The sequence below is a fragment of the Micromonospora sp. URMC 107 genome, from assembly GCF_051386315.1.
GTDB lineage: Bacteria > Actinomycetota > Actinomycetes > Mycobacteriales > Micromonosporaceae > Micromonospora.
On record NZ_JBPQTK010000033.1, the window covers coordinates 1 to 53,043 of the forward strand.

Below are 53,043 nucleotides of genomic sequence, written 5' to 3' on the forward strand. Positions count from 1 at the left end.
GGGGGGGACCGGCACCAAGCGCCTGGGCCTCAACGGTGACTGAGGGCGCTGAGGGCGGGGCGCCGTCCCTTCAAGGGCGGACTTCCGCCTCGGGCGCGCGCCCCGGCACTGATGGGACCTTCAGATGACGGGCGGGTTGAGCAGCTCGCTCCTCGACTCGGGTCGAGCCGCCCCGCCGCCGGCCGCCGGGAGCGGACGGGTTTCACGTGAAACGGTGAGGGCGGCTCAAGCACCGTCCCGCCCGCGTCCCACGTTTCACGTGAAACGCCGGCCGTCGTTCCCGCTCCCGTACACGCGAGTCGACGTGCGGCCGGTGGCTCGACCGCAGCGCGTGGAACGGCCGCGTGACCGGGAGGGTCACGCGGCCGTTGGTGCTGCGTTCGCTGCGGCGCTGAACCGATCGTGGAGCGAAGCCCTGGCGAAGTCAGGCCTCCGGCTCCTCCTCCTGGCCGACGCCGATGATGCCGACGATCCGCTCCAGGTCGTCCACCGTCGCGAACTCGATGGTGATCTTGCCCTTGCTCCGGCCGATGTCCACCTTCACGCGGGTGTCGAACCGGTCGGAGAGCCGGTCGGCCAGATCGGTGAGGGCGGGGGCGTGGGGCTTTGGGCGACGCTTGGCCGCTTCCTTCTTGCTCGTACCGTCGCTCAGGGCCAGCGCTACGATCTCCTCGGTCGCGCGGACCGAGAGGCCCTCGGCGACGATCCGGAGCGCGAGCTGCTCCTGCGCCTCGGCTTCGTCGAGGCTCAGCAGCGCCCGGGCGTGCCCGGCGGAAAGGACGCCGGCCGCGACCCGCTTCTGCACCGGGGCGGGCAGGTTGAGCAGCCGGATGGTGTTCGAGATCTGCGGCCGGCTCCGCCCGATGCGCCGGGCGAGTTCCTCGTGGGTGGCGCCGAACTCGTCGAGCAGTTGCTGGTACGCGGCGGCCTCCTCCAGCGGGTTCAGGTTCGCCCGGTGGATGTTCTCCAGCAACGCGTCGCGGAGCATGGCGTCGTCGCGGGTGTCCCGGACGATCGCCGGGATGCTCTCCCGCCCGACAGCCTGCGCGGCCCGCCAGCGCCGCTCGCCCATGACCAGCTCGTACTTTTCCTCGTCGAGCTGCCGTACGACGATCGGCTGGAGGAAGCCGACCTCCTGGATCGAGGTCTTCAGCTCCTCCAGGGCGTCCTCGTCGAAGACCTGGCGGGGCTGCTTCGGGTTCGGCACGATCGCGTCGACCGGGATCTCGGCGAACCGGGCACCCGGCACCGGGCTGAGTTCGGGCTGCGGCTCGGGCTGCGCCGTCACGGGCGGGCTCGCCGCGGCGGGCACCGCCTCCGCCGCGAACGCACCGGCGGCGACACCGGCCGACGGCTCGGCCGTCACCGCCGGCTCGACGGCCTCGCTCGGCTCGATCACGGCGGTCGGCGCCGGTCCGGTCGGGATGAGCGCCCCCAGGCCCCGTCCCAGACCGCCCCGAGGACGGTTCTTCATGCCACGCCTCCCAGCGACTGTTCCGCACTACGCATTCCGGCCCACCGGCTCCTTGATGCCACGCTCGGCGATCTCCTGGGCGGCTTCGAAGTAGCTCGTCGCCCCCCGCGATCCCGGATCGTAGGTCATCACCGACTGGCCGTAGCTGGGTGCCTCCGAGACGCGGACGTTGCGGGGGATGACCGCCTGGAGCACCTTGTCGCCGAAGTGGTTCCGCACGTCCTGTTCCACGGCGTCGGCCAGCCGGGTACGCCGGTCGTACATGGTGAGCAGGATGGTGGAGACGTCGAGCTTGGGGTTGAGGTGCTGGCGAACCAGGTTGATGTTGTTGATCAGCTGGTTCAGCCCCTCCAGCGCGTAGTACTCGCACTGGATCGGAATGAGCACCTCCTGCGCGGCCACAAGCGCGTTGACCGTGAGCAGGCCGAGCGAGGGCGGGCAGTCGATGAAGACGTAGTCGAAGTGACCGGGGTAGGCGGCGATGGCCCGGGCCAGCCGGGACTCGCGGGCGACCACCGACACCAGCTCGATCTCCGCGCCGGCGAGGTCGATCGTCGCCGGTACGCACCAGAGGTTGGGGATGCCCTCTACGCCCTGGGCTACCTCCTCGAGCGGCACGCTGTTGATGAGGCAGTCGTAGACGTCCGGCACCCCGGTATGGTGCGGGACGTTCAGCCCGGTGGAGGCGTTGCCCTGCGGGTCCAGGTCGACCACCAGCACCCGGTTGCCGTGCAGGGCGAGCGCCACCGCAAGGTTCACCGTGGTCGTGGTCTTCCCCACGCCGCCCTTCTGGTTCGCGACGCACATGACCCTGGTCCGTTCCGGACGAGGCATCGTCACCTCGCCACTCGGATTAAGGATCTGCACGGCGCGCATCGCCTCCATAGCCAACGGTGGGTCATCCTCTTCGCGCGTCGGGGTTTCACGTGAAACGTACGCGGCCTCGGCGGCAGTGGCTCCGGGGGAGCCGACCAGGGGCGCGGACGTGTCGGTGACGGGAACGGGTTCGGGGGTCGCGTCCGGCACGGAGTCCGGGGTGGGCTGCTGCGGCACGGCGGACTCGAACCGGGCCGAGGCCGAGGCGTTGCGCCGGATGGGAATCACCCGGCCGCCGGCCGAATTGCCGGCCCGCGGCACGTCGGGTGTGGCGCGGGTCGCCGGAGGCTCCGGCACGATCGGCTCGACACCGACCGGTCGGACGGCCGCGTCGCCGTCCGGCGGCCGGATCGAGTGGCCGCGGGACGGCCCGTCGGGCGACCAGCTCGGGTAGTCGGTTTCACGTGAAACGGGGCCGCCCGCTGACCCGGTCACGCGTGGATCGTCGTACCTTCCGTCGTCATGCACCTGTCATCCCTGCCCGCTTCGGATGGTCGGTCCGCACCCCGTCAACTGGCCGTACGCGATCGCGCCGCGGAGCATACGGCCCGGCGGGAGCGGCGGGACCGGTGAACGTCCGTCGCCGTCCGCTCCACACTATCGACGCGCAGCCAGCCTACGGCTCACGGGCGCAGCCGGTCCACGTCGGGTTCTCATCCTTCCGTCCACCCGTACCGGTTCAACGACGCAACCGCCGGACGGGAAGCCGGTACGCGGGCATCCGGCGCGGGTGTCCGGGAGGGAATCAACGCCGCCGCGACCGGCCGCCGCGCGACCTCTTCGCGGCCTTCGGCCGGGTCGGACCGACCACGCGTTCCCGCACGATCTCCACCACCGTCGTCGGCGGATCGATCACTCCCTCGCCGCAGCGGTGCAGCTCGGGCTCGCCGCCGCCGAGCCGGGCCACGGTCTGTGCGTGCTCGGCAACCTCGTCGGCGGCGGACGCGCCCTTGAGGGCGATCAGCCGACCACCGCGAACGACCAGCGGCAGGCACCACGTCGAGAGCCGGTCCAGCGGCGCGACGGCGCGGGCGGTGACCACGTCCCCGCTCAACGGGCCGATGCCCGTCGACCCCGTCGCCGCCTCGTCGGCCCGCCCCCGGAAGACCCGGACCATCTTCGCCAGCCCGAGGTGCTGCACCGCCTCGATGAGGAAGGAGGTGCGCCGGGAGAGCGGTTCGATCAGGGTCACCGTCAGGTCAGGTCGCGCGATGGCCAGCACCAGGCCGGGCAGCCCAGCCCCGGAACCGACGTCGAGCACCGTCGCGCCCTCCGGAATCCGCTCTGCCACCGCCGCGCAGTTGAGCAGGTGGCGATCCCAGATCCGGGGGGCCTCGCGCGGACCGATCAGGCCGCGGACCACGCCGTCGGTGGCGAGCAGTTCGGCGTACGCGGCGGCCAGGTCGATCCGGTCGCCGAAGAGGGTGCGCGCCGCACCGGCCAGCTCCGGCGGAAGCACGGCGTCGGTCGGGGACGGCGCGCGCTCCGAAGCCTCGGCCGGGGACGGCGTGCCCGGGGCGGCGTCGGTCGGGGACGGCGCGCCCTCCGAAGCCTCAGCCGGGGACGGCGCGCCCTCTGGAGCCACGGCCGAAGGAGTAGCGGCGTCGGGGGTCAGGGTCGGCTCGGGCCGGACAGGCGACGGCCCGGGCGGCGTGCCACCCGGGCCGTCCACGGCGCCGGCCGTGGTGTCGTCGTGGGTCACCCGGTCAGTCCGCCGGCCGGACGATGATGCGGCGGTTCGGCTCGACGCCCTCGGACTCGCTCTCCACGCCGCTCATGGCGTTGACCACGTCGTGTACGCACTTGCGCTCGAACGCGGACATCGGCTCCAGGCGCACGGGCTCGCCGTGCTCCTTGACCTTCTCGACGGCGTTCTTGGCGACGGCGGCGAGTTCCTTGCGACGGGTCGCCCGGTAGCCGCCGACGTCGAGCAGCAGTCGGCTCGGGGTGCCGGTCTGCCGGAAGACGGCCAGCCGGGCGAGCTCCTGGAGCGCCTCCAGCGTGGCGCCGCGCTGGCCGACCAGGTTCTGCAACCGGCCGCCGACCACCTCGACGACGGGACGGCCGCCGGAGACCAGCTCGTCGATGTCGCCGTCGTAGTCGAGGATGTCGAGCAGGCCCTCGACGTAGTCGGCCGCGATCTCGCTCTGCCGGAACAGCTCGCTCTCGCCGACGGCCTTCTTCTCCCGGGTGCCCGACTCCTCGTCGGTCTCCTCGGTCTCGCCGTTCACCGCGGTCGGCTCGGTCCCCTCCTCGTCCAGGGACTGGTCCGCGCGGGGGGTGCTGGTGTCGGTCACGGTCTCATCTCCGTACTCGCTCGGCCGGACCGTCGGGTCCGCTGGTTTCCCGGGGCCGGCGGGAGGTCGCCGGTGCCCACGGGCACGTCTGTCGTACGGGCAGTCTCGCCCGTGGGCCGCGCCGTGCGCGGCGGTTCCGCCCGGCGCCGGCCGTACGGCGGCTGCGCGGTGCGGAACGGGCCGCCGCCGGTCTCCCGACGGCGGCCCGATGTCCTCAGCCCTGCCGCTTGGCGGGGCCCTTCTTGGGGTTGACCGGCTTGGCGCCCGGCTTGGGACCGGCGACCTTCGGCGCGACCGGCTTGGCCGGGGCCGGGGGGGCCGACTTGCCGCGACCCAGCAGGCCGCCCGTCTTCGCCGGCTGCACGGGGTTGCGGGCCGAGGTGCCCGGCTTGCTGGTGGCGGTCTGCGGCGGTGGGAACTTCCGCAGCACCCACTGCTGCTGGCCGAGGGTGAAGAGGTTGTTCGTGACCCAGTAGATGATCACACCGATCGGGAAGATGGCGCCGGAGACGAGCAGCGACAGCGGGATGCCGTAGAGCATCAGCTTCTGGATCATCCGCTGCTGCGGGTCCTCGGCCCAGCCGGTCTTGAGGATCATCTGGCGGCTGGTGAGGTAGGTGGTGCCCATCATCACCAGGACCAGGATGCCGGCGATGACCTTCACGGTGGTGCCGTTGGCACCGAGCCGGGCCAGCTCATCGGCGGTGGAGCCGAACTTGCCGGCGATCGGGGCGGTGAAGAGCTTCGCGGCCGAGGCGCTCTCGAACTGGCCGAGCGTCCAGCCGTAGAGGGTCTTGCCCCCGTTGGCCGGGTCGAGGCGGCGGAGCACGTGGAAGAGGCCCAGGAAGACGGGGATCTGGAGGAACATCGGAAGGCAGCCCATGAGCGGGTTGGCCTTTTCCCTCCGGTAGAGCTCCATCATCTCCTTCTGGAGCGTCTCCCGGTCACCCTTGTGCTTCTCCTGCAGCGCCTTCACCTGCGGCTGGAGCGCCTGCATCGCGCGCTGCGACTTGATCTGCTTGACGAAGACCGGGAAGAGGATCACCCGGACGGTGACCACCAGGAAGACGATGGCGAGGATCCAGGCCCAGTTGGTGCCGATCACCGCCGCGTCCGGCACCCCGATGGCGTCCCAGGCCCCATGCCAGGCCAGCAGGATCCACGAAATCGCGTAGTAGATCCAGTCGAGACTCAATTCTCAGGCTCCAGTCACATCGGCACGGCGGCGGCCGCCCGGCTCCGGCACCGGGTCGTGTCCACCTGGGTGGAAGGGGTGGCAGCGCAACAACCGCCGGGCCGTCAGGCCAGCTCCCCGGATCGCGCCGTGCACCGCCACCGCCTCCAGGGCGTAGGCACTGCACGACGGGTAGAACCGGCAGCGGGCCGGCAGAGCCGGACTTATCCACCGACGGTACGCGATGACCGGCCCGCTCAGCACCCGGGCACCGATCGTCGTCGGCCGGGGCTCGGTCGGTCCGCTGGTCACCGGGACCGCCGGCCGCGGGGCGCCTTCGCGGCGGCGATGGCCGCGTCCAGATCGGCGCCGAGTCGCGGGTACGACGCGTCGGCCGCGGCGGGCAGCGCGCGTACGACCAGGGTGCTTCCCGTGGGCAGACCGGCCAGCCGCTCGCGGACCAGGTGCCGCAGGCGACGCCGGACCCGGTTGCGGACCACGGCGTTCCCGACGGCCTTGGACACGACGAAGCCGGCGCGGGCTGGTGCGGAGGGTTGCTCCGTACCGCTGCTCCGCGCCGGCTCCGGCGAGGTTGCTGTCGCGGGATCGGGGGATGTCGGCAGGCTCAGATGGACGACGAGCGCGCCACGGCCGGCGCGTCGGCCACCCCGGACCGCTGCGGCGAAGTCAGTGCTGCGCCGCAGTCGCTGTGCGGCCGCCAGCACGACTGCCCACGTCCCCCGGACCTGACCCGGTCGGCCTCAGGCCGACAGGCGGGCGCGGCCCTTGGAGCGACGGGTCGAAAGGATGGCGCGGCCGGCACGGGTGCGCATGCGCAGCCGGAAGCCGTGGGTCTTCGCGCGCCGGCGGTTGTTCGGCTGGTAGGTGCGCTTGCTCACGTCAGGCTCTCCGTTTTCGTACGCCCCGGGCGAGGGGTCGCCGGGATCGTGTGGTGGTCCAGGCCACCTCGGCGGTGGCCCCCGATCGGTGCTGCCCGGCGGCGCGGAACCTCGGCGATGCGGGGAAGCAACCGCGGACAGCAAGCACCTATCACCCTAGCAGAGGGCGAGAGAGCAGCCGTTCCAGCCTACGCAGGGCGGCAACCACCGTCAAACACTCCCAGCAGGGCGGACACCGGGCCTCTCCGGCGACCGAAGCGGCGGTTTTCGCTGATGTCGACAAGGGCCGCCGCGCGTCGGCGGTTGATGGCGCGCCGACAACGCTGTTACCGTGCCCGATTGCGGTCAGCGTCGAAAGGTCCGGTCGTCGCCGGCGGGCAAGACCGGACAAGGCAGTGAATCGTTCGGCACGGTGAACCCGCTTCAGCGCCCGTTCAGGCAGGGGGCAGGTCCGACCCGCATCCGGCGGGCGGCCACAATCGGTGCGTACACAGGCTGTGGATAACTTGTGGACGAGGACCGGTCGGCCGTCCGGTGGGTGTCGTTTCCACCCGCGCGAACGCGGCGGGCCCGGGACGGCCGACCGGAGAAGACGGCGGCGTCGGCGGAGCAGAGGCGAGGGGGGTGGCACGACGGTGACCGGTACGACCGACCTTGCCGCGGTGTGGACAGCGACGACCGACGAGCTCGCCGACGAGATCATCTCCGCGCAGCAGCGCGCGTACCTGCGGCTGACCCGGCTGCGGGCCATCGTCGAGGACACCGCCCTGCTCTCCGTCCCGGACGCCTTCACCCGGGACGTGATCGAGTCCCGCCTGCGCCCGGCGATCACGGACGCGCTCACCCGCCGGCTGGGCCGCCCCATCCAGGTCGCGGTGACCGTGCGCGTGCCCGAGGACGGCTCCGGCCGCCCGGCGGGGACCGTCTACCGCAGCGTTCCCGAGCCCGGGCCCGCCGACCACGACGGCGGGCCGCTCGGCTACGACGCGGCCTACGACGGGATGGCCGGGCAGCGCGACGGCGGGGCCCTCGACGCCGGGCAGCCGCCGCTCATCCCCGAGCAGGCACACCCCCAGCGACGGCCCGACGCGGCGTCCCCGGCCCCGGGCGACGACGGCCACCACCGGCAGGGCGAGCGGGGCGGGCAGGAGGCCCTGTTCAGTACCGTCTTCGCCGAGCCGCCGCGCCCCGACCGGTCGACTCCGCTGCGGCACCCGGCCGAGCGCCGGGGCTACGACGAGCAGGCCGCCCGACTGGACCCGCCGACCGCCGACACCCGGGGGTACGAGCCGCGCTACCGCGAGGACGCCGCCTCCCCCCGCGACCAGCACGTGATCCGGGCCCTGCCCCGCGACACCGGCACCGACAACGGGCCCGGACGCGGTGGCACGGATCACCGGCCCGGTGGCCGGGACGACCGCCGCATGCCCGGCGCCGACAGCGGCGGCAACCGGCTCAACCCGAAGTACATGTTCGAGACGTTCGTCATCGGCTCGTCCAACCGCTTCGCCCACGCGGCGAGCGTCGCGGTCGCCGAGTCGCCGGCGAAGGCGTACAACCCGCTGTTCATCTACGGCAGCTCGGGGCTGGGCAAGACGCACCTCCTGCACGCCATCGGGCACTACGCCACGACGCTGGGCAACGCGCGCTCGGTCCGGTACGTCTCGACCGAGGAGTTCACCAACGACTTCATCAACTCGCTCCGGGACGACAAGACCAGTGCGTTCCAGCGGCGCTACCGCGACGTCGACATCCTGCTGATCGACGACATCCAGTTCCTGGAGAACCGCGAGCGCACGCAGGAGGAGTTCTTCCACACGTTCAACACCCTGCACAACGCCAACAAGCAGATCGTGATCACCTCCGACCGGTCGCCCAAGCAGCTCGCGACGCTGGAGGACCGGCTGCGTACCCGCTTCGAGTGGGGGCTGCTCGCCGACATCCAGCCGCCGGACCTGGAGACCCGGATCGCGATCCTGCAGAAGAAGGCGGCGCAGGAGCGCCTCTACGCCCCACCGGACGTGCTGGAGTTCATCGCCTCGCGGGTGTCGAACTCGATCCGGGAGCTGGAGGGCGCGCTGATCCGGGTGACGGCGTTCGCCAGCCTGACCCGATCCACGGTCGAGCTGTCGCTGGCGGAGGAGGTGCTGCGGGACTTCATCCCGGACGGCACCGGGCCGGAGATCACCGCCGACCAGATCATGGTCTCCACGGCCGACTACTTCGGGGTGAGCCTGGAGGACCTGCGCGGCCATTCCCGCTCCCGGGTGCTGGTGAACGCCCGCCAGGTGGCCATGTACCTGTGCCGGGAGCTGACCGACCTGTCGCTGCCCCGCATCGGGCAGGCCTTCGGTGGCCGGGACCACACCACGGTGATGCACGCCGACCGCAAGATCCGCCAGCAGATGGCCGAGCGCCGGTCGCTCTACAACCAGATCGCGGAGCTGACCAACCGGATCAAGCAGAACACCTGAGCGGTGACGCCCGCCCGCTCGGGGCGGAGAGGGGCAAGGAACGCGCCCGGTCGGACCACCCGGCCGGGCATTTTTCTTTCGCCACAGCCGGTCCGGCTTGACCCTCGACATGGTGGAGACCACAGGATCCGAGCCGTGTCCGTCCACCGCCCGGATCGTTGTCCACAGCTCGTTGTCCACCGGCTGTGGAAAACTACCGTCCGTCCACGTCCCGGTTACCCACAGGTTGTGGACAAACCCTGGGGACGAGCCTGTGGACGCCTGGGGACAACCCGCTGGTTGTCCACCGACGACGGTCGGCCTGTGGGGAACCTGTTGAAGGTTCTGGGGATGACGCCCTCCGCCCGGCTTCCGCCTGTCCACAGGACTGGGGAGAAAGTCGGTGGATTACCGGTGGATAACCGGTGGACAACGGTGGACAACCTGGGGGCGCCGGCCGCCTGTGGACCGGGACACGAGTTGTACCCCGGGTTCTCCACAGGTAAACCACCGGTGGATAACGTGTCTGAGCTGCGCAGACGCGGGTTCTCCACAGTTTGCACAGGTGCGATGAAGATGACGAGTTATCTCTTCTAAGACAACAAAAACCAATCATCACCGTTGGACTTCCTGTGGATCGGCCGGAACGCCGCCGTGGGCGGCTGGCCGGCACCGGGGAAGTCCACGGGGTCGGGCGCACAGCCGATGCCCACGCGCCCTAAGGTGCGATGGGTACCCGCACGGACAGGCGGGTCGGTAGGCAGCGGTCGGCATGAGAGAGTTGTCGCTGACGTCGACGCGGAGGCATTGATGAAGTTCCGAGTGGAGCGCGACGCGCTCGCCGAGGCCGTGGCCTGGACCGCGAAGAGCCTGCCCAACCGGCCGTCCGTACCGGTGCTCGCAGGCGTGATGCTGCGCGTCACCGACGGCAACCTGCAGGTCTCGGGCTTCGACTACGAGGTCTCCAGCCAGGTCACCGTCGAGGTGCAGGGAGACGCCGACGGCGCCGCCCTGGTCTCCGGCCGGCTGCTGGCCGAGATCACCAAGGCGCTGCCCGCCAAGCCGGTGGACATCGCCGCCGTCGGTGCCCACCTCGAACTGGTCTGCGGCAGCGCCCGGTTCACCCTGCCCACGATGCCGGTCGAGGACTACCCGGCCCTACCGGAGATGCCCGAGAGCACCGGCACCGTCGACGCGGCCGCCTTCGCCTCGGCGGTCGCCCAGGTCGCCGTCGCCGCGGGCCGCGACGAGACGCTGCCGATGATGACCGGCGTACGCCTCGAGCTCTCCGGCGGGACGCTGGCCATGCTCGCCACCGACCGCTACCGGCTGGCCCTGCGCGAGATGGAGTGGAACCCGGACGACCCCGAGGTGAGCATCAACGCCCTCGTGCCGGCCCGGACCCTGCACGACACCGCCAAGGCCCTCGGCCCGATCGGTGGCCAGGTCACCATGGCGCTCTCCCAGGGCGCGGCCGGCGAGGGGATGATCGGCTTCGCCGGTGGCACCCGGCGCACCACCAGCCGGCTGCTCGACGGGGCGAACTACCCGCCGGTGCGCTCGCTCTTCCCGGCCACCCACAACGCCGAGGCGCGGGTGCCCGTCAGCACCCTGATCGAGGTCGTCAAGCGGGTCGCCCTGGTTGCCGAGCGGACCACCCCGGTGCTGCTCAGCTTCAGCGCCGACGGCCTGGTCGTCGAGGCCGGCGGCACCGAGGAGGCGCGGGCCAGCGAGGCGATGGAGGCCACCTTCAGTGGTGACCCGCTGACCATCGGCTTCAACCCCCAGTACCTGATCGACGGCCTGACCAACCTGGGGGCCCAGTTCGCCGTGCTCTCGTTCGTCGACGCCTTCAAGCCCGCGGTGATTTCGCCCGCCGGTGAGGATGGCGAGGTCATCCCCGGGTACCGATACCTCATCATGCCGATCCGCGTCTCCCGCTGATCGCACCCCGAGAAGACCCCGACGCACGGAGGTAGGAACACATGCAGCTCGGCCTGGTAGGGCTCGGCCGGATGGGCGGCAACATGCGCGAGCGGTTGCGCGCCGCCGGGCACGAGGTGGTCGGCTTCGACCACAACGCGGAGCTGACCGATGTCGCGACCCTGGCGGAGCTGGCGGAGAAGCTGGAGTCGCCCCGCGCGATCTGGGTCATGGTCCCCGCCGGCGTCACCGACGCGACCATCGACGAGCTCGCCGACGTCCTCGGCGAGGGCGACATCATCATCGACGGTGGCAACTCCCGCTTCAGCGACGACGCGCCCCGCGCCGAGCGGCTGAACGAGCGCGGCATCGGCTACCTCGACGTCGGCGTCTCCGGCGGCGTCTGGGGCCGGCAGAACGGCTACGCGCTGATGGTCGGCGGCGCCCAGCAACACGTCGACCGGCTCATGCCGATCTTCGAGTCGCTGAAGCCGGAGGGCGAGTTCGGCTTCGTGCACGCCGGGCCGGTCGGCGCCGGGCACTACGCCAAGATGGTGCACAACGGCATCGAGTACGGCCTGATGCACGCCTACGCCGAGGGTTACGAGCTGCTGGCCAAGTCCGAGCTGGTCACCAACGTGCCGGGGGTGTTCAAGTCCTGGCGTGAGGGCACCGTGGTCCGCTCCTGGCTGCTCGACCTGCTGGACCGGGCCCTCGACGAGGACCCGGAGCTGGCCGAGCTGAGCGGCTACACGGAGGACACGGGCGAGGGCCGGTGGACGGTCGACGAGGCGGTCCGGCTGGCCGTGCCGCTGAACGTGATCACCGCCTCGCTCTTCGCCCGCTTCGCCTCCCGCCAGGACGACTCGCCGGCCATGAAGGCCGTCGCCGCGCTGCGTCAGCAGTTCGGCGGGCATGCCGTCCGCAAGCGCTGACGGGCATCCACAGCCTGTGTACGTCCGCCGGCTCGAACTGGTCGACTTCCGCTCGTACGAGCGGGTCGGCGTGGACCTGGAGCCGGGGGCGAACGTCCTGACCGGCGCCAACGGCGTCGGCAAGACGAACCTGGTCGAGGCGCTGGGCTACGTGGCGACCCTGGATTCGCACCGGGTCGCCACGGACGCCCCCCTCGTCCGGATGGGCGCCTCCTCGGCGGTGATCCGCTGTGCGGTCGCGCACGAGGGGCGCGAGCTGCTGGTGGAGCTGGAGATCGTGCCGGGCAAGGCCAACCGGGCTCGGCTGGGGCGCTCGCCGGCCCGCCGGGCGCGGGACGTGCTCGGCGCGCTCCGGCTCGTGCTGTTCGCCCCGGAGGACCTGGAACTCGTCCGGGGCGACCCGGCCGAGCGCCGCCGCTACCTCGACGACCTGCTGGTCAGCCGCCAGCCCCGGTACGCCGGGGTGCGGGCCGACTACGAGCGGGTGGTCAAGCAGCGCAACGCGTTGCTGCGCACCGCGTACCTGGCCCGCAAGACGGGCGGGTCGCGGGGCGGGGACCTGTCGACCCTGGCGGTCTGGGACACCCATCTGGCGCGGCACGGCGCCGAGCTGCTCGCCGGCCGGCTGGAGCTGGTCGCCGCGCTGGGCCCGCACGTGACGAAGGCGTACGACGCGGTGGCGGCGGGACGGGGGGCCGCCGGGATCGCGTACCGGCCGTCGGTGGAGCTGGCGGAGCCCACCACCGACCGGGAGGCGCTGACGGAGGCGCTGACCGCCGCGCTCGTCGAGTCCCGGGGCGCCGAGGTCGAGCGGGGCACCACCCTGGTCGGCCCGCACCGCGACGAGCTGGCGCTGACGCTGGGCCCGCTGCCCGCCAAGGGGTACGCCAGCCACGGCGAGTCCTGGTCGTACGCCCTGGCCCTGCGGCTGGCCGGCTACGACCTGCTCCGCTCCGACGGCATCGAGCCGGTGCTGGTGCTCGACGACGTCTTCGCCGAGCTGGACGCCGGGCGGCGGGAGCGGCTGGCGGAGCTGGTGGGCGGGGCGAGTCAGCTGCTGGTGACCTGTGCGGTCGACGAGGACGTGCCGGTGTCCCTGCGCGGCGCCCGGTACACCGTGGGCGAGGGGACGGTGCGACGTGTCGGATGAGCAGCTTCCGCCGGCCCGTCTCGGCCCGGGCCGTGGCGGCGGACCGACCGGCGGGGACACCGGCGACGCGGCGGGCGGCGGCGCGGCGGCCGGGGCGAGTGGCCCGGAACTGGCGCGGGCGGTGCTGGACGCGGCGAGGGCCCGCCGGGAGTCGGCGGCCCGCACGCGTCGGCGTGCCCCGGGAGGGGGCGGCGACGGCGAGGGCGGCCAGCGGCGTCTGCGTGGATACTCCGGCCCGGGGCCGGACCCCCGCGATCCGCAGCCGCTCGGCGCGGTGCTCAACCGGCTCGTCAAGGCGCGCGGTTGGCAGCAGCCGGCGGCCGAGGCGACGGTGTTCGGCGCCTGGGAGCGGGTGGTCGGCCCGGAGGTGGCCCAGCACAGCCGGCCGGTGAAGCTGGAGGACGGCGAGCTGACCGTGGAGGCCCGCTCGACCGCCTGGGCCACCCAGCTGCGGCTGCTGGCCGGCTCGCTGCTCAAGCAGATTGCCAGCGAGGTCGGCCACAACGTGGTGCGCAAGCTGCACATCCACGGCCCCGCGGCGCCGTCCTGGTCGAAGGGCCCGCGCCGGGTCCGTGGCCGCGGCCCCCGCGACACCTACGGCTGACGGTCAGCGACCCTCGCGGCGGGCCTCCCGCTCGGCGCGCTTGCGCTCCCGCTGCTCGCGGCTCCACTGCTTGCGTCGCTCCAGGTCCTGCTTCCACGCCTCGCGGGCGTGGCTCGAGCCGCCCTGCACCGCGCCCTGCACCTCCGGCGGACCCGCGAGGCGCCGGAACGCCCAGGCCATCAGGCGTCCGCCCTCGCCGGGGGCCTTCGGGGTGGGCTTCTCCTCGGTCATCGCCTGACCTCCGGTGCGCGGTGAATGATTGGCATACAAACCATTGGTACACCAACCATTGGTACGCTCGCAACGACGACGAGGAGGTGCGCCCGTGACCGACCAGCTCGACGGGGATCCCCTGGCGCTGGAACAGCAGGTGTGCTTCGCGCTCTCCGTCGCCGCGCGCGGCGTGGTCGCCGTCTACCGGCCACTGCTGGAGCCGATGGGGCTGACCCACCCGCAGTACCTGGTGATGCTCGCGCTCTGGCAGCACGCGCCGCTGTCCGTACGCGACCTCAGCCGCCTGCTCCAGCTCGATCCGGGCACCCTGTCGCCACTGCTCAAGCGGCTGGAGGCGACCGGCTACGTGCGGCGCGAGCGCGACCCCGCCGACGAGCGGAGCCTCGCGGTGACCCTGACCGCCGCCGGCGAGGCCCTGCGGGAGCGCGCCGAACAGATCCCGCCCGCGATCGTCGAACGGCTCGGCATGCCGGTCGAGGAGCTGCGCCACCTGCACGCCGTGCTGACCCGGGTCATCGGCGCCGCCAACCGCGCGGGCGGTTCCGCCGCGGCGGGTCAGGCGTCGGCGTAGACGGCGAAGCCGCGGTCCGCGCAGCGCCGGTAGAAGGCGGCCAGCACGGCCAGCTCGGCGCAGGTGAAGTTCCACTGCGGCGGCTCGCCGCTCTCGTCGCGCAGCGCGTCCAGGCGGCTGTCGAGCCAGCGCAGCTGCTGCTCGGCCAGCCGCCCGTCGGCGAGCAGCGAGCGCAGCACCTGGCTCACCGAGTCGAAGGTGACGGCCTCGCCGTGCGGGCGGTGGCCCGTGACGAACCGCTCGATGCCGCCGGCGATCCAGGCGCAGCCGTCGGGATCGATCACCGGATCCTCGTCCTCGGCCGCCGCGTCCGTGGCGTAGAGCACACCCTCCAGGCCGAGCAGCAGGTCCACCAGCTCGGTGTACGCGGTCGCCCGCACGGTGCCGGTCTTGGCGATCAGCTCGGCGAGCGCCGCGGTGGGCGCGGAGATGCGGGGCATGTCGACGATGTCGCCGAAGTCGACGAACTCGGCCGGCGCGACCGGGTCGTAGAAGCGGCCGGTCCGCGGCCAATGCACCGCGACGTTGTCCAGCCCCATCTGGCGTCACCTCTTCGAGAGCACGGGTAGTTCGTATCGGCTCGATCGTCCGGTTCCGGCCGGGAAAGATCAAGGCCGGGCCGACGGCGTGGCGGCGGTGGCGTTCCCACCCGTCCGACCGGCACCGATCGTCAGGCGGCGGCGCCCCCGATCGCCCCCTGGCGTGTAGGGGGAGTCGCGGGCGGCGCGGTTCGGCCGGCTACGTCGGTCTCAGCCGCCTCGCAGGGGGTGCCGAGTGGTGGTTCTGTCGCCCGCGCACAGTAAGATTGACCCCGAGACGAAGACCCGGTGCGGAGCGACGAGACACGGGCCCGGAGCGGGGCCCGCGATCATCGTCCACGTCGGGTCGAGCCGATCGCGATCCGCGGGCAACCGCGGCGACCGGCGCGTTCGACCCGTACCCCGGAATTGTCTCCGGTGCCGGTCTGCGCGTCGACGTCGCGTCCTGTCCGCCGAACCCGCGCCCGACGCGCCACCAGGCGCGCACGGCGCGAGAAAGTGGCCGAGGGTGGCAGCGCAGGACAAGCAGGAGTACGGCGCCGGGTCGATCACCGTTCTCGAGGGGCTGGAGGCGGTCCGGAAGCGCCCCGGTATGTACATCGGGTCGACCGGTGAGCGCGGTCTGCACCACCTGGTGTGGGAGGTCGTCGACAACGCGGTGGACGAGGCACTGGCCGGCCACTGCGACACCATCGACGTGGTGCTGCTCGCCGACGGCGGGGTCCGGGTCACCGACAACGGCCGGGGGTTCCCGGTCGACCTGCACCCGAAGCTGAAGAAGCCGGGTGTCGAGGTCGCGCTGACCGTGCTGCACGCGGGCGGCAAGTTCGACGGCAAGGCGTACGCCGTCTCCGGCGGTCTGCACGGCGTCGGCGTCTCCGTGGTGAACGCCCTCTCCACGAAGATGGCCGTGGAGATCCACAAGTCCGGCTTCGTCTGGCGGCAGCAGTACCACAACTCCAAGCCGACCCCGCTGGAGAAGGGCGAGTCGACCGACCGCACCGGCTCCGCGGTCGCCTTCTGGCCCGACGCCGACGTGTTCGAGACGGTCGACTTCGACTTCCAGACCATCTACCGGCGCCTCCAGGAGATGGCCTTCCTCAACCGGGGCCTCACCATCCACCTGCTCGACGAGCGGGTCCCGGAGGGCGAGGAGGGCAAGCCGCGCGAGGTCACCTTCTGCTACCAGGGCGGTATCGCCGACTTCGTCCGCCACCTCAACGCCTCGAAGAACCCGATCCACAAGACCGTGGTCGAGTTCGGCGCCGAGGAGGACGGCATGTCGGTCGAGATCGCCATGCAGTGGAACGAGTCGTACGGCGAGTCGGTCTACACCTTCGCCAACACGATCAACACCCACGAGGGCGGCACCCACGAGGAGGGCTTCCGGTCCGCGCTGACCAGCGTCGTCAACCGCTACGGCACCGACAAGAAGCTGCTCAAGGGCGACGAGAAGCTCTCCGGCGAGGACATCCGCGAGGGCCTGGCCGCCATCATCTCGGTCAAGCTGGCCAACCCGCAGTTCGAGGGCCAGACCAAGACCAAGCTGGGCAACACCCCGGTGAAGAGCTTCGTGCAGCGGGTCTGCAACGAGTGGCTGGTCGACTGGTTCGACCGCAACCCGGCCGAGGCGAAGATCATCATCCAGAAGGCGTCCCAGGCCGCCCGGGCCCGGATCGCCGCGCAGCAGGCGCGCAAGCTGGCCCGGCGCAAGTCCCTGCTGGAGTCCGGCTCGATGCCGGGCAAGCTGGCCGACTGCCAGTCCACCGACCCGCGCGAGTCCGAGGTCTTCATCGTCGAGGGCGACTCGGCCGGCGGCTCGGCCAAGCAGGGGCGCGACCCGCGTACCCAGGCGATCCTGCCGATCCGGGGCAAGATCCTCAACGTGGAGAAGGCCCGGATCGACCGGGTGCTCAAGAACAACGAGGTCCAGGCGCTGATCACCGCGTTGGGCACCGGCATCCACGACGACTTCGACATGGAGAAGCTGCGCTACCACAAGGTGGTGCTGATGGCCGACGCCGACGTCGACGGCCAGCACATCCAGACGCTGCTGCTCACGCTGCTGTTCCGCTTCATGCGTCCGCTGGTCGAGATGGGGCACGTCTACCTGGCCGCCCCGCCGCTCTACAAGATCAAGTGGAACAAGCGGGGCGACGACGCGCAGTACGCGTACTCGGACCGCGAGCGGGACGGCCTGATCGCGCTGCGCCAGCAGAAGAAGCCGAACGCGAAGCCGGACGACATCCAGCGCTTCAAGGGCCTCGGCGAGATGAACTACCCCGAACTGTGGGAGACCACGATGAACCCGGCGACGCGTACGCTGCGTCAGGTCACGCTCGACGACGCGGCCACCGCCGACGAGTTGTTCAGCGTGCTGATGGGTGAGGACGTCGAGGCGCGCCGCTCGTTCATCCAGCGCAACGCCAAGGACGTCCGTTTCCTGGACATCTGACGGATCTCGGCGGGCCGGCCGGTCATCCACCGGCCAGCCCGCCGATCCACAGAGTTATCCACAGCGCGGCCGGTATCCACAGCCGTTATCCACAGCACGAAAACGACTCTGAGTCTGATAAGGGTTAACAGTGACCGATATCCCCGAGTCCACACCGAACGAGCCCGAGGTTCCCGAGACCATCGCCGCCGTCGTCGCGCACGACCGCATCGAACCGGTCGGGCTCGAGGTGGAGATGCAGCGCTCCTACCTCGACTACGCGATGAGCGTCATCGTCGGGCGGGCGCTGCCGGACGTCCGGGACGGGCTCAAGCCGGTCCACCGCAAGATCCTCTACGCCATGTTCGACTCCGGTTACCGACCGGACCGGGGCTACGTGAAGTGCTCCCGCGTCGTCGGCGACGTGATGGGCCAGTTCCACCCGCACGGCGACTCGGCGATCTACGACGCGCTGGTCCGGATGGCGCAGCCCTGGTCGCTGCGCTACCCGCTGGTCGACGGCAACGGCAACTTCGGCTCGCCGGGCAACGACCCGGCCGCCGCCATGCGCTACACCGAGTGCAAGCTCGACCCGCTGGCGATGGAGATGCTGCGGGACATCGACGAGGACACCGTCGACCTCCAGGACAACTACGACGGCCGGGCCAAGGAGCCCACCATCCTGCCGTCGCGGATCCCGAACCTTCTCGTCAACGGCTCCGAGGGTATCGCGGTCGGCATGGCCACCAAGATTCCGCCGCACAACCTGCGCGAGATCGGCGCGGCCGTGCAGTGGTGCCTGGAGCACCCGGAGGAGGACGAGGCCACCACCCTCGACGCGCTGCTGGAGATCGTCAAGGGGCCCGACTTCCCCACCCACGGCCTGATCGTGGGCACGCAGGCGATCCAGGACGCGTACCGCACCGGGCGCGGGTCGATCCGGATGCGGGCCGTGGTGGAGGTCGAGGAGGACAAGCGGGGCCGCCCCTGCCTGGTCGTCAGCGAGCTGCCCTACCAGGTGAACCCGGACAACCTGGCCGAGCGGATCGCCGAGCTGATCAAGGAGGGCAAGCTCGCCGGCATCGCCGACATCCGCGACGAGTCCTCCGGGCGTACCGGCATGCGGATCGTGCTCGTGCTCAAGCGTGACGCGGTCGCCAAGGTGGTGCTGAACAACCTCTACAAGCACACCCAGCTCCAGGAGACCTTCGGCGCCAACATGCTGGCGCTGGTCGACGGGGTGCCGCGCACGCTCAACCTGGCCCAGTTCATCCGCTACTACGTCGAGCACCAGATCGACGTGATCCGCCGGCGGACGGCGTTCCGGCTGCGCAAGGCGGAGGAGCGGGCGCACATCCTGCGCGGTCTGTCCAAGGCGCTGGACGCCCTCGACGAGGTGATCGCCCTGATCCGGCGCTCGCCCACCGTCGAGGACGCCCGGCAGGGTCTGATCCGACTGCTGGAGATCGACGAGATCCAGGCGACCGCGATCCTCGACATGCAGCTGCGCCGGCTCGCCGCGCTGGAGCGGCAGCGGATCCTCGACGACCTGGCCAAGCTGGAGCTGGAGATCGCCGACCTCAAGGACATCCTCGCCAAGCCCGAGCGGCAGCGCAGGATCGTCTCGGAGGAGCTGGGCGAGATCGTCGCCAAGTGGGGCGACGAACGGCGCACCAAGATCGTGCCGTTCGAGGGCGAGGTCTCCATGGAGGACCTCATCGCCCGCGAGGACGTGGTCGTCACGATCACCCGCACGGGCTACGCGAAGCGGACCAAGGTGGACCTCTACCGGTCCCAGCGGCGCGGCGGCAAGGGCGTCAGCGGGGCGACGCTCCGGCAGGACGACATCGTCAGCCACTTCTTCGTATGCTCGACCCACGACTGGATGCTCTTCTTCACCAACAAGGGGCGCGTCTACCGGGCGAAGGCATACGAGCTTCCGGAGGCCAGTAGGGTGGCCAAGGGCCAGCACGTGGCCAACCTGCTCGCGTTCCAGCCCGACGAGCAGATCGCGCAGATCATCGAGATTCCGAACTACCAGGTGGCCCCCTACCTGGTACTTGCCACGAAGAACGGCCTGGTGAAGAAGACTCGGCTCGAGGAGTTCGACTCCCCCCGGTCCGGCGGCATCATCGCGATCAACCTGCGCGACGAGGACGAGCTGGTCGGGGCGGCGCTCGTCGCGCCGGAGGAGGATCTGCTGCTGGTCTCGAAGAACGCGCAGGCGATCCGGTTCAACGCCAGCGACGAGGCGCTGCGCCCGATGGGGCGGGCCACCTCGGGCGTGATCGGCATGCGCTTCAGCGAGGACGACGTCCTGCTGGCCATGGAGGTCGTCCGCGAAGGGCTGGACGTCCTGGTGGCCACGAACGGGGGATACGCGAAGCGCACCCCGATCGAGGAATACCCCGTGCAGGGCCGGGGAGGTAAGGGCGTGCTGACTGCGAAGATCACCGAGCGGCGCGGTGGTCTGGTCGGCGCGGTGGTGATCGACCCGGACGACGAGCTGTTCGCGATCACCAGCAACGGTGGTGTCATCCGGACTCCGGTGAAGCCTGTACGCCGCACGCGTGACCGGAACACAATGGGGGTCAAGCTGATGGACCTTCCGGATGGCGTGACTATCGTGGCGATTGCTCGCAATGCCGACGAGCCTGACGAACAGGACTAGTTGAATGACGGAGACACAGGCGAAGTCGGGGAACACGGGGACCTCGGCCACCCCGGTCGACGAGGAGGCCGCGAAGAGCGGCACACCAGCGACCGGCCGCGCGGCCGTGGGTCGGGCCACCGTCCCCGCCGACGCGCCTGCCCCGAAATTCACCCGGGCTCCCGGAATGACACCGCCTCCGGACAAGCCCTCCGAGGACGGGGACGCCGCGGACAGGACCGAGACGGTGGGGCTCGACAAGCCGGCCCCCGCCGCCAAACCGGCCGCCGCCGCACCGACGACCACGCAGCCGCTGAAGGTCGGTGCCGGGCAGTCGGCCGGCACCACCGGGACACAGCCGCGGGTCACGGGCGCCACCGGCACCCAGCCCCGCGTCACGGGCACCGCGAAGCCGCAGCCGGACGGCGCCCGGCCGACCGGAGCAGGCCGCCCGGCCAACGGGGGCGGCCTGCCGCCGGGGGTCAGCGGCGCCGCGGCCGTCGGGGCGGCACGCGTGGGTGACGCGGTACGCGCCGCGCGTACGTCGGTCAGTTCGGCCGCGTCGCGCGGACCGCGCCGGGCCCGGCTGAACCTCAAGCGGATCGACCCCTGGTCCGTCATGAAGTTCGCGTTCGCGGTCTCGGTGGTGCTCTTCATCGTCGTGGTGGTGGCCACCTCGGTGCTCTACCTGGCCCTCGACGCGATGGGCGTGTTCACCAGCGTCAACGACAGCCTGACCGACCTGGTCAGCGCGGGCGGCGGCCAGAGCACCAGCGGCTTCCAGATCACCGCCAAGGGCGTGATCCTCAGCTCGGCGCTGATCGGTCTGGTCAACGTCGTGCTGTTCACGGCCCTCGCCACGCTCGGGGCGTTCGTCTACAACGTCTGCGCGGACCTGGTCGGCGGCATCGAGCTGACCCTCGCCGAGCGCGACTGAACCACCTCGGAAGCCGGGGCACCGCCGAACGCGGGGCCCCGGCTTCCGTCCATCCCAGGGACGTCACGGGGCGTCTCGGCGGGCCGTACGGGCGGCGTAATCGGCTGGGTCGGACGCGGGGCCTCCGGTAGGTTCAGAGGCGACGGCAACGCCCGGACGTCGCGCCGGCCCCCGATTTGGGGCCGGACGGACGGATGGGTTAACCTTGCTCGTCGCCACGCGGGGCTATAGCTCAGTCGGTTAGAGCGCAGAGCTGATAACTCTGAGGTCGCTGGTTCGATTCCAGCTAGCCCCACCGCACATCGTCCGACGGCAGTCGAGCACGAGGGGTAGGCCCCATGTTCAAGAAGCTTCTGATCCTGGCCGGCGTCGTCGGTGTGGCAGCCGTGGTGGCCAGGAAGGTCAAGGCTTCCAACGACGAGCGCGCCCTCTGGCACGAGGCGACCACCGCGCCCGACCTGCGCTGATCCCGCTGGCACTGCCGGCACCGGCGGCATCGTCCGCCCCGGGGGCCCTAGCTCAACTGGCAGAGCACTGCCTTTGCAAGGCAGGGGTTAGGGGTTCGAGTCCCCTGGGCTCCACCAGCACTTTCCTCGGTTGATCTCGGTCCCGAACGCAGGACCACCGCCGCCGGCCCCTGGCCCGGCTACCGGGGCGTCAACACACAGAACTCGTTGCCGTCGGGGTCGGCCAGCACCACCCAGCTGACCTCGCCCTGGCCAATGTCGATCCGGGTCGCCCCGAGGGCCAGCAGACGCTCGACCTCCGCCTGCTGGTCACCGTCCACCGGTGGAGCGAGGTCGAAGTGCAGTCGTTGCTTGCCCGTCTTCGGCATCAGCGGTGGACCACCCCACGTGATCTTCGGACCGCCGTGCGGTGAACGGATCGCGGTTTCCTGGTCCTGGTCCCAGACCAGCGGCCATCCCAGCGCCTCGCTCCAGAAGTATCCGACCTCCTGCGAACCGTCGCAGGCCAGCGCGCCGACGAATCCGCAGTCGGCGAGGAATTTGTTGCCCGGCTCGATGACGCAGAACTCGTTGCCGTCGGGGTCGGCGAGCACCACGTGACCTTCCTCGGGGCGTTGCCCGACGTCGATGTGTTGGGCGCCAAGCTCCAGGGCCCTGGCCACCGTCTGCCGCTGGTCCTCCAGGGACGTGCTCGTCAGATCGAAGTGCATCCGGTTCTGGCCGGCCTTCCGGCTCCGGGTCGGAAGGAAGCGGAGCCGGAATCCGGTGTCGTCGCTGGGCAGGAGCGTGACACCGTCGTGTGGTTCGTCGGCCGGGTCCCAACCCAGGATCCCGGACCAGAACCGGGCGAGGCTCAACGGTTGGCTCGCATCGAAGCTGAGTGCGAACAGTTGGCAGGTCATCCCTCTGCTCATCTCCGATCCGACCGCTGTCGACACGGACGCCGTGCCAGCCGGTCGCCCGGGAGCCTACGGGTGAGCCGACGCCAACCGCAGCCAGGTTTTCCGGCCGGCAGCCGCACCGTCTGGCCGCGCACGCGGACGCCATCCGAGAAGCTGGCGTTCTGGCCGCCGCCCCGACCGTCACATGCCGGCAGCGTCAGCGGTCAGCGCAGGAACGTGAAGAGCGTTCCCGTGGCCTCCAGGGGTCGCGGCGTGCCCGCGAACCGGTGGATGCCGACGGAGAACCGCACGTCGTCCGGAGCGTGGAACGCCTCCTGCACGAAGCCGGCGTCGCGAAGCCACCTGCGTACGGCTGGCGTCAGGTCCGGTGTGCGCCGCGCCCGGGTCCAGATCACGGTGGCACCCGCTGCGCAGAACTGAGGAAGGGCGGCGACCGTCCGTTCCACGTCGGAGTCCGAGATGTTGCCGAAGACCCCGACCATGAGCACCAGGTCGGCCGGAACCGCCCCGGCATAGGAGGAGAGCCGGCCGGCGTCCGCCTGCCTGATCACGAGGTGGGAGAGCCCGGCCCGGTCGGCGGCGGCCCGTGCGGCCGCCACGTTGCCGGCGTCGTACTCGAGCAGGGTCGCGTGCAGCCGTCGGGCGTCAGGCCGCGCGGCCAGGACGCCGATGAGGTCGTGGCCCTGCCCCGCGCAGGCGCTGACCACCGTCAGCCGCTCGTCGGAGCGCTCGTCGAGCCACGAGGCGATGTGCCGCCGCACCAGCCGCAGTCGACGCGACAGCGGGGAGTTCGCGTCGGCGTAGGGCTCGTGCCACGCCTGCCAGTCGGTCCAAACGGTCACGGGCGGAAGTGCTCACGCAGCAGCGCGAGGAGCCCGTGGCCGTCCTCGATCCGCGCGTCCGGTTCGACTCCCGGGAGCGCCGCTTCCCGGTCGGTGCGGGGCGAGCGCATCAGGATCGCGGCGCCCGTGCCGGCGCGACGGGCGCAGACGATGTCGCGGTGCACGCTGTCGCCCACGAACCAGCAGTCGCCGGGCGGCACCCCGATGGCGCGGGCCGCCAGCCGCGCCAGTTCCGGGTTCGGCTTCCGGGGCCCGGCCTCGTCGCTGTAGAACTCGGCCCCGAAGAGCCCGGAGAGCCCAGCGGTGGCGAGGAAGTCCCGGTGGGCGGCGCCGCAGAGCGTGTTGCTGACGACCGCCATCGGCAGGCCGGCCTCGGCGGCGTGGCGCAGGGCCTCGGGGATGCCGGGCCGCACCGCCCACTCCTCCCGCCAGGTCCAGGCGTACGCCAGCGCGGTCGCCTCCCGCTCGACGGCGGCCCGGGCCTCGCGCGGCCAGGACCGGGTCACGAAGTCGGCCCACACCTGGCCGTGCGGCAGCTCGACGGGGTCGCCCGTCCTGCCCACGTCGTCGCGCCACAGGGCGTACGCCCGCGCGCCCTCACCCAGGTCACGGGCGATCCGCTCGTCCGGCACCGCGCCGTCGACGAGCTCGGCCAGCCGCCGCACCAGCCCCGGAGCGGCCGGCGGTGGGGGTGGCGCGTCGGCCAGGACGCCGCCGAAGTCCAGCAGGAGAGCCCGAGGGGTACGAAGCATGCCACCATCCTTGCGCACCGGGACGGGAGACGAGGGGGACCGCGGTCGGAGTGGACGTGACCGCAGGATCCCCCTCGCGCCGTGGTCGGGCTGCCCCGGACAGGTCGCGCTACGCCAGCGCGTCGACGGTCGAGCCCGCCGTTGTCCGGCTCCGCGTTACGCGGCGGCGCCGGGTGGGCAGCCCGAGCGTCGGGTTGGCGACGCCCCAGGCGGCACCCTTGCAGACCAGCTCCTTGTAGACGGCCGCGAGGCGTCCGGTCAGGGCCGCCCGCAGGGCGCGGTCGTCGGCGGTGACGTACTGGATCAGGCCTTCGCCACGGCCGAGCGAGATGCACTGGTTGAAGTAGCGGATCCGGCTGGTCGGCAGCTTTGCCCCGGCCAGGCGCGCCGCGATCGCGTCGGCGGCCTGCCAGGCGGTCGGAACTCCCGAGGCGCACGACATCCGCAGCGGCTTGTCCCCGGGGCCCATCACCATGGCGGCGTCGCCGACGGCGTACACGTCCGGGTGCGAAACCGACCGCATGGTCCCGTCGACCACGATCTGGCCGGAGTCGGTGACCTCCAGGGCGGTCGCCCTCGCGATCGGGTGGACCGCGAAGCCGGTGGTCCACACGGCCACCGCCGCCGGGATGGCCCTGCCGTCGGCGGTGGCGACGCGGTCGGCTTCGACGCCGGTGACGGTGGCGTGCTCGTACGCGGTGATCCCGAGCTTGTCGAAGACCTTCCGCAGGTGCGCGCGGCCCCTGGGGGAGAGCCAGTCGCCGAGACCGCCACGGGCGGCGAGGGCGACGTCGAGGTCGGGGCGGGCCTCGGCGATCTCCGTCACGGCCTCCAGGCCGGTGAGGCCGCCCCCGACGACGAGCACGGTCTGCCCGGCGTCGAGCCTGGCCAGGCGCTCGCGTAGCCGGAGTGCTCCGGGGCGGCTGGAGATCTCGTAGGCGTGCTCGGCCGCTCCCGGGACGCCCCGTGGGTTCCAGCCGCTCCCGAGGGCGTAGACGAGCGTGTCGTAGGCGAGCTCTCCGGCGCCGTTCGCGTCGGTGACGGCGACGGTCCTGCGGTCGACGTCGACGCCGGTGACCCTCGCCAGCCTCAGCTCGACCCCGGTGCCGGCGAACATCTCACGCAGTGGCCGGGACCTGAGCTCCTGACCGGCCGCCAGCTGGTGCATGCGGACGCGTTCGACGAAGTCGGCCCCTTCGTTGACGATGGTGACGGAGACGTCCCCACGGTGGAGCCGTCGGGCGATGCGGCCGGCGACGATGGCTCCGGTGTATCCGGCTCCGAGGACGATGATGCGGTGCGGCATGTCCATGCTCCTGTCTCGAGCGGGTTGCCACTTGAACCGGGTGGCCCGCCGTTTCCTGACAGGGGCGGCGCGTGAAGCACGTCACATGATGGTCAGAAGGCGTGGAACAGGGGCTCGCCGTGGTCGGTGGCACCCCATTGCACGGTTGCCCGTTCGAGCTTGTCCGGGTTGGCCTGGTTACGGAACGCGGCGATGCCCTCGGCGGTGACCTCCAGGCACATGACGCCGACGACCCGGCCGTCCACGACGGCCAGGACGGCGGGGCCGCCGTTGGCGGTCCAGGCGTAGACCTCGGGCGTGCCACCGACCAGGGCGCGCTTGGCCTTGCCGGGCCTGAACAGACCCCACAGGAACTTCGCGACCGCAACCGCGCCCTCGAACGCCTTGGCGCGGGCCGGGACCTTCCCGCCGCCGTCGCCGACCGCGAAGACGTCCTCGGTGAGCAGGCGCAGGAGCGGCTCCATCCGGCCGCCGGTGGCGGCCGTCAGGAACTCCGCCACGACCCGCCGGGCGGCGGCCTCGTCGATCTCGGCACGGGGCCTGCCGTCCGCGACGTGCTTCTTGGCGCGGTGGAAAATCTGCTGGCTGGCGGCCTCGGTGATGTCGAGGATCGCGGCGATCTCGCGGTGCGGGTAGTCGAAGGCCTCCCGCAGCACGTACACCGCCCGTTCGCCGGGGGAGAGCCGCTCCAGGAGGGTGAGGACCGCGTACGAGACCGATTCGCGCTGCTCGGCCGTCTCGGCGGGGCCGAGCATCGGGTCCCCGGCGAGCAGCGGCTCGGGAAGCCACTGGCCCGGGTAGGTCTCCCGCCGTGCCCGGGCGGAGGTGAGCTGGTTGAGGCACAGGTTGGTGAGGACCTTCGTCAGCCAGGCCTCGGGGACCTCGATGTGTTCGACGTCGGCGGCCTGCCAGCGCAGGAACGTCTCCTGGACGGCGTCCTCGGCTTCGGCGGCGGAGCCGAGGAGACGGTAGGCGATGGCTTCCAGGCGGGGCCTGGCGGCCTCGAACCGCTCGACGTCGTTCGCCGTCAAGGACATGACCCGATCCTAGGCCGCGCGGCACGGATCGGAACCGGACCACCGCAGCGCCGACGCCATCCCCGGCACGTTAGCGTCGGGTGCGTGACCACCGGATCCCCACGCGTGCTCCCGGCCGACAGCGGCATCGCCGAGGCCGCCTCCGTCCTGCGTACCGGCGGGTTGGTGGCCTTTCCCACCGAGACCGTCTACGGGCTCGGCGCGAACGCGCTGGACGCCCGGGCCGCCGCCCGGATCTTCGAGGCGAAGGCGCGGCCCAGCTTCGACCCGCTGATCACGCACCTCGCCGACGCGGCCGCACTGGAGAAGCTGGTCGGGGCGGTGCCGGCGGCGGTGGCGGCGCTGGCCGAACGCTTCTGGCCCGGGCCGCTCACGCTGATCGTGGACCGGCCGGCCGCGATCCCGCCGATCGTCACCTCCGGGTTGGCGACGATGGCGGTCCGCGTGCCCGACAACGCGTACGCGCGGGCGCTGATCGCCGAGGCCGGGGTGCCGGTGGCGGCGCCGAGCGCGAACCGGTTCGGCCAGCTCAGCCCGACGCGGGCCGAGCACGTGGTGCGGGGCCTGGGTGCCGCCGTGGACGTGGTGCTCGACGGCGGGCCGACGCGGTGCGGCATCGAGTCGACCATCGTGGACGCCCGGGGTGGGCGGCCGGTGGTGCTGCGCCTCGGCGCGCTGCCGGTCGAGGCGCTGGAGGAGGCCGCCGGCCCGGTGACCGTACGCCCGGGCAGCTCCGGGCAGCCGGTCGCGCCCGGCACGCTGGCGGCGCACTACGCCCCGCGTACGCCGCTGCGGCTGGCCTCGGGCGGCGAGCCGCCGGCGGCCGACGGGGTCCGGCGCGGCTTCCTGGCCTTCCGGGACCGGCCGGCGGGCGACTGGGCCGCCGTGGAGGTGCTCTCCGCCGCCGGCGACCTGACGGAGGCCGCCGCGCGGCTGTTCGACGCGCTGCACGAGCTGGACGCCATCGGGGTCGGCGAGATCCTGGTCGAGCCGGTCCCCGAGGTGGGCGTCGGCCGGGCGGTCAACGACCGGCTGCGCCGCGCCGCCGCCACCTGGCATCCGGCGCAGTGAGACGGGCGCGGAACGCGGCCCACCTCGCCATGGTTCGCCGGCGCTTCCACCGCCCGTGTATGGGCGGGGAGGACGGGGGTAGGAGAAACGGCAACAACCCCCTGGAAGTGAGGTGTCAGCCAATGCCGACCGCACGCGAGATCATGACGAACGACGTGACCTGCATCCGTGAGCAGGACGACCTCAAGACGGCCGCGAAGCAGATGGCCCAGCTGGGTGTCGGCTCGCTGCCGATCTGCGGGGACGACAACCGGCTCAAGGGAATGCTGACCGACCGCGACATCGTGGTGAAGGTCCTCGCCGAGGGCCGCGACCCGGGCCGTGTCACCGCCGGCGAGCTCGCCCAGGGCGAGGCGGTGACGATCGGTGCCGACGACGACGCGGCGGAGATCCTGCGGACCATGAGCCAGCACAAGGTACGCCGGCTGCCGGTGATCGACGGGCACGAGCTCGTCGGCATCGTGGCCGTCGCCGACGTGGCCCGTTCCCTGCCCGAACGCCCGGTGGGCGACCTCATCGAGGCCATCTCCGAGCGCGCCTGACCGCCCGTCACGACCGATCGCCGCCCTCCGGCCCCCGGCCGGGAGGCGGCGATCGTCGTACGCGGGCACCGCGGCGAACCCGGCCGGGCCCGGCGCGCGGGAGGGCGGAGCAGCCCGGCCCGGCGGGCCGGAGCGGCGGGAGGCTCAGTCCGGCGGGGTGAGCGGGACGGTCTCGCCGCGGGCGATGGTGCGGACGCTCCCGGCGAAGCCGCGCCGGCGGGCCTCCGCCACGAAGTGGCCCAGCGGTGAGCGGAACACCGGGTAGTCGTCGTAGTGGATCGGCACGGTGAGCCTCGGCCGGACCAGCTCGACCAGGTCGGCGCCCTGCCGCGCGTCCATGGTGAGCAGGAGGCCCGCGATCCGGGTGCCGCCGAGGTGGATCAGCATCGCGTCGATGTCCGGGTACCGCTCGGGGATGTCGGCCAGCATCGGCCGGTTCAGCGTGTCGCCGGTGACGTAGAGGCGGAACCGACGGCTGCCGTCGCGTTCCAGGTCGATCATCGTGCCCATCACGTCGGGCAGCAGCAGGTCCAGCGCGCCCGGCCCGTGCTTCCCCGGCATCGAGGTCAGCCGCAGCGTCTCGCCGTCCCGGCGCAGCTCGCGGGAACTCCAGGTGGGCAGCCCTTCGGCGGCCCGGAAGCCCCAGCGGCGCAGCTTCCGCTCGGCGGCGGGGGTGGTGAGGATCGGCAGTTCCCGGTCGAGTTCCCGGCGGGCCACCCGGTCGAAGTGGTCGCCGTGCAGGTGGGAGAGGACCACGGCGTCCAGCGACGGGAGCTGGGCGATCCGCAACGCGGGGTCGGTGCGCCGACGGGACCAGAGCCCCTTGCCCAGGTACGCGCGCTGGCCCCGGTGCAGGAAGTTCGGGTCGGTCAGCAGCGTGAACCCGCCGATCCGCAGCACCGTCGTGGCGGTGCCGATGAACGTGACCTCCGGCTGCGTCGTCGACATGCGCACCTCCACCCGCAGCCGTACCCGTGATCGGCGCGGTCATGCCGATCGCCGGCGGTCTCCGGTCACACCGGCCGGGAACCCGACTGGGGCAGGCGTTCCACCAGACGGGTGAGCGCGCCGTTCGCGAAGGTGGCGCCGAGCGCGGAACCCGTCGCGATGGTCCAGCCGACCGGGCCGAGTGGGGCGCAGCCGAAGAAGTGGCTGACCCCCGGCGTCTGGACGACCACCACCAGCACCCCGAGCGACGCGGCGGTGGAGGCCAGCACGGCCGGGCTGGTGCCGCCGGCCAGCACCGTCTGTCCGAGCTGGGTGCCGACCAGCGAGACCAGTGCGACGGTGCCCGCCCGCCTGCGCCGGCCGGTGTAGCGGGCCAGCGTCCAGCCGGCGGTCGCGCCCAGCGTCGTGGCGGCGGCGCGCAGCCCGATCTCCCGGGTCATCGTCTCGCCCAGTGAGGTGTCGGGGCCCTCCCGGAGCAGGCCGTCGGCGTGGCCCGCCGCGGGCGGCCGGACCGCGATCGCCAACGCCGGCGCCAGGTCGGTGAGCAGGTTGACCAGGAGCAGCTGCCGGCCGGTGAGCGCCGAGCGGCCGGTCGCGGCGGCGGTCAGCACGCTGAACGCGATCTCGCCGAGGTTCCCGCCGACCAGGATGCTGAGCGCGTGGCGTACCGAGGACCACATCGCCCGGCCCTCGACCAGGGTCGCGATGATGGTCTCCAGCCGGTCGTCGGTCACCACCAGGTCGGCCGCCGCGCGGGCCGCTGGGGTGCCCCGCCTGCCGAGGGCGATGCCCACGTCCGCCAGCCGGATCGCCGCGGCGTCGTTGGCGCCGTCGCCGGTCATCGCCACCGTACGGCCGCACCTCTGCAACGCCTGGATGATCCGGACCTTGTGGGCCGGCGTGCACCGGGCCACCACGTCCGTGGCGGCGAGCCGCGCGGCGAGGGCCTCGTCGTCGAGCTGTTCGAGTTCCGTCGCGGTGACCACCCGCTGCTCCTCGTGGTCGCTGATGGTGGCCGCGATCGCCTCGGCGGTCGCCGGGTGGTCGCCGGTGATCATGATGGTGTGCACGCCGGCCTGACGGATCCGGCGTACGGCGGGGGCGGCGCTCTCGCGGACCCCGTCGGCGAGCGCCAGGAAGCCGACGAAGGTCAGGTCGTGCACCTGCGCGTCGGTGACGCCGGGCGAGGAGACCCGGCACTCGGCCACGGCGAGGATCCGGTGTCCCGCCCCCGCCCGGTCGGCGAGCATGGCGTGCAGGCCCTGGCGTCCCTCGTCGTCGAGCGGCTCGTCGCGGCCCCCCGGCGTACGCCAGCCCGAGCACCGCGGCAGCACCGACTCCGGCGCCCCCTTCACGCTGAGCAGCAGCCGGTCCCCGGCGCGGCCGACGGTGGCGTGGTAGCCGCGGGACGGCTCGAACGGCAGCCCACCGACCGGCTCCCACCCCTGGGCGCCGGTCTGCTCGGTCACCCCCGCGGCCTCGGCGCCGGACCGGACCGCGCGGTCGGTCTGCTGAGCCAAATCGCGAGGGTCGGCGGCGGCCGGGGTGGCCCGCAGCGCGGCCGCGAGGGCGAACCGCAGGCCGTCGTCGAGCCGGTCGACCGGTGCGTACCGGCCGTCGTCGCCGACCCCGGCGAGCATCAGCTGTCCCTCGGTGAGGGTGCCCGTCTTGTCGAAGCAGAGCACGTCCACCCGGCCGAGCGCCTCGATGGTGCGCGGGTTGCGGACCAACGCGCCGTGTTCCGCCAGCCGCCGCGCGGCGGCCAGCTGCGCGGCGCTGACCAGGAAGGGCAGCCCTTCCGGCACGGACGCGACGGCCAGGTTCGCGGCGGTCGCGGCGGTCGCGGCCAGGGGTACGCCCCGCAGCAGCCCCACGCCGGCCACCGCCACCGCCGAGCCGGCGGCCAGCGGGATCGCCGCCCGCGTCAACCGGCCCAGCCGCGCCTCCACGCCACTCGGCGGCGGGGCCTGCCGGGCCATCGCCAGGCTCCGCCCCGCCTCGGTCTGCGCGCCGGTCGCGACCACCACCGCCGTCCCGTGGCCGGCGGCGACGGTGGTGCCCTCGTAGAGCATCGACCGCCGGTCGGCGACGGCGGCGGCCACGACCGGCTGGTCGGTCTTGCCGACCGGCAGCGACTCGCCGGTGAGCGAGGACTCGTCCATCTCCAGGCCGGCCGACTCCAGCACCCGGCAGTCGGCCGGGACGGCGTCGCCCGATTCGAGGAGGACCACGTCCCCGGGCACCAGGTCGTCGGCCGGCAGCATCCGCTCGGCGCCGTCCCGGCGTACCCGGGCGGTCACCGCCGAGCGGGACAGCAGCTCGGCCAGCGACCGCTCGGTGTTGTGCTGGTGCACCGCCCCGAGCAGCGCCGACCCGCCGACCACGCCGCCGACCAGGGCCGCGTCGACGAGCGAGCCGAAGGTGGCGGAGAGCACCGCCCCGGCGGCGAGGACCGGGGTGAGCGGGTTGGCCAGCTCGTCGACGAAGGCGCGGAGCAGCCCCGTCGGCCCGGAGGGCCGTACGGTCCCGTCGCCCCGGCGACGCTCGGCCTCGTCGGTGGCGAGCCCGTCCGGGCTGGTGCCGAGCTGGTCGAGCACGGCCGAGGTCGGCATCAGGTGCCAGGCGGTGATGGTGGGGGTCGGGCTGTCTGCCCGGTCGGGCAGCCGGTGCGCCCGCAGGACGCCGTGCGCGAAGGCCAGCGCCGCCGCGCCGTTCACGGCGGAGAGGGAGCGGCCGGGCAGCTGCGCGGGCGCGGCGGTGAACGCCCCCAGCGCGCCGAGGCCGGTGCCGGCCATGGCCAGGCCGATGTTCTGCCGGGTCATCCGGCGGGCCACCCCGGCCGCCTCGATCACGAGCGCCACCACCCGCAGGTCGGCGCCGACCAGCAGGTGCGCGCCCCAGGGCGGCAGGTCCTCGGGGGCGGAGAGCCCCAGGCCGCAGTCCGCGACGCCGAGCGCGGCGCGGTCGCCGGAGACCACCATCACCACCGCCCCGTCGCGTTGCAGCGCCCGCACCGACTCGGCCAGCCGGTCGCCGCCGGACAGGTGGGCGTCGGCGAAGTCGTACCGCCGGTCGTCGTCGCCGGCCACGACCAGCCGCAGGCCCGCCTGGCGGGCGGCGGTCGGCAGGGCGTCGACGCCCGGCGCCGGCTCCGGCTCGACCCGCAGTACGGCGGCCAGGGTGTCGCCGTCGGCCAGGCCGAGCAGGGATCCGCCCGCGTCGCGCAGCCGCCGGCTCTCCGCGGTGTCGCCCGCGTGCTCGACGTCCAGCGCGTCCAGCGGCCCGAGCCGCCAGCCGTCGGCGTGCCGCAGCTCCCGCGGCGCGGCGGGGTCGAAGAGGGCGAACGCGCGCGCCGCCACCTGCCCGACGTCCGCCCCGGCCAGTGGTGCCAGGTCCGCGAGCACTCCCCGGTCGGAGCCGAGCACGGCGGCATCCAGCAGCACCGTGTCGATCTGGTCGAGTTCACGCAGCACGCTGCGGTCCATCGCGATCACCCCGCGCCGGGCGAGGATCCGGCCGAGCTGTGCGGCGTACCCCTCGCGTCCGCTGCCGGGGGCCTTGGGCAGCGCGGAGAGCCCCAGCGCGGCGGCCCGCTTCCGGCCGACGACCGGCGTCGCGGCGGCCGCGGCGGCGGCGCCAGCGGCGATCATCCGGGTGGCGTACTTCTCGACGGGGCCGTCCGGCTTCGGGCACGGGCGCTCGATCTTCGGCGCCCGGGCGACGGCCCGTTCCGGGTCCCCGGTCAACCGGGATTCGGCCTGCCCCCACGCGCGGAGCTGCGACCGCGCCTCGCCCCACTGCACCACCCGCTGCACGCCGTCGAGCACGATCCCGGTCCAGCCGCCCGTCAGGCCCTGCACCACCGCCTCGGCGAGCGGGAACAGCAGGTCGGCGCGGGGATCGGCGCGCAGCCCCCGGTCGGCCAGCGCGTGCAGCTTCGGGTGCAGGTCGACCGCGCCGAGCAGCCCGGCCACCTCCCCGGGCACGGGGGTGAACGGCAGGATCCGGGTGGCGGCGGAGATGGTCAGGCCCAGGGCGTCGGAGGCCAGCGCGCCGAGGGTGCGCGGCGTGCGCGGCCCCTCCTCGGGCGGGTGCGGCGGCGGGATCTCCGGGTCCGGCTCGTGCGGGCAGGTGCGTTCGGCGTGGGCGACGGTGGCGATGAGGTCGCGCAGCTTCGGCTCCGGCGTGCCGACGGCGACGACCACCCGGCCGGACGGGGCGTTGACCCGGGCCCACCGCACCCCGGGCATCCGCTCCAGTGCCGCCTCCACCTGGCGGGCGAGGGCGTCTCCGCCGTCCTGGCAGACGCCGTGCACCTCGATGTGGTGCCGGCCGGGGCGGGACCAGACCCGACGCTTGGTCAGCCCGGCCACCCGGGCCAGCCGGGTGGCGGCGGCACCGACGCTCCGGGACGCCTCGCCGACGACCTGCGGCACGGCCACCGGGGGAAGGAGCCGGTTGGCGACGTGGCCCAGCGAGATCATCGAGGCGTACGACCGGACAGGCGCCGGTCAGGCCCCTCGCTGCCGCTGCTCCCGCCGTACGCCATCTCGCCTCCCACGCCTCCGCTCCGGCGGCCTGGCTTCCCGGCGGATCGTCCGTTATGCACTCCGAGCAGCGGAAGTTCCTCCCGCGCGGCGGCGGCAATCTCGCCGACCGACGCGGGAGGGGGATGCCCGCGGGGCTCCCGACCGGGCGGAGAGAGCCGGGTCACCCTTGACCTCAATCCGGGTTGAGGTCCGAGGCTGATCCCCATGCTGATCGAACTGCCCCGCTCCGGGGCGGGTGCCTCGAACCGACGGGCCCGCCCCGGTCACCGCCCGCTGTGGCTGCCGCCTCCGGCGGGTCGGCGGTGACCGACACGGCGGCGCCCGCCGCCCCGGTCGCCGCCGAGGCCGGGATCTTCGCGCCCCGGCTGCGGGCGATGACGGTGGGCAGCGTCGCGCTGATATCGCTGCTCGCCTTCGAGGCGCTGGCGGTGGGCACCGCCATGCCCACCGTCGCCCGCAGCCTCGACGGGCTGGCCCTCTACGGGATCGCCTTCGGGGGCCCGTTCGCCGCCAGCGTGCTCGCCATGGTCGCCTCCGGCATCTGGTGCGACTCGCGGGGCCCTCGGGCGCCGATGTGGCACGGGCTCGTCTGGTTCGTGCTGGGGCTGGTGCTCGCCGGTGGAGCCAGCACCATGGGCGTCCTGGTCGCCGGCCGGATCGTGCAGGGCTTCGGGTCCGGCCTGCTCTCGGTGGCGCTCTACGTGATCGTCGGGCAGGCGTACCCGGAGGCGCTGCACCGGCGGATCTTCGCGGCGTTCGCCGCCGCGTGGGTCGTACCGTCGCTGGTCGGGCCGGCGCTGGCCGGCCTGATCGTGGAACACCTGGGCTGGCGCTGGGTCTTCCTGGCGGTGCCGGTGGTGGCGGTGCCGGCGGTGCTGCTGATCCATCCCGGCCTGCGCGCGGTCGGCGCGACCGCGGTGACGGGGCTGCCGGCCGGCGCGGTGGCCCGGATCGGCTGGGCCTGCGGGGCGGGGGTGAGCGCCGCACTGTTGCACGTCGGGGGGCAGCAGCGCGGCGCCGCCGCCGTCGGGTTGGTGGCCCTGGCGCTGGTCGGGCTGCTGGCCTGCGCGCCCCGGCTGCTGCCGGCCGGGTTCCTGCGCGCCGGCCGGGGCCTGCCCACGGTGATCGGGCTGCGCGGTCTCGCCTCGGCCGCGTTCGTCGGGGCGGAGGTGGTGATCCCACTGATGCTCTCCCGGGAGCGCGGGCTGTCGCCGACCGCCGCCGGCCTGGTCCTGACCACCGGCGCGCTCGCCTGGTCGGCGGGCTCCTGGTTGCAGGGGCGAATGCCCGCGCCGCGCTCCCGGGCCACCATGCCGAGGGCGGGGTTGACCTGCATCGCCGCCGGCACCGCCGTGGTCACGCTCGCCGTCGCGCCGGCGGTGCCGATCTGGGTCGGCGTGCTCGGCTGGGCCGGCGCCGGCTTGGGCATGGGGTTGCTCTATCCCTCGCTGTCGGTGCTCACGTTGGAGCTGTCCGCCCCCGGAGAGCAGGGCCGCAACAGTTCCTCGCTGCAACTGGGCGACTCGCTCTTCGCGGCGACCGTGCTGGCGCTCACCGGCGCGGTGCTCGCCGCCGGCGCGGCCCCCGGGCCGGCCAGCTACGCCGGCACGCTCGCGGTGACCTCCGGGCTGGCCCTGCTGGGCGTCGTGCTCGCCGGCCGGGTGGTGCCCGGCGCGTCCGGGATCCGCACCGGCTGACCGCCCCGCCGCCGGCCGTGCCGGCCGGGCCCGCGTGATCCACCTCGACGCCCGCCGTCCTCGGCCGGCGCCGCTCCCCGGCCGTCGGAGCCGGCGCCCGGACCGCCGGGGTCTTCCGAGCCGGCCGGTCGGCGGCGATGTGCCGAATCGGTCCGGCGGGGACCGTCGGCCCGGGAGGATGGGCGGGCTCCGGTGAGGCGCCGCACACCCGGTCACACGCGTACGCCGGACGTCGCCGGCACCACTGTCACGCGGCGGGCGCGCGACGGGGCGTAGCGGGAGGCAACCATGCGGGTGCTGGTCACCGGGGCGGTCGACCCCGGCGAGGTCGCGGACCGCCTCGTCCAGCGGCTCACCGCCGGTCCGTTGGGCGGCATCGAGGAGTACGGCGGCCCGGAGGTGCTCCGCTTCGACGAGGCGGCCCGGGCGTGGACGGCCGCCCGGCGGTCCCGCCGTCCGCTGCTCGCGGTCCGGATACCCGGCAGGCTGGGCCGCGCCCTGCGCTCGGGCGGCCTGGTCACCGGGGCGACCCCGAAGGGCGTCCGGACCTGGGCCGACCACCTCGCCGACACGTACGGGGGAACCGGCGCAAGATGAACGGCCCGCGCGTTCACGTCCGGCCTACCGTGACGCCATGTTCGCCATGGTCGCCACCGTCATCCTGTACGTCGCCGGTTTCGTCTTTCTCTACGGCGTGATCCGGCTCGCCATCCGCCACGCCCTGGAGGAGATGGAGGTGCGTCGGGTCCAGGCCCAGCGGGCGGAGGAACTGGCCGCCGTCCGGGACCGCGCGCTGCTCCGCGAGAACGGGTTCCTCACCGGCAACTGACCCGACCGGCGCCGGCCCCAGCCGGCCCGTCCCGGCGGTCCGGGACGGGCCGCTGCTCCGGGTGCCTAGAAGTCGGCGGCCACGGCCAGGTTGAACTTGTCGATGGCCGCCTTCTTCTCCTCCGGGAGCGACTCGACGTCGATCCGGTCGGTCTCGCCCCTCCCGTCGTGGGTGTCGACCCCCTTGATGAGGTGATCGACGATGGAGTTCGCCTCGTCGGTGGTGAAGCCGGCGTCGGTCAGGATGTGCAGCGGAAGTTCACTCATGCCGGACGCCGGTACCCGGCACCACCCGCTTCCACACGCCGTCGGACCCCCGTTTCGGGATCGATAGGGGTAGCCCCTGCCGCCGGCGGCACCCCGGTCGTCGGCGGTGTGCTGCGACCCCGGGTGCTGGCAGGTGCGAGGATCGCAGGCGTGATGGGGACGCTGAAGACCGAACCCGCCCGCAGTCGGCTCGACCTGCTCGCTCCGCCGGTCGCCGCCGCCGTCGGGCAGTGGCCCGCCGCGGCGCCGGTGGACGTCGAGGACGTGCTGGTGGCGCCGATCGACGCCGAGCTCGCCGACACCGCCGCCTTCTGCGCCGCGTACGAGGTGGGGCTGGACGAGTCGGCCAACTGCGTGGTGGTGGCCGGCAAGCGTGAGGGGGTCGTGCGCTACGCGGCCTGCGTCGTGCTCGCCACCACCCGCGTCGACGTCAACGGGGTGGCCCGCCGTGCGCTCGATGTGCGGAAGGCGAGTTTCGCGCCGATGGCCGACGCGGTGGAGCTGACCGGCATGGAGTACGGCGGCATCACCCCGATCGGTCTGCCGGAGCAGTGGCCGATCCTGGTCGACGCGCGGGTGATCGCCGCCCCGCACGTGATCATCGGGTCGGGCGTACGGCACAGCAAGATCGCGCTGCCCGGCCCGGCGCTCGGCGCGTTGCCCGGCGCACGCGTGGTGGAAGGGCTGGCCAGGCCGGTCTGAACGATCACGCGCGTCGATACCGTTGCACGTGAAACATCACTTCCGTCGATGCCTGTCGTCGTCTCGGCGGGCGTCGGCAGCAGCGCCGTCCGGGGGCTGGCGGCCCTGAGTCGGCCTGGGCCTCGCGGGCCGGTGGCCCTCGATCGGCGTCGGCCTCGCGGGCCGGCGGCTCAGCCGGCCTCGGCCTCGCGGCGGTCCACCTCGGCCAGGGCGGCGAGCAGCGTCTCCGGCTCCTGGGCGCCGGTGACCGCGTACCTGCCGGCCAGCACGAAGGTGGGCACGCTGGTCACTCCGATCTGCCGGGCGGTGGCCAGCTCGTCGGAGAGCTCCGCCACCCGCTCGTCGGAGTCGAGGAAGCGGCGGGCCTCGGCCGCGTCCAGGCCCACCTCGGCGGCGAGCGCGGCGAGCGCGTCGCGGGAGCCCACGTCGACGCCGTCGGTGAAGTGGGCGCGGTATAGCGCGTCGACGATCTCGGCGGCGCGTCCACGGTCGGTGGCCCAGGCGACCAGGCGGTGCGCGTCGAAGGTGTTGGCCGCGACCGCGCGGTCGAAGTCGAGCTTCAGGCCGACCTGGGCCGCCACCTCCGTCACCTGCCCGAACATCTGCCGGACCCGGTCCGGCCCGCCGAACTTCGCGGCCATCGCGTCGACGAGCGGACGCGGCTCCGACACCGGCGACGGATCGAGTTGGAACGGCCGGTAGCGGACGGTCACCTCGCCGTCGTACGACTCCAGGGCCTGCTCCAGCCGACGCTTGCCGATGTAGCACCAGGGGCACACGACGTCGGCGTAGATCTCGATCTCCATGTCGGGTGACAACCCTCCGTCTAGCTGGTCTGTTCCCGGACCTGCCGCTTGAGCCGGGCCAGGATGGCCGTACCGCCGCGCACCCGCAGCGGGCTGATCGCCTGGGCCAGCCCCATCCGCTGGTAGAGGTCGTCGGGCACGGCGAGCACCTCGTCCGCGGTCGCCCCGGCCAGCCCTTCGGCGAGGATGCCGGCGAACGCGCGCGTGGTGGGGGCCTCCGGCGGGCAGTCGAAGAGGGTCTCCACCGTCTTCGCCGGAGTCACCCGGGCGCGCAGGAAGAACGCCGTCTGGCACTCCGGCACCTGCTCCATGCTCTCCCGGTCGGCGGAGCCGGCGGGCAGCGGCGGGACGACGTCGGCGTACTCCAGCAGCATCTCCAGCACCACGTCGCGGGGCGCGGCGGCGAACTCGTCGACGATCTCGGAAAGCCTGGCCGGCATGGATGACATGCCCCGAGGCTACCGTCGTCGGGGACGGACCCCTCCGCTGCCACGGCTGTCAGGAAGGGGTCCTTCCGTGCACCTCAGACGGTCGGCGCCTGCTCGCTGATCTCGCTCAGCGCCGACTGGGGGTCGAGCTGCATCGCGAGGTCGCCCAGGGAGACGATGCCGACCAGCTTGCGCTCGCTGTCGCAGACCAGCACCCGCCGGATGCCCCGCTCCCGCATGAGGGCGGCCGCTTCGGCCGCGGTCGAGTGCTGCTCGATCATCACCACCTCGCGGGTGATGATCGAGCCGATCGTGGTGGTGGCCGGGTCGCTGCGCTCGGCCACCGCCCGGACGACGATGTCCCGGTCGGTGAGCATGCCGGCGAGGGTGGCGCCGTCGGTGACCACCACGTCGCCGATGTCCGCCTCCTTCATCACCCTGGCCGCCTCGTCCAGGGTGGTCTCGGCCGGCAGGTAGATGACCTGCTTCGTCATCACGTCGCTGACCCGGTAACCGGTCATGAGAGCCTCCAGAACGCATTCAGTCGATCGGACTGCGGTACCCCGTGACACGGTCGCTACACCACGTCCGCGCGCTCCCGGTGTACCCGCTCGACGAGCCGGTCAGCCACCCCGTCGACCGGCAGTTCGACGCGCTCGCCGGACGCCCGGTCGCGCAGCTCCACGTACCCCTCGGCGAGGCGGCGGCCGACCACGACGGCGCGCGGGATGCCGATCAGCTCGGCGTCGGTGAACTTCACCCCGGCGGAGACGTGCGTCCGGTCGTCGACGAGCACCCGCAGGCCGGCGGCGGCGAGCCGCCCGCCGAGCTCCAGCGCCGCGTCCAACTGCGGCCCCTTGCCGGCGGCCACCAGGTGTACGTCGCACGGCGCGACCGCCGCCGGCCAGACCAGCCCCCGCTCGTCGTGGTGCTGCTCGGCGATCGCCGCGACCGCGCGGGACACCCCGATCCCGTAGCAGCCCATGGTCGGCCGGACGGGCTTGCCGGCGGGGCCGAGCACGTCGACGGCGAAGGCGTCGGTGTAGCGGCGACCGAGCTGGAAGATGTGCCCGATCTCGATGCCCCGCCGCATGGTCAGTTCGCCCGTGCCGCAGGCCGGGCAGGGGTCGCCGGGACGCACCTCGGCCGCCTCGATCGTGCCGTCCGGCACGAAGTCCCGGCCGCAGACCACCCCCGTCGCGTGCCGGCCCGGCTCGTTCGCGCCGGTCAGCCACGCGCTGCCCGGCACCACCCGGGGATCGACCAGGTAGCGGATGCCGAGCTTCGCCAGGACCTGCGGGCCGATGTAGCCCCGGACCAGCTCGGGGTGGGCGTCCCAGCCGTCGAAGACGTCCACCGTGGCCGGGGCGACCGCCGCGCCGAGTCGCTTCAGGTCGACCTCGCGGTCGCCGGGTAGCCCGACCACCAGCAGGTCGGTCTCCTCCGCGCCGGGACGGCGCAGGGCGAGCACCACGTTCTTCAGGGTGTCGGCGGCGGTCCAGTCGTCCCGCCCGCCGAGGCGCCGGGCGTTGGCCAGCTCGACCAGGCTGGCGATGGTGGGGGTCTCGGGGGTGTCGTGCACCTGCGCCCCCGGCTGGGCGTCCGGGTCGCCGGCCGGTGGGGCGGGCGTGGTCACCGCCTCGGTGTTGGCCGCGTAGTCGCAGGCGGTGCAGCCGACGAAGGTGTCCTCGCCGACGGGCGTCGCCGCCAGGAACTCCTCCGACGCCGAGCCGCCCATCGCCCCGGACGTCGCGTGCACGATCGTGTGCTCCAGCCCGAGCCGGTCGAAGATCCGCCGGTACGCGCCCCGGTGCCGCTCGTACGCCGCCGCGAGGCCCGCGTCGTCGAGGTCGAACGAGTAGGCGTCCTTCATCAGGAACTCGCGCCCGCGCAGCAGGCCGGCGCGGGGCCGCGCCTCGTCGCGGAACTTCGTCTGCACCTGGAAGAGGGTCACCGGGAAGTCCCGGTACGAGCTGAACAGGTCCTTGACCAGCAGCGCGGCCAGTTCCTCGTGGGTGGGCGCGAGCAGGTGCTCCGCGCCGCGCCGGTCGGCGAAGGTGAAGATGTCGTCGCCGTACTCCGTCCACCGGCCGCTGGTCCGGTAGGGCTCGGCCGGCAGGAGCGCCGGGAAGTGCACCTCCTGGTCGCCGATCGCGGTCATCTCCTGCCGGACCACCTCGGTGACCCGGTCCAGCACCAGCTTGCCCAGCGGCAGCCAGGTGTAGCCGCCCGGAGCGGCGCGGCGGATGTAGCCGGCCCGCAGCAGGAGCCGGTGGCTCGGCACCTCCGCGTCCGCCGGGTCCTCGCGCAGGGTCCGGAGCAGCAGGGTCGACATGCGTAGCAGCATTGGCGCAGCGTACGGCGGCCGGCGGTGGGGCGACGATCCATTTCGGGTACGGCGTCAGGCGGGTTCCGGACCCGCTGGTGCCGCCGGGACCGGGCCGAGCAGGCGGCGCGGGCCCTGGCCCGTCTCGCCCAGGTGGTCGTCGGTGTTGCGCAGCAGGCAGCGGTCGATGGACAGGCAGCCGCATCCGATGCAGTCGGTCAGATCGTCGCGCAGGTGCTGGAGCTGGGCGATGCGCTGGTCGAGTTCGGCCTGCCAGGTGGTGGAGAGCCGGGCCCAGTCCTCCCGGGTGGGGGTGCGCCCGTCCGGCAGGCCGGCCAGCGCCTCGGCGACGAGCCGGAGCGGGATGCCGACCCGTTGGGCGACCCGGACGAAGGACACCCGCCGGATCACGTCCCGGGGGTAGCGGCGCTGCCCGCCGCTGGTGCGTCGACTGTGGATCAGACCCTTGGCCTCGTAGAAGTGCAGCGCCGTGACGGCGACGCCGGTGCGGGCCGCGACCTGGCCGACGGTCAGCTCGGTGTGGTGGGGCGGGAGGCTCGCCATGGCGGCATGTTACCGGCTTGACCTCGACCATGGTCGAGGTTGAAGACTCGTGTCATGGAGCCGATACGGATCGGAATCGTCGTGGGGTCGACGCGTCCCGGGCGGCGCGGCAGGTCGGTGGCCGACTGGGTGCACGACGGCGCCCGCGAGCGACACCCCGACGTCGCGTTCGAGATGCTCGACCTCGCCGACTTCCACCTGCCGCTGCTGGACGAGCCGAGCCCGGCGGCGTTCGGCGACTACCGCCACCCGCACACCCGGGCCTGGGCCGCCGCCGTCGACCCGTGTGACGGGTTCGTCTTCGTCACCCCCGAGTACAACCACTCCACCTCGGCCGCCTGCAAGAACGCGATCGACTACCTGTGTGCCGAATGGCACCACAAGGCGGCCGGCTTCGTCGGGTACGGCGTGACCGGAGGCTGGCGGGCCGTCGAGGCGCTGCGCCTGGTGCTGGCGGAGGTCCGGGTCGCCGGAGTGCGTACCGCCGTCGGGCTCTCCCTGCCCGCCGACTTCATCGGGGAACGCCCGACCCCCGCCGCGCACCAGGAACGCAGCCTGGCCGCGATGCTCGACGAACTGCTCACCTGGGCGGTGGCCCTGGCCCCGATCCGCCGGCCGGCGGCACAGGCCCCGCCGGTGGCGGCGGACCCGGCCCGGCCGCCAGCGGCGGACACCGGGCGGTGGGCGGCGGGGCAGGGCCAGTCGCGGCCGGCGGCCCGCTCGTGACCGGCGTCGCCGCGGCGCCCGCCGCCACCGACCCGGTCGCCGGCCGCCGGGCGGCGCTGGCCGTCCTGCTCGCCGGCTCCCTGCTGACCGTGCTCGCGGGTGCGGTGCTGACCCCGGTGGTCGAGCTGATCCGCAACGAACTCCGGCTCACCGGCACCGCCGCCGGGCTCGTCCTCACCGCGCACGGACTCTCCCTCGCCCTCGCCGGCCCGCTGGTCGGGCGGGCCATCGACCGGTGGGGGGTGCGCACCCCCCTGGCCCTCGGACTGATCCTGTACGGCCTCGCCGGCGGCGCGGGCCTGGTCACCGACAGCTATCCCCTGCTGATCGCCACCCGCCTGCTGTTCGGCGTCGGCGCGGCGCTGGTCTTCGCGGGGACCACGCTCGGGCTGCTCGACCTCTACGCGGGGGCGGCCCGCGACCGGGCGATGGGCTGGCGGTCCACCGCGATCAGCCTCGGCGGGGTGCTGTTCCCGCTGCTGGGCGGGGTGCTGGGCGGCCTCTCCTGGCACGCCCCGTTCGGCGTCTACCTGATCGGGGTGCCGCTCGGCTTGGTCACGCTCCGGGTGCTCCCGGGGCGCCGCGCCGCCGTCGGCACCGACGGGCCGCCGGGCCGGCCGGGGTCGCTGTGGGGCCTGCTGCGCGACCATCCCACGCTCGTCGGGATCTACGGCCTCCAGGCGGTGACCAGCCTGCTGCTGTACGGCGTGCTGGTGTTCCTGCCGCTGCGGCTGGCCGAGGTCGGCATCACCGAGACGGCCGTCGTGGCGGTGTTCACGGGCGCCCCGTCGTTGACCATGAGCATCGTCGGCCTGGGCTACGCGCGGACCCGGGCCCGCCTGGGCCAGGTGCGGCTGCTCGCGGTCACCCTCGCCGTCTTCACGGTCGCGCTGGTCACCCTCGGGCTGACCGGTTCGCCGGTGCTGATGCTGGTCGCGCCGGCCGTCTTCGGGATCGGCATGGGACTGGTCGTGCCGGCGCTGACCGTCCTGGTGGCCGAGCACTCCCCGCCCGCCCGGCGTGGCCAGGCAACCGCGCTGCTGGCCAGCGCCACCTTCGCCGGCCTGTTCGTCTCGCCGCTCCTGCTCGGGTCGGTCCAGGCGACCACCTCGACGCGCGGCACGTTCCTGGCCGGGGCGGCGCTGGCCGGTGCCGCCCTGGCGCTGCTCGCGGTGCGCCTGCGCGGCGGGCGGGGGTCGTCGACGCGCTGACCGGTCGACCCGGCCCGCGGAACGGCGCCCCCGCCCACGCCCGAAGCGGCTGCCCCCGTCAGGACCTGTCGCCGGCGGGGTCCGTGCACTGATCCAGCAGACCGGCGAGCCGTCCGGCCACCGCCGGGGCGTGCAGGTGCAGCCGGGCCACGTTGATGCTGTCCTCGCCGACCACGGCGAGCAGCGCCTGCGGGCTGACCGCGTAGACGCTCAGGTAGCCGCCGGCGTTGCGGACCGTGGACTGCTGGAAGTCGCCCTGCCCCAGCCGGAGCCCGACCTGCCGGCCCAGCCCGTACGTGGTGGCGGCGAGCGCCGCCAGGTCGCTCGGGTCGACGTCGGTCTGCAAATTGTGGGTGATGAGCAGGCCGTCCACGCCGCCGAGGACGCAGCCGTGCACGCCGGGGATCTGCAGGCGCAACTCCGCCAGCTCCTGCCCGATCGCCGGGTACGGCAGCGCCATGTTCCCGGCCAGCGACGGCGGCAGCGGGCGCGGCGGCGGCAGGGTGCCCGCGGCGCGTGCGGTACGACGGGGCAGGGGCGTCTCGATGTCGTCGATCCCGCTCACAACTCCAGGTTCTCCTCGATGACGCGCAGCTGGTGACGTGCCATCGCCAGGTTGGCGCGGCTCTTGCTGACCATCAGGTAGAGGAAGAGCCCTTTGCCGGTGCGGCTGGTCACCGGTCGGATCAGGTGGTACTGGGTGCCGAGCGTGATGAGGATGTCCTCGATCTCGTCGTTCAGGTTGAGCATCTCGATGGTGCGCAGCTTGGCGCGGACGACATCCGTGTTGCCGGCGGCGGCGACGGTCAGGTCGATCTCGCCGGTGCCTCCGGCCACGCCCAGCGTCATCCCGCTGTGGTAGTCGACGAGCGCGGCGCCGATCGCGCCGTCGATGCTCATCGCGGTCTTCAGTGCCACATCAAGGTTCGGCACAGTGTTTCTCCCAGGACGTACGGGCGGCGTCGCCGTCTGCGGTGCAGAGGGTAATCCGGCGGTGACAAGGGGTTTGACCTCGTGAAACAGGCTTGGACGAGGCTCGCACATCGGGGGCCGCGGCGCATCCGGTGGCGTCGCCATCCGGCTGACCGGACCGGGACGGCCGGCCGGCAGTCTCGCAAATGGAACGCTCCGACGGATGGCCGACGGCGCCTCCGTGTTGTTCCGGTCGAGCGGGGCGAGGAGGACCGTCCCGCCGCGATCCCCGCCGGGCACGATGAAATCCACCACGTTTGCCCGTCGGCCGCCCCCGCCGCCGTGCCCGCGGGTGGAAGACTGTCCCGCGTCGGGAAGGGACCCTTCCTTTTACCGGAAGCGACAGCGAGGCGCCCTTCCCTACCGCACGGCGGAGGGATGATCAGGTGCGCTGGCGCAGTTTCGTGGCGGTGGGGGACAGCTTCACCGAGGGCATGGACGACGCGTATCCGGACGGCAGCTACCGGGGCTGGGCGGACCTGGTGGCCACCCGGCTGGCCGCCGAGGCCGGCCCCGACTTCCGGTACGCGAACCTGGCCATCCGGGGCCGACTGTTCCCCGGCGTGGTGGCCGAGCAGGTGCCCGCCGCGCTCGCCATGAAGCCCGACCTGATCAGCTTCGCGGCGGGCGGCAACGACGTGCTCCGCCGCACCTTCGACCCGGACGCCCTGGTCACCCGCTTCGACGACGTGGTGCGGAGGCTGCGCTCCGGCGGCGCCGACGTGGTCCTCTTCCGGTTCGCCGACGTGATGGCCCGGCTGCCCGGCCAGCGGCTCGTCGCACCCCGGGTGCAGCTGCTCAACCGGGCCGTCGGCGAGACGGCCGAGCGGCACGGCGCGATCCTGGTCGACCTGTACGCCGACGACGCGTACCTCAACCCGATGCTCTGGAGCACCGACCGGCTGCACCTCTCGGCCGCCGGGCACCGGCGGGTCGCCGCGCAGGTGCTCAACGCGCTGGGCGTCGGCTGCGACGAGGAGTGGCTGATGGTGCCGCCGCACCCGGCGCCGACGCCCTGGCTGGCCGCCCGCGCCGCCGATCTGCGCTGGGCCGGGCGGCACCTGGCGCCGTGGATCAAGCGCCGGCTCACCGGCCGCTCCTCCGGCGACACGGTCACCGCCAAGCGCCCGTTGCTCGGCCCGATCGTCGACTGAGACGTGCTCACCCTGCACACCGCGACGCTGCTGCGGACCGCGCCCGACGCCCCGCCCACCGCCGGGGCCGCCGTCGCGGTCCGCGCCGACCGGATCGTCGCGGTGGGTCCACTGGCCGAGCTGGCCGAGGCGTACGCCGGGGCCCGGGTCCGCCGCTGGCAGGGCACGCTCGGGCCGGGACTGCTGCACGACGGGCCGCTGCCGGCCGCCGACACTCCCCGCGAGCGGGTGCACGCGCTGCTGCGCCTCGGGGTGACCGCCGTGCTGGCCGGTCACCTGGCCGATCCGGCGCTGCGGGCCGCCGTGGAGCGGAGCGACCTGCTGGTGCTGGCCGCCGCCGCACCGCCGGCGCTGGCACCCGGCGGTCGGGCCGACCTGGCGGTCCTCGGCGCCGACGGCGCCTGCCTCGTGACCGTGGTGGCCGGCCGGATCGCCCACCGCCGCGCCTGAAGCTCCGGCCCGCGCCGTCGGCGGACCTACCGGCGTCCGGTGGGCCCGTCGACGGTGCGCCGTCAGGAGATCCGGGTCCACGTGCGCGTGGCCCCGGACCCGACGCCGACGATACGGGCGGAGGCCGTGGTCACGACGACCGTGCCGTCGCGCAGCACCTCGACGGACGCGCTCTCGTCGGTGCCGATCCGCAGCGCGGCGGTCACCGCGGGCGCGTCGACGTAGCGTCCGTCGGCCCAGAAGCCGGCGCTGCCGTACGCCCCGACGACGGCGAGGACCCCGCCGTTCGCTGCGGCGACGTCGGAGGTGCCGTCGGGCAGGCCCGGTCGTTGCTCCCACCGACCCCCGACCAGCCGCCACACCTCCGTCGCCGCCGTCACGCTGAACTCGCTCTCGCTGACGGTCACCAACCAGGCGTCGGCACCGTCGGGAGAGACGAGGAGCCGTCCGGCCCTCGCCCCCGTACCGGTTGGCAGCTTCCGCCAGGTCGCCGCCTGGTCATCGCTGACCAGGACGGTGAGCCGGTTCCCGTCGCGTACGGTCAGCCAGAGCCGCCCGTCGCCGCTCTCGACGACCCGGTGGTCGGTCTCGCCGGTCAGGGGCACCGGGGGTTGGGGCCGGACGGGACCGGAGCCGATCCGCACCAGCTCCCCCCGGGGACACTCCATGCCCCTCGCGCCCTGTCGGCCTCTTTCGGGGCAGTGCACGAAGAACCCGCTGCGGGTGGCGCTGCTCGCCTGCGTGACCGACGGCGGTGAGTCGAACGGGTGGCGGGACCAGGCCGCGCCGCCGTCGGTGGTCACGAGGTACCCGTCGCCGACCCTCACCGTGAGCCTCCGCTCGTCGACCGGCAACAGGTGCGCCGACCCCTTCGCGTCGGGGAGCGGGTTCGTCGGTCGCCAGGTCACCCCACCGTCTGCGGTCCGCCCGACGAGCCGGCGGCAGCCGGTCGCGACTGGATCGGGCGTGCCACAGGTGTCGAAGAGCACCCAGCCGTTCCGGGCGTCGACGAATCGCAGTTCGGTCAGCCGGCCGGGCGCGCCGGGCAGGAAGACCTTCCGTTCGGGGAGCTTGCCGGTGGGTGTCGGCGACACCGCGGGGGCGGGAGTCGGGATCGGCGGGCCGGGGTCGGCACCCCGGCCGGCGGCGAACGCCCCGGCCGGCCCGGCCAGGAGGAGCGCGCCCACGCCCGCCAGCAGCCGCCCGCGACGTCGCCGCCGGTCGCGGACCCGGCGCTCGACCGCCGGCACGCCCGGCGGCCGGAAGCTGGTCACCGCGTCGGCCTCGAACTCGGCGAACATCTCGTCCAGGGCGTTCTCACGCACCGTGAGCCTCCTGCCGCTCGGTGAAGTAGGTGGCCAGTGCCGCCCGCCCCCGGGACAGCCAGGAGCGGACGGTGCCCTCGGGGGCGCCCATCTGGTCGGCGATCTCCGCGATGCTCAGGTGCGCCAGGTGGTGCAGCACGACGGCCCGTCGCTGACTCGTGGGCAGACAGGCCAGGGCCCGGCTCAGCGCCACCCGGTCCGGTTCCGGACCGGGCACGTGCTCCTCCCGCTGGCGGGCCAGGTGCCGGACGACGGTGCGGACCCGGCGCAGCCGGCTGGTGGCCAGGTTCCAGGCGACCCGGCGGACCCACGCGGAGGGGTCGTCGTACGTACTGATCCGTTTCCAGCGCTCCAGTAGCCGGCAGAACGCCTCCTGGGTCAGGTCCTGCGCCTCGGCGTGGTCCCCCAGATACGCGTAGAGCTGCACCGCCAGGCGCTGGAAGTGCGCCTGGTAGAAGTCGGTGAAGTCCACTGGTGACGCGGCGGCGCGGGGCGGCCCGGTCCGGTGCCGTACGGTCATGGTGATCCTCGATGGTCGGCGGGTCTCGCCACTGTCACGCGCGGCGTGGCGGACTCGCTGCACCGATTTCCGATTTCCGATGGTCGTCCGCGATGCGGCGTACCTTGGGGATCATGTCTGTGCCGAGCGATCCCGATCCCCGACTCCAGTCGTACGCGGACCCGCAGCGGTTGGTCACCACCGAGTGGCTGGCCGAGCACCTGGGCGACGAGGGCCTCGTCGTGGTCGAGTGCGACGAGGACGTGCTGCTCTACGACACCGGCCACATCCCGGGCGCGGTGAAGGTGGACTGGCACACCGAGCTGAACGACCAGGTGACCCGCGACTACCTGGATGCCAAGCGCTTCGCGGAGCTGTGCGCCGCCAAGGGCATCGGCCGGGGCGACACGGTCGTCTTCTACGGCGACAACTTCAACTGGTGGGCCGCGTACGCCCTCTGGGTGTTCAGTCTCTTCGGCCACCCTGACGTGCGGCTGCTCGACGGCGGCCGGCAGAAGTGGGTCGCCGAGGGGCGCGAACTGACCCGGGACAAGCCGGCCCGGCCGCACGCCGACTACCCGGTGCCGCAGCGCAACGACGCGCCGGTCCGGGCGTACCGCGAGCAGGTGATGGCGCACGTGGCGGCGGGCCGCCCGCTGGTCGACGTCCGGTCGCCGGGCGAGTACACCGGCGAGATGCTGCACATGCCGGACTACCCGCAGGAGGGCGCGCTGCGCGGCGGGCACATCCCGGGCGCGGTCAGCAAGCCGTGGAAGTCGGCCGCCAACGACGACGGCACGTTCAAGTCGGCGGACGAGCTGCGCGCGATCTACGCCGACCAGCTCGGGCTGAGCCCGGACGACGACATCGTCGCCTACTGCCGGATCGGCGAGCGGTCGAGCCACACCTGGTTCGTGCTGCGACACCTGCTGGGCTACCCCCAGGTGCGCAACTACGACGGCTCGTGGACCGAGTGGGGCAACCTGGTCCGGGCCCCCGTCGTGAAGGGCGACCAGCCCGGCGGCCTGGCAAGCTGACGCGTCGGCCGGTCCCCGCGCGCCCGCTGCGGCCGCGCGGGGACCGGCCCTTGCGGCGGTACGACGGCAGGGCGGGCGTCGACTTCCTGTCCCGGCGCTTCCCGACCGCCCGCTCAACCGGCGACCCGCTCAACCGGCGGCCAGCGACACCGCCCCGAACAGGTTCCGCGTCACGCCCGTGACCTCGCCGGTCTCCGGCCGCCAGCGCAGCAGCCCGCCCGGGTTGTGGCGCAGCAGCACCGCGCCGTCGGAGTCCCAGCCGAGCACCTCGCAGCAGCCCTTCCAACGATCCCGGCCCAGGTCGAGCAGGTGGGTCACCACGCCGGTCCGGGCGTCCAGCAGCGCGACGCCCTCCAGCCCGCCCATGGTGTCGGTGGTGATCCAGCCGGCCCGGGCCACCCGGTCGCCGCGCTGCCAGCCCCGCCCGTAGAACTCGTCGACCCGGTGACCGCGCGGCAGCGCGCGGAAGTCGACCGCGCCGCTGCCCCGGTGCGTCCCGTCGCCGCTCCACCGGACCTGCGTCAGGCTCGGCGGCGTGCCGCCGAGTTCGAGCAGGACGTCCGGCGGGGCGGTCGGGTCGGGCGCGACCACGTCCCAGGGAGACACGGGCAGCTTTCGGGCGGCACCCGTAGCCCGGTCCAGCTCGTACGTGGTGTCGTCGTCGCCGACGAGCAGCCGGTCGCCGGACCAGAGGACGTGCTCCAGGTAGCCCTTGAGCGGATGGCGGCGTACGGCGGCGGTGGTCAGGTCGACCACGATCACCTCGTCGGTCTGGGCGAAGGCGGCCGTCCGCCCGTCCGGGGAGATGCTCCCGTTCTTCAGCGGCACCGCCTCGTTGCCCCCGGCGTCGCGGGTCGGGGCGGGGGTGACCACGTCGAGGTCCCGTACGACGCCGTCGTCGCCGAGCACCCGGATCCGGCCCGCGACGCCGGTCGCCGGGTCGACCGGCTGGTGCAGCGCCAGCGCCTTGCGGACCGGGCGGGCCGAGAGCGTCGCGCCGACCGGGTCGCCGAGGCGGCCCAGCGGGTGCCCGGGATAGGCCAGCTCGACCGGGGGCGTCTGCACGGGCACGGGGTGCGGGGTCGCGCTCTCCTGCGGTGTCGCCGTGGCGGCCGGGGGCGGCGGCGCGGCGGGGCGTAGGGCGAGTGCCGTACCGCCGGTGAGCAGGGCGACCGCGAGCGCGGTGGCGCCGGCGGCGCGGCGGGCGCGACGCACCCGGCGGGCCCTTTCCCAGCCGTTCGTCGCCGGGTGCGCCGGCCGGACGTCCTCGGCGGCGACGGTGAACAGCCGGTGCAGTTCCTCTTCCCTCACGGGTTCACCTCCATCCCGGTGACCACGCCGCCGCCGGACCGCCCCTCGTCGCGGCCGAGTTCCGGCGCGACCTCGCGGAGCCGGCGCAGCGCCGCGTGGCACTGGCTCTTGACGGTGCCGACGGTGACGCCGAGCGCCTCGGCGGTGGCGGCCTCGGTGAGGTCCTCGAAGTAGCGCAGCACCAGCACGGCCCGCTGCCGGGGCGGCAGGTGACCGAGCGCGTCGCGCAGCGCGAGCCGCAGTGCCCCGTCGCCCTCGGTCGTCGCCCGTTCCGGCGGGTACGCGCTCAGCCACTCCCGGCGGCGTCGGCGCCACCAGGAGACGGCGTCGCGGTAGAGGATGGCCCGCACGTACGCGGCCGGGTCGCCGTGGCGCACGACGGGCCAGCGCAGGGCGAGCTTGAGCAGGGCCTCCTGGAGCAGGTCCTCGGCCTGGTGCCGGTTGCCGCAGACCAGGTAGGCCGCGCGCAGCAGCCGGTGCTGGTGGCACTCGACGAAGGCGACGTAACCGTCCCGCCCGTCGTCGGTCGTCGGCGGTCCCATCCGCCCTCCCTCCGGCCGGCCGTCGCGCGTTCGCGTCACCACATAGACGCACCGGGGCCCGGAAAGGTTGGGCGGGCTGCCCCGGCTGCTCGCCGCGCCGGTGCCGGGCAGTGGTGGTGCCGGGTGCGGTGGCGGCCGGCGTGGGCGCGGTCAGGCGTCGGGCGCGCCGCGCAGGTAGCGCTGGACGGTCGGCGCGACCCAGGCGACCAGTTCGGCCGGGTCGACGTCGACCATCGGGGGCAGCCGCAGCACGTACCGGGTCAGCGCCACGCCGAGCATCTGGCTGGCGACCAGCCCGGCCCGCCGGGGGGCCTCGACGGGGCCGGGCACGACCCGGGTCACCGCCGCGGTGAGCTGGTCGGCGAAGATGCCGCGCATCCGTTCGGCCGCCGCCGGGTTGGTGGCGGCGGTACGCAGTAGCGCGGCCATCGTCCCGTCGGTCTCCCACCGGTCGACGAAGTGCCGGACCAGCAGCTCCCCGAGCCGCTCGGGCGGCACGTCGGCCAGCTCGGGCAGCCGCAGGTCGAACTCGGCCGCCGCCGCGAAGAGCCCCTCCTTGCTGCCGTAGTAGCGCATCACCATCGACGGGTCGATCCGGGCGTCCGCCGCGATGGCCCGGATGGTCGCCCGGTCGTAGCCGTCGGCGGCGAAGCGTTCCCGGGCGGCCCGGAGGATCGCCGCCCGGGTGACGTCGGAGCGGCGGGCACGGGTCGGGGCGGCGTCGGTCATGCCCACGACCGTATGCCAACGCCTGTTGACACTCCATCACCGGCTGGCCTAACGTTGTTGCCAACAAGTGTTGGCAAACGGTTGTTGGCACAGGTGGGGACGGAGGTCGGCGATGCTGCCCACGAGCACGGACGTCCTGGTGGTGGGGGCCGGCCCGACCGGGCTGACCGCCGCGCTGACCCTGGCCCGGCGCGGCGTCGGCGTGACCGTGGTCGACCGGCTGGACCGGCCGCCGCAGACCTCCCGGGCGGCGGTCGTGCACGCGTACACCCTGGAGACGCTGGACCGGATCGGCGCCGGCGCCCCGCTGGTGGCGCGCGGGCTGCGGTCGCCGGGGTTCACGGTCCGCGACCGCGACCGGGTGCTGCTCGCCGTGCCGTTCCACGCGTTGCCGTCCCGGCACGCCTACGCGCTGCTGGTGTCCCAGGCGGTCACCGAGGAGGTGCTCGCCGGGCAGCTCGCCGCGCTCGGCGTCCCGGTGCTGCGGCCCTACGCGATGACCGGACTGACCTCGGACGCGGCCGGCGTGGTCGCGACCTTCGCGGGCGGCGCGACGGTCCGGGCCCGCTACCTGGTCGGCGCCGACGGGATGCACAGCACGGTGCGGGAGCGGGCCGGGATCGGCTTCGCCGGCCCGGCCGACGGCGGGGAGTCGTTCGCCCTCGCCGACGTCCGCGTGCAGAGCGCGCTGCCCCGCGACCGGGTGTCCCTCTTCCTGGCCCGCTCCGGCCCGTTGGTCTGGGCGCCGCTGCCCGACGGGGTGGTCCGGCTGGTCGCCGCGGTGGCGGAGGCCCCCGCCGTCCCCGACCGGGCCTACCTCCAGGCGCTGCTCGACGAGCGCGGGCCGGCCCGCCGCCCCGACCGGGTGACGGAGGTGCTCTGGGGCTCCCGGTTCCGGATCCACCACCGGATCGCCGACACCTTCCGCAGCCGCCGGGTGCTGCTCGCCGGCGACGCCGGGCACGTGCACAGCCCCGCCGGCGGCCAGGGGATGAACCTGGGCATCGTGGACGCGGTCGACCTCGGTGACACGCTCGCCGACGTGCTGGGCGGCGCGCCCGACACCCTGCTCGACGGGTACGCGGCCCGGCGCCGGCCGATGGCCGAGGAGGTGGTGGCCTTCGCCGCCCGGCTGACCCGGCTCGCCACCCTGCCCCCGGCCGCCCGGCCGGCCCGGAACCTGCTGTTCCGCCTGCTCGACGCCGCGCCACCGGCCCGGCAGCGGATCGCGATGCGCCTCTCCGGGCTCGACCGGCGCGCCGGGTCGCGCGGCTAGGCTGCCCCGGTGGGCCCGGCGGGCGGTGCCGGCGCGACCGGTCCCAGCGTCCGCCACGCCGCGAGGGTGACCAGCACGAAGACCCCGGCCACGGCTGCCGCCACCGGCCCCACCCCGTACGCCGCGCCGGCCACGCCCGCGAGGGTCGCCCCGACTGGCGCGGAGAGCAGGCCGACCATCCGCTGGGCGGCACCCACCCGGCCGAGCAGGGCGGCCGGCACGTGCCGCTGCCCGTACGAGGCCCAGAGTCCGTTCCACACCGTCGTGCCGGCCGCGAAGACGGCCAGCGCCAGCCCGCCGGGCACCGGGTGTCGGGCGAGCGCGAGCCCGGTCAGCGCGACGGCCTGGCCGGCGAGTACGGCGCGGAGCGCGGGCACAGTGCCGAGCCGGGCGGCCAACCGACCCGCGCCGAGTCCACCGGCGAGCCCGCCGAGGACCGCCCCCGCGGCGAACAGGCCGTACCCGGCCGGCGGCACCCGCAGGACGTCGAGCGCGTAGAGCACCAGCACCGCCAGCAGTCCGCTGATCGCCACGTTGCTCCCGGCGGTCGCCACGGTCAGCCGCCACAGCATCGCGTCCCCGCGTAGCCACCGCACCCCCTCGACGCCCTCCCGCCACACCGACCG

The 53,043-nt window shown here is 73.6% G+C and carries 52 protein-coding genes, 2 tRNA genes and 1 pseudogene; 24 read left to right on the forward strand and 31 right to left on the reverse strand.

Going from position 1 to position 53,043, the window contains the following annotated elements; translation table 11 throughout:
* Positions 1–424: 424 nt before the first annotated feature.
* The 8 genes from ACSNN9_RS10540 to rpmH form a co-directional block, all read right to left on the reverse strand.
* Entirely contained in the window at positions 425–1,474 is a 1,050-nt protein-coding gene (locus tag ACSNN9_RS10540) for a ParB/RepB/Spo0J family partition protein (protein WP_436672852.1), read from the reverse strand.
* A 27-nt stretch (positions 1,475–1,501) separates the two neighbouring features.
* Entirely contained in the window at positions 1,502–2,818 is a 1,317-nt protein-coding gene (locus ACSNN9_RS10545) for an AAA family ATPase (protein WP_436672853.1), read from the reverse strand.
* Between the two features lie 277 nt (positions 2,819–3,095).
* Positions 3,096–3,809 carry a 16S rRNA (guanine(527)-N(7))-methyltransferase RsmG gene (gene rsmG, locus ACSNN9_RS10550; protein WP_436672855.1) on the reverse strand — a complete coding sequence of 238 codons (714 nt, stop codon included), beginning with the start codon at positions 3,807–3,809 and terminating at the stop codon, positions 3,096–3,098.
* Positions 3,810–4,056: 247 nt separating this feature from the next.
* On the reverse strand, positions 4,057–4,647 hold the full coding sequence (locus ACSNN9_RS10555) for a protein jag (RefSeq protein WP_358082451.1): 591 nt from the start codon (positions 4,645–4,647) through the stop codon (positions 4,057–4,059).
* Between the two features lie 214 nt (positions 4,648–4,861).
* Positions 4,862–5,842, reverse strand: a complete 981-nt coding sequence (gene yidC, locus ACSNN9_RS10560) for a membrane protein insertase YidC (RefSeq protein WP_436672856.1) — start codon at positions 5,840–5,842, stop codon at positions 4,862–4,864.
* Positions 5,843–5,845: 3 nt separating this feature from the next.
* A complete protein-coding gene (yidD, locus tag ACSNN9_RS10565; protein ID WP_357866897.1) occupies positions 5,846–6,085 on the reverse strand; it encodes a membrane protein insertion efficiency factor YidD in 240 nt (79 codons plus the stop codon).
* A 44-nt stretch (positions 6,086–6,129) separates the two neighbouring features.
* Complete coding sequence (gene rnpA, locus ACSNN9_RS10570) at positions 6,130–6,546, reverse strand: ribonuclease P protein component (protein ID WP_436672857.1); 417 nt, start codon at positions 6,544–6,546, stop codon at positions 6,130–6,132.
* Positions 6,547–6,582: 36 nt separating this feature from the next.
* Positions 6,583–6,720 (reverse strand): 50S ribosomal protein L34, encoded by a 138-nt coding sequence (rpmH, locus tag ACSNN9_RS10575; RefSeq protein ID WP_089002791.1) that lies wholly within the window; start codon positions 6,718–6,720, stop codon positions 6,583–6,585.
* Positions 6,721–7,355: 635 nt separating this feature from the next.
* Here rpmH and dnaA point away from each other — a divergent pair.
* The 5 genes from dnaA to ACSNN9_RS10600 all read left to right on the forward strand — a co-directional run bounded on the left by dnaA (position 7,356) and on the right by ACSNN9_RS10600 (position 13,785).
* Positions 7,356–9,194, forward strand: a complete 1,839-nt coding sequence (dnaA, locus tag ACSNN9_RS10580; protein ID WP_436672858.1) for a chromosomal replication initiator protein DnaA — start codon at positions 7,356–7,358, stop codon at positions 9,192–9,194.
* A gap of 789 nt (positions 9,195–9,983) precedes the next feature.
* Positions 9,984–11,117: a DNA polymerase III subunit beta gene (gene dnaN, locus ACSNN9_RS10585; protein ID WP_436672859.1), complete on the forward strand. Its 1,134-nt coding sequence runs from the start codon at positions 9,984–9,986 to the stop codon at positions 11,115–11,117.
* Positions 11,118–11,158: 41 nt separating this feature from the next.
* Positions 11,159–12,031, forward strand: coding sequence for a phosphogluconate dehydrogenase (NAD(+)-dependent, decarboxylating) (gene gnd / locus ACSNN9_RS10590; protein ID WP_436672860.1), 873 nt, complete (start codon positions 11,159–11,161; stop codon positions 12,029–12,031).
* A 16-nt stretch (positions 12,032–12,047) separates the two neighbouring features.
* A complete protein-coding gene (gene recF / locus ACSNN9_RS10595) occupies positions 12,048–13,181 on the forward strand; it encodes a DNA replication/repair protein RecF (protein ID WP_436672861.1) in 1,134 nt (377 codons plus the stop codon).
* Entirely contained in the window at positions 13,171–13,785 is a 615-nt protein-coding gene (locus tag ACSNN9_RS10600; RefSeq protein ID WP_436672862.1) for a DUF721 domain-containing protein, read from the forward strand. The genes recF and ACSNN9_RS10600 overlap by 11 nt, the downstream gene beginning before the upstream one ends.
* A gap of 3 nt (positions 13,786–13,788) precedes the next feature.
* On the opposite strand, the gene ACSNN9_RS10605 is transcribed toward ACSNN9_RS10600, so the two are convergent.
* Positions 13,789–14,016: a hypothetical protein gene (locus tag ACSNN9_RS10605; protein ID WP_358082468.1), complete on the reverse strand. Its 228-nt coding sequence runs from the start codon at positions 14,014–14,016 to the stop codon at positions 13,789–13,791.
* Positions 14,017–14,110: 94 nt separating this feature from the next.
* On the opposite strand from ACSNN9_RS10605, the gene ACSNN9_RS10610 reads away from it, so the two are divergent.
* Positions 14,111–14,590, forward strand: coding sequence for a MarR family winged helix-turn-helix transcriptional regulator (locus tag ACSNN9_RS10610; RefSeq protein ID WP_436672863.1), 480 nt, complete (start codon positions 14,111–14,113; stop codon positions 14,588–14,590).
* Here ACSNN9_RS10610 and ACSNN9_RS10615 read toward each other — a convergent pair.
* Positions 14,575–15,129, reverse strand: a complete 555-nt coding sequence (locus tag ACSNN9_RS10615) for a hypothetical protein (protein ID WP_357866789.1) — start codon at positions 15,127–15,129, stop codon at positions 14,575–14,577. The genes ACSNN9_RS10610 and ACSNN9_RS10615 overlap by 16 nt on opposite strands.
* Positions 15,130–15,637: 508 nt before the next feature.
* Between ACSNN9_RS10615 and gyrB the strand changes: the two genes are divergently transcribed.
* From gyrB to ACSNN9_RS10645, 6 genes are all read left to right on the forward strand, one after another.
* Positions 15,638–17,584, forward strand: coding sequence for a DNA topoisomerase (ATP-hydrolyzing) subunit B (gene gyrB / locus ACSNN9_RS10620; RefSeq protein ID WP_357866786.1), 1,947 nt, complete (start codon positions 15,638–15,640; stop codon positions 17,582–17,584).
* A gap of 130 nt (positions 17,585–17,714) precedes the next feature.
* The gene (gene gyrA, locus ACSNN9_RS10625; RefSeq protein WP_357866783.1) at positions 17,715–20,234 is read left to right on the forward strand and encodes a DNA gyrase subunit A; all 2,520 of its coding nucleotides are present in this window, start codon (positions 17,715–17,717) and stop codon (positions 20,232–20,234) included.
* 4 nt (positions 20,235–20,238) lie between these two features.
* Positions 20,239–21,150 (forward strand): DUF3566 domain-containing protein, encoded by a 912-nt coding sequence (locus ACSNN9_RS10630; RefSeq protein WP_436672864.1) that lies wholly within the window; start codon positions 20,239–20,241, stop codon positions 21,148–21,150.
* 221 nt (positions 21,151–21,371) lie between these two features.
* Positions 21,372–21,445: transfer RNA gene (locus tag ACSNN9_RS10635), tRNA-Ile, on the forward strand.
* Between the two features lie 43 nt (positions 21,446–21,488).
* Positions 21,489–21,617 carry a DLW-39 family protein gene (locus tag ACSNN9_RS10640; RefSeq protein WP_210834795.1) on the forward strand — a complete coding sequence of 43 codons (129 nt, stop codon included), beginning with the start codon at positions 21,489–21,491 and terminating at the stop codon, positions 21,615–21,617.
* Positions 21,618–21,658: 41 nt separating this feature from the next.
* Positions 21,659–21,734, forward strand: a tRNA-Ala gene (locus ACSNN9_RS10645).
* Between the two features lie 62 nt (positions 21,735–21,796).
* On the opposite strand, the gene ACSNN9_RS10650 is transcribed toward ACSNN9_RS10645, so the two are convergent.
* From ACSNN9_RS10650 to sigJ, 5 genes are all read right to left on the reverse strand, one after another.
* On the reverse strand, positions 21,797–22,519 hold the full coding sequence (locus ACSNN9_RS10650; protein WP_436672896.1) for a VOC family protein: 723 nt from the start codon (positions 22,517–22,519) through the stop codon (positions 21,797–21,799).
* Positions 22,520–22,722: 203 nt separating this feature from the next.
* On the reverse strand, positions 22,723–23,361 hold the full coding sequence (locus tag ACSNN9_RS10655; protein ID WP_436672865.1) for an SAM-dependent methyltransferase: 639 nt from the start codon (positions 23,359–23,361) through the stop codon (positions 22,723–22,725).
* A complete protein-coding gene (locus tag ACSNN9_RS10660) occupies positions 23,358–24,113 on the reverse strand; it encodes an HAD family hydrolase (protein WP_436672866.1) in 756 nt (251 codons plus the stop codon). The genes ACSNN9_RS10655 and ACSNN9_RS10660 overlap by 4 nt, the downstream gene beginning before the upstream one ends.
* A gap of 109 nt (positions 24,114–24,222) precedes the next feature.
* Positions 24,223–25,419 carry an NAD(P)/FAD-dependent oxidoreductase gene (locus tag ACSNN9_RS10665; protein ID WP_436672867.1) on the reverse strand — a complete coding sequence of 399 codons (1,197 nt, stop codon included), beginning with the start codon at positions 25,417–25,419 and terminating at the stop codon, positions 24,223–24,225.
* 92 nt (positions 25,420–25,511) lie between these two features.
* Positions 25,512–26,456: an RNA polymerase sigma factor SigJ gene (gene sigJ / locus ACSNN9_RS10670; protein ID WP_436672868.1), complete on the reverse strand. Its 945-nt coding sequence runs from the start codon at positions 26,454–26,456 to the stop codon at positions 25,512–25,514.
* A gap of 84 nt (positions 26,457–26,540) precedes the next feature.
* On the opposite strand from sigJ, the gene ACSNN9_RS10675 reads away from it, so the two are divergent.
* Both ACSNN9_RS10675 and ACSNN9_RS10680 read left to right on the forward strand, forming a co-directional pair.
* On the forward strand, positions 26,541–27,527 hold the full coding sequence (locus ACSNN9_RS10675) for an L-threonylcarbamoyladenylate synthase (RefSeq protein WP_436672869.1): 987 nt from the start codon (positions 26,541–26,543) through the stop codon (positions 27,525–27,527).
* Positions 27,528–27,649: 122 nt separating this feature from the next.
* Positions 27,650–28,069 (forward strand): CBS domain-containing protein, encoded by a 420-nt coding sequence (locus ACSNN9_RS10680; RefSeq protein ID WP_121397384.1) that lies wholly within the window; start codon positions 27,650–27,652, stop codon positions 28,067–28,069.
* Between the two features lie 144 nt (positions 28,070–28,213).
* Here ACSNN9_RS10680 and ACSNN9_RS10685 read toward each other — a convergent pair whose 3' ends face one another.
* Together ACSNN9_RS10685 and ACSNN9_RS10690 are read right to left on the reverse strand one after the other, a co-directional pair.
* Entirely contained in the window at positions 28,214–29,017 is an 804-nt protein-coding gene (locus ACSNN9_RS10685) for an MBL fold metallo-hydrolase (RefSeq protein ID WP_436672870.1), read from the reverse strand.
* 65 nt (positions 29,018–29,082) lie between these two features.
* Positions 29,083–33,501 carry an HAD-IC family P-type ATPase gene (locus tag ACSNN9_RS10690; RefSeq protein ID WP_436672871.1) on the reverse strand — a complete coding sequence of 1,473 codons (4,419 nt, stop codon included), beginning with the start codon at positions 33,499–33,501 and terminating at the stop codon, positions 29,083–29,085.
* A gap of 368 nt (positions 33,502–33,869) precedes the next feature.
* Between ACSNN9_RS10690 and ACSNN9_RS10695 the strand changes: the two genes are divergently transcribed.
* The 3 genes from ACSNN9_RS10695 to ACSNN9_RS10705 all read left to right on the forward strand — a co-directional run bounded on the left by ACSNN9_RS10695 (position 33,870) and on the right by ACSNN9_RS10705 (position 36,093).
* Positions 33,870–35,264, forward strand: a complete 1,395-nt coding sequence (locus tag ACSNN9_RS10695; protein ID WP_436672872.1) for an MFS transporter — start codon at positions 33,870–33,872, stop codon at positions 35,262–35,264.
* 288 nt (positions 35,265–35,552) lie between these two features.
* The gene (locus tag ACSNN9_RS10700) at positions 35,553–35,861 is read left to right on the forward strand and encodes a hypothetical protein (RefSeq protein ID WP_436672874.1); all 309 of its coding nucleotides are present in this window, start codon (positions 35,553–35,555) and stop codon (positions 35,859–35,861) included.
* Positions 35,862–35,898: 37 nt separating this feature from the next.
* Entirely contained in the window at positions 35,899–36,093 is a 195-nt protein-coding gene (locus ACSNN9_RS10705; RefSeq protein WP_436672875.1) for a hypothetical protein, read from the forward strand.
* A gap of 65 nt (positions 36,094–36,158) precedes the next feature.
* On the opposite strand, the gene ACSNN9_RS10710 is transcribed toward ACSNN9_RS10705, so the two are convergent.
* On the reverse strand, positions 36,159–36,359 hold the full coding sequence (locus tag ACSNN9_RS10710; RefSeq protein ID WP_436672876.1) for a hypothetical protein: 201 nt from the start codon (positions 36,357–36,359) through the stop codon (positions 36,159–36,161).
* Between the two features lie 153 nt (positions 36,360–36,512).
* Between ACSNN9_RS10710 and ACSNN9_RS10715 the strand changes: the two genes are divergently transcribed.
* Entirely contained in the window at positions 36,513–37,061 is a 549-nt protein-coding gene (locus tag ACSNN9_RS10715; RefSeq protein ID WP_436672897.1) for a YbaK/EbsC family protein, read from the forward strand.
* Between the two features lie 170 nt (positions 37,062–37,231).
* Here the strand turns inward: ACSNN9_RS10715 and ACSNN9_RS10720 are convergent, their stop codons facing one another.
* From ACSNN9_RS10720 to soxR, 5 genes are all read right to left on the reverse strand, one after another.
* Complete coding sequence (locus ACSNN9_RS10720; RefSeq protein WP_436672877.1) at positions 37,232–37,867, reverse strand: DsbA family oxidoreductase; 636 nt, start codon at positions 37,865–37,867, stop codon at positions 37,232–37,234.
* A 20-nt stretch (positions 37,868–37,887) separates the two neighbouring features.
* Positions 37,888–38,316 carry a SufE family protein gene (locus tag ACSNN9_RS10725; protein WP_436672878.1) on the reverse strand — a complete coding sequence of 143 codons (429 nt, stop codon included), beginning with the start codon at positions 38,314–38,316 and terminating at the stop codon, positions 37,888–37,890.
* A gap of 74 nt (positions 38,317–38,390) precedes the next feature.
* Positions 38,391–38,816: a CBS domain-containing protein gene (locus ACSNN9_RS10730; protein WP_436672879.1), complete on the reverse strand. Its 426-nt coding sequence runs from the start codon at positions 38,814–38,816 to the stop codon at positions 38,391–38,393.
* A gap of 56 nt (positions 38,817–38,872) precedes the next feature.
* On the reverse strand, positions 38,873–40,642 hold the full coding sequence (locus ACSNN9_RS10735; protein WP_436672880.1) for a proline--tRNA ligase: 1,770 nt from the start codon (positions 40,640–40,642) through the stop codon (positions 38,873–38,875).
* Positions 40,643–40,696: 54 nt separating this feature from the next.
* Positions 40,697–41,185, reverse strand: a complete 489-nt coding sequence (gene soxR / locus ACSNN9_RS10740) for a redox-sensitive transcriptional activator SoxR (RefSeq protein ID WP_436672881.1) — start codon at positions 41,183–41,185, stop codon at positions 40,697–40,699.
* Positions 41,186–41,239: 54 nt separating this feature from the next.
* Here soxR and ACSNN9_RS10745 point away from each other — a divergent pair.
* Together ACSNN9_RS10745 and ACSNN9_RS10750 are read left to right on the forward strand one after the other, a co-directional pair.
* Positions 41,240–41,800: pseudogene (locus ACSNN9_RS10745) on the forward strand (NADPH-dependent FMN reductase); the annotation flags it as partial.
* A 107-nt stretch (positions 41,801–41,907) separates the two neighbouring features.
* Positions 41,908–43,122 (forward strand): MFS transporter, encoded by a 1,215-nt coding sequence (locus ACSNN9_RS10750; RefSeq protein WP_436672882.1) that lies wholly within the window; start codon positions 41,908–41,910, stop codon positions 43,120–43,122.
* Between the two features lie 58 nt (positions 43,123–43,180).
* Here the strand turns inward: ACSNN9_RS10750 and ACSNN9_RS10755 are convergent, their stop codons facing one another.
* Positions 43,181–43,687, reverse strand: a complete 507-nt coding sequence (locus tag ACSNN9_RS10755; protein WP_436672883.1) for a roadblock/LC7 domain-containing protein — start codon at positions 43,685–43,687, stop codon at positions 43,181–43,183.
* Positions 43,684–44,055, reverse strand: a complete 372-nt coding sequence (locus ACSNN9_RS10760) for a hypothetical protein (protein ID WP_358082527.1) — start codon at positions 44,053–44,055, stop codon at positions 43,684–43,686. The genes ACSNN9_RS10755 and ACSNN9_RS10760 overlap by 4 nt, the downstream gene beginning before the upstream one ends.
* A 425-nt stretch (positions 44,056–44,480) precedes the next feature.
* Between ACSNN9_RS10760 and ACSNN9_RS10765 the strand changes: the two genes are divergently transcribed.
* Together ACSNN9_RS10765 and ACSNN9_RS10770 are read left to right on the forward strand one after the other, a co-directional pair.
* On the forward strand, positions 44,481–45,248 hold the full coding sequence (locus ACSNN9_RS10765) for an SGNH/GDSL hydrolase family protein (protein WP_436672884.1): 768 nt from the start codon (positions 44,481–44,483) through the stop codon (positions 45,246–45,248).
* Positions 45,249–45,251: 3 nt separating this feature from the next.
* Entirely contained in the window at positions 45,252–45,698 is a 447-nt protein-coding gene (locus ACSNN9_RS10770; protein WP_436672885.1) for an imidazolonepropionase-like domain-containing protein, read from the forward strand.
* Positions 45,699–45,760: 62 nt separating this feature from the next.
* On the opposite strand, the gene ACSNN9_RS10775 is transcribed toward ACSNN9_RS10770, so the two are convergent.
* Positions 45,761–47,023, reverse strand: a complete 1,263-nt coding sequence (locus ACSNN9_RS10775) for a hypothetical protein (RefSeq protein ID WP_436672886.1) — start codon at positions 47,021–47,023, stop codon at positions 45,761–45,763.
* Complete coding sequence (locus ACSNN9_RS10780; protein WP_436672887.1) at positions 47,016–47,543, reverse strand: SigE family RNA polymerase sigma factor; 528 nt, start codon at positions 47,541–47,543, stop codon at positions 47,016–47,018. The genes ACSNN9_RS10775 and ACSNN9_RS10780 overlap by 8 nt, the downstream gene beginning before the upstream one ends.
* Positions 47,544–47,656: 113 nt before the next feature.
* On the opposite strand from ACSNN9_RS10780, the gene ACSNN9_RS10785 reads away from it, so the two are divergent.
* A complete protein-coding gene (locus ACSNN9_RS10785; protein WP_436672889.1) occupies positions 47,657–48,559 on the forward strand; it encodes a sulfurtransferase in 903 nt (300 codons plus the stop codon).
* Between the two features lie 129 nt (positions 48,560–48,688).
* Here ACSNN9_RS10785 and ACSNN9_RS10790 read toward each other — a convergent pair whose 3' ends face one another.
* From ACSNN9_RS10790 to ACSNN9_RS10800, 3 genes are all read right to left on the reverse strand, one after another.
* A complete protein-coding gene (locus ACSNN9_RS10790; RefSeq protein ID WP_436672890.1) occupies positions 48,689–49,870 on the reverse strand; it encodes a hypothetical protein in 1,182 nt (393 codons plus the stop codon).
* Positions 49,867–50,412 carry a SigE family RNA polymerase sigma factor gene (locus ACSNN9_RS10795; protein WP_436672892.1) on the reverse strand — a complete coding sequence of 182 codons (546 nt, stop codon included), beginning with the start codon at positions 50,410–50,412 and terminating at the stop codon, positions 49,867–49,869. The genes ACSNN9_RS10790 and ACSNN9_RS10795 overlap by 4 nt, the downstream gene beginning before the upstream one ends.
* A 150-nt stretch (positions 50,413–50,562) precedes the next feature.
* Positions 50,563–51,141, reverse strand: coding sequence for a TetR family transcriptional regulator (locus ACSNN9_RS10800; RefSeq protein WP_436672893.1), 579 nt, complete (start codon positions 51,139–51,141; stop codon positions 50,563–50,565).
* A 112-nt stretch (positions 51,142–51,253) separates the two neighbouring features.
* On the opposite strand from ACSNN9_RS10800, the gene ACSNN9_RS10805 reads away from it, so the two are divergent.
* Positions 51,254–52,417: an FAD-dependent oxidoreductase gene (locus ACSNN9_RS10805; RefSeq protein ID WP_436672894.1), complete on the forward strand. Its 1,164-nt coding sequence runs from the start codon at positions 51,254–51,256 to the stop codon at positions 52,415–52,417.
* Here ACSNN9_RS10805 and ACSNN9_RS10810 read toward each other — a convergent pair.
* Positions 52,414–53,043: MFS transporter (locus ACSNN9_RS10810; RefSeq protein ID WP_436672895.1), on the reverse strand; the 630-nt coding region annotated here is incomplete at its 5' end. The two genes, ACSNN9_RS10805 and ACSNN9_RS10810, sit on opposite strands and share 4 nt — an antisense overlap.

What these genes read in the sequence shown, in the direction of transcription:
- ACSNN9_RS10540 (WP_436672852.1), bottom strand. Translation starts at nt 1,474, where the DNA reads ATGAAGAACCGTCCTCGGGGCGGTCTGGGACGGGGCCTGGGGGCGCTC.
- dnaN (WP_436672859.1), top strand. Translation starts at nt 9,984, where the DNA reads ATGAAGTTCCGAGTGGAGCGCGACGCGCTCGCCGAGGCCGTGGCCTGG.
- gnd (WP_436672860.1), top strand. Translation starts at nt 11,159, where the DNA reads ATGCAGCTCGGCCTGGTAGGGCTCGGCCGGATGGGCGGCAACATGCGC.
- ACSNN9_RS10605 (WP_358082468.1), bottom strand. Translation starts at nt 14,016, where the DNA reads ATGACCGAGGAGAAGCCCACCCCGAAGGCCCCCGGCGAGGGCGGACGC.
- ACSNN9_RS10615 (WP_357866789.1), bottom strand. Translation starts at nt 15,129, where the DNA reads ATGGGGCTGGACAACGTCGCGGTGCATTGGCCGCGGACCGGCCGCTTC.
- ACSNN9_RS10630 (WP_436672864.1), top strand. Translation starts at nt 20,239, where the DNA reads ATGACGGAGACACAGGCGAAGTCGGGGAACACGGGGACCTCGGCCACC.
- ACSNN9_RS10640 (WP_210834795.1), top strand. Translation starts at nt 21,489, where the DNA reads ATGTTCAAGAAGCTTCTGATCCTGGCCGGCGTCGTCGGTGTGGCAGCC.
- ACSNN9_RS10650 (WP_436672896.1), bottom strand. Translation starts at nt 22,519, where the DNA reads ATGACCTGCCAACTGTTCGCACTCAGCTTCGATGCGAGCCAACCGTTG.
- ACSNN9_RS10660 (WP_436672866.1), bottom strand. Translation starts at nt 24,113, where the DNA reads ATGCTTCGTACCCCTCGGGCTCTCCTGCTGGACTTCGGCGGCGTCCTG.
- ACSNN9_RS10665 (WP_436672867.1), bottom strand. Translation starts at nt 25,419, where the DNA reads ATGCCGCACCGCATCATCGTCCTCGGAGCCGGATACACCGGAGCCATC.
- sigJ (WP_436672868.1), bottom strand. Translation starts at nt 26,456, where the DNA reads ATGTCCTTGACGGCGAACGACGTCGAGCGGTTCGAGGCCGCCAGGCCC.
- ACSNN9_RS10680 (WP_121397384.1), top strand. Translation starts at nt 27,650, where the DNA reads ATGCCGACCGCACGCGAGATCATGACGAACGACGTGACCTGCATCCGT.
- ACSNN9_RS10685 (WP_436672870.1), bottom strand. Translation starts at nt 29,017, where the DNA reads ATGTCGACGACGCAGCCGGAGGTCACGTTCATCGGCACCGCCACGACG.
- ACSNN9_RS10690 (WP_436672871.1), bottom strand. Translation starts at nt 33,501, where the DNA reads ATGATCTCGCTGGGCCACGTCGCCAACCGGCTCCTTCCCCCGGTGGCC.
- ACSNN9_RS10700 (WP_436672874.1), top strand. Translation starts at nt 35,553, where the DNA reads ATGCGGGTGCTGGTCACCGGGGCGGTCGACCCCGGCGAGGTCGCGGAC.
- ACSNN9_RS10705 (WP_436672875.1), top strand. Translation starts at nt 35,899, where the DNA reads ATGTTCGCCATGGTCGCCACCGTCATCCTGTACGTCGCCGGTTTCGTC.
- ACSNN9_RS10710 (WP_436672876.1), bottom strand. Translation starts at nt 36,359, where the DNA reads ATGAGTGAACTTCCGCTGCACATCCTGACCGACGCCGGCTTCACCACC.
- ACSNN9_RS10715 (WP_436672897.1), top strand. Translation starts at nt 36,513, where the DNA reads ATGGGGACGCTGAAGACCGAACCCGCCCGCAGTCGGCTCGACCTGCTC.
- ACSNN9_RS10720 (WP_436672877.1), bottom strand. Translation starts at nt 37,867, where the DNA reads ATGGAGATCGAGATCTACGCCGACGTCGTGTGCCCCTGGTGCTACATC.
- ACSNN9_RS10725 (WP_436672878.1), bottom strand. Translation starts at nt 38,316, where the DNA reads ATGTCATCCATGCCGGCCAGGCTTTCCGAGATCGTCGACGAGTTCGCC.
- ACSNN9_RS10730 (WP_436672879.1), bottom strand. Translation starts at nt 38,816, where the DNA reads ATGACCGGTTACCGGGTCAGCGACGTGATGACGAAGCAGGTCATCTAC.
- ACSNN9_RS10735 (WP_436672880.1), bottom strand. Translation starts at nt 40,642, where the DNA reads ATGCTGCTACGCATGTCGACCCTGCTGCTCCGGACCCTGCGCGAGGAC.
- soxR (WP_436672881.1), bottom strand. Translation starts at nt 41,185, where the DNA reads ATGGCGAGCCTCCCGCCCCACCACACCGAGCTGACCGTCGGCCAGGTC.
- ACSNN9_RS10780 (WP_436672887.1), bottom strand. Translation starts at nt 47,543, where the DNA reads ATGACCGTACGGCACCGGACCGGGCCGCCCCGCGCCGCCGCGTCACCA.
- ACSNN9_RS10785 (WP_436672889.1), top strand. Translation starts at nt 47,657, where the DNA reads ATGTCTGTGCCGAGCGATCCCGATCCCCGACTCCAGTCGTACGCGGAC.
- ACSNN9_RS10795 (WP_436672892.1), bottom strand. Translation starts at nt 50,412, where the DNA reads ATGGGACCGCCGACGACCGACGACGGGCGGGACGGTTACGTCGCCTTC.
- ACSNN9_RS10800 (WP_436672893.1), bottom strand. Translation starts at nt 51,141, where the DNA reads ATGACCGACGCCGCCCCGACCCGTGCCCGCCGCTCCGACGTCACCCGG.
- ACSNN9_RS10805 (WP_436672894.1), top strand. Translation starts at nt 51,254, where the DNA reads ATGCTGCCCACGAGCACGGACGTCCTGGTGGTGGGGGCCGGCCCGACC.